The sequence below is a fragment of the Pseudomonas putida genome (genome assembly GCF_025905425.1).
GTDB lineage: Bacteria > Pseudomonadota > Gammaproteobacteria > Pseudomonadales > Pseudomonadaceae > Aquipseudomonas > Aquipseudomonas putida_AF.
In genome coordinates this window covers 5,292,592-5,350,262 of the sequence record NZ_CP109603.1, presented here as the reverse complement: position 1 = coordinate 5,350,262, position 57,671 = coordinate 5,292,592, and the positions used below count along the sequence as shown (strand labels likewise).

Genomic DNA, 57,671 nt, shown 5'->3' with positions numbered 1-57,671 from the left:
AAAGCTGCAAAATATCGACAGGTAAAATAATGGCTCAAAGCCATTAATGCGATTAAAATCGCCAGGCTTTCTGCGCCTGGCGACATCGCTACCGCTCCATCCCCTCGGACGACGGTGAAATCTTGCGCAGAAGGCATTACCTCCTCAGTGCGTGTTCTCGCGGCTGTTCTCCAACGTCTCCAGCAAGGCAATCTGCATGCGTGTATGCACGCGGATGAACCATCGCCACAGCACAGCCACCACCACCGCCGCCACCACTGCAATCACCAATAGCAACTCACTGGTGGGCAGGATGCTCGCCGACAGCGCCGACAGCAGCAGGAAGATCACCAGCAGCGACAGCAGTGGGATCACCTCGGCAATCACTCGGCGCACACGCTGGGTGTGACGCCCCGCCATTTCAGGCTTCACGCCCATTTCCGCCAGCAGCATCGACAGCGCCTTGAGCTTGCGATACGCCGCAATCAGGAACGGCAGTGACAGCAGCAGTGCCGCCCCCCAGATCACAGCCTTCTGCTGGCTGACATCGGTGACCCACTCACTGAGCCAGTTGCCAATGCGCCCAGCGAAGTAACCACCGCTGAAGAAGATGGCGATCACCAGCGCCAGATTCACGCCAACCTGCAACAGGATGCGCCGGATCATTGCCGCCAGCATGGCCCCCTCACCCTGCGGCTGGATGTTGCGCAGCCACTCGCCATACAGCGACAGCACACGCGCCAGACGGCTTGGCACCACATTGCCCAGCTTCAACGACAGGGGGGCGGCCGCGCGGATCAGATAAGGCGTCAGCAGTGTGGTGATTGCCGAAACAGCCACAGCCACCGGATAGAGGAAATCACTGGTGACCTGCAGGGTCATGCCCAGCGCGGCGATGATGAACGAGAACTCGCCGATCTGGGAAAGCCCCATGCCGACACGCAGCGAAGTGCGGCCATCATTGCCCGCGATAAACGCCCCCATGCCACAGGACAGCATCTTGCCCAGCACCACGGCCAAGGTGATGACCACGATCGGCCAGGCGTAGTCGATCAGTACCTGAGGGTCGATCATCAGGCCGATGGCGACAAAGAAAATGGCGCTGAACAGGTCGCGTACGGGCTCGATCAGTTGCTCGATCTTCAGCAACTGGCGCGACTCGGCCATGATCGCGCCAATCAGGAAGGCGCCCAGGACCATGCTGTATTCCAGCTTCACCACCAGCAGGCAGAACCCGAAACACAGGCCCAGCACGGTGATCAGCAACATCTCGTTGCTCTCGAATTTGGCCACATAGGCCAACAGCCGCGGCACCAGCAAGATGCCAATGACCAGCGCGACGATCATGAACAGCGACAGCTTGCCGACCGTGGAAAACACTTCGCCAGAGCTGACCGTGCCGCTGACAGCGATGCCGGACAGCAAGGCAATGATGCCGATACCGAGAATATCCTCGACGATCAGTACGCCGAAAATCAGCTGGGCAAAGCGCTCGTTCTTCATCTTCAGGTCGTTGAGCGCCTTGACGATGATGGTGGTCGAGGAGATCGCCAGGATGGCGCCGAGGAACAGCGAATCCATGGTGTTCCAACCGAACCAGCGACCGATCTCGAAACCGATCCAGATCATCAGCACGATTTCCAGGAACGCCGCGATGAACGCTGTGGCGCCGACCTTGAACAGCTTGCGCAAGCTGAACTCAAGCCCCAGGCAGAACATCAGGAATATCACCCCCAGCTCAGCCAGGGTCTTGATGGTGTCTTCATCGTGGATCAGGCCAAACGGCGGGGTGTGCGGGCCAATGATGAAGCCGGCGACGATGTAGCCCAACACGACGGGCTGCTTGAGGCGGTGGAAGAGAATCGTGACCACCCCGGCAACCAGCATGATCACTGCCAGGTCCTGGATGAAGCTGATGGCATGCATGGCGCGATACTCCTTTTCTCGATGCCCGGGCAGACCGCTCCTCTGCCAAGGCAAACCGAGCGAGCAGCAAGTACATACTGTATTGAATGCAGGAAAGCCCATGTTGCATGGGCGTACTCAGGTTAACATCGCACCCCGCCGCGTAACGTCGGTGCAATATGTAGAAACAGATCGGCAGGTTAACCGCTGCCGATGGCGTGATCAGCGTGACGATGGAGCGTCAGCCAACGTCCCGTACCAGGAAGGCAAACTCAAAAAGGGGAAACAGAAGTGTCTGCAGATACCCGCCCCGATTCAGCGCAACCTCACCGTGAGCACACTATGGAACCTGGAAACGCCCAGCTGAGCATGACCGTCCTGATGACCCCGGACATGGCCAACTTCTCCGGCAACGTGCATGGCGGCACCCTGCTCAAATACCTGGATGAAGTCGCCTATGCGTGCGCAAGCCGTTACGCCGGCAGTTACGTGGTGACCCTGTCGGTCGACCAGGTAATCTTCCGCGAACCCGTGCACGTCGGCGAACTGGTGACATTCCTCGCATCGGTCAACTACACCGGCAACACCTCGATGGAGGTGGGCATCAAGGTGGTGACGGAGAACATCCGGGAGCGTTCCGTGCGTCACTCCAACAGCTGTTTCTTCACCATGGTGGCGGTCGATGACAACCGCCGCCCGGTGGCGGTGCCGCCGCGCCAGCCGCACAGCAGCGAGGAGAAGCGCCGGTTCCTGCAGGGCCAGCAACGCAGGCAAATTCGCCAAGAGCTGGAAAAGCGCTACCAGGACCTGAAAACCGACGCCATTTAAAACGCCAGGCGCTGCGCCTCGAAGCGCACGCGCGGGTGGGCAATGCGATCCTGGGCCCGTACCAGCTGCAATTCGTAGCTGGCGCTGGCCTGTGTTTCGAGCAGCACTTCATGCACCGCCGCGGCGGTAAACTCGAACGCCTGCAGCCAGTTGTCCCCAAGCAGTACGCGGGCCAGGAACAGGCCCGACGTCAGGTCGCCCACCCCCACCGGTTGACGCGGAAACGCCAGCAGTGGGCGGCGCAGGTGCCAGCTTTGTTCAGCGCTCACCAGCAGCATCTCGAACTGGTCATCGGCACGCCCGGGGTAGGCCAGGTGCTTGACCAACACTACCTGCGGCCCGCGTTCGAGCAAGCTACGCGCCATCTGCACGCAATCTTCCAGCGACTGCGCGCGGCGGCCGCAGAAGCTGTCCAGCTCCAACTGATTAGGGCAGAGGATGTCAGCCCTGGCAGCCGCTTCGTCGAGCAGAAACTCGCTGACCTCCTGCGGCACGATGCAGCCTTTCTCCGGATGGCCCATGACCGGATCGCACAGGTACAACGCCTTGGGGTTTACCGCCTTGATGCGTTCGACCCCAGCCAGAATCGCCCGCCCTTGTTCAGCACTGCCCAGGTAGCCAGACAGCACCGCATCGCAGTGGCCCAACTCGCCGATGTTGGAAATGCCTTCCACCAACGCAGGAATTTGCGCTGGAGCAAGCACTTCGCCTGCCCACTGGCCATACTGAGTGTGATTGGAGAACTGCACGGTATTGAGCGGCCAGACATTGACCCCAATACGCTGCATGGGAAACACCGCGGCGCTGTTTCCGGCGTGGCCGAACACCACATGTGACTGGATGGCGAGCAGGTGCGGGGTACGTTTCATGCGGGAGATTTCCAAAGCTGTTTCAAGGATTGTGCGCAGCGCAGTATGAACTCGATTGCCACCTGTACGACAGGCCAGGGACGCAGTTAAGCTGGTTCGACCTGTTTGGAGCATACGCAAATGTTGACCCTGGAGAATCTCTTCGTCCTGATGCTGGTAGCCACGGCAGGCGCTTGGTTGTGGCACAACCATGGGTTGCGCGAGAAAGCCCTGGAGCGGGTCAAGCAGCATTGCGCCAAGCTCGACCTCGAACTGCTGGACGATGCCGTCGCCCTCAAGCGCATCGCCTTTGTGCGTGACGCCAATGGCAAAAAGCGCCTGGCGCGCATCTATGCCTTCGAGTTCACCGTAACGGGTGAGCAGCGCCACCCAGGCACCGTCACCCAGTTCGGTGCCCACAGCGTGCAGATCGAACTGGCGCCCTACCCGTTCGAGATCAAGACGCCCCCACGCACCGACAATGTGATCGAGATGCAGCAGTGGCGTCAGGAGCACAACCGCTGGCGCAACTGATCAGCGAATAAGGCATTCCTTCAAACCGGCCTCCAGGGCCGGTCGCGGTTGAGCTTGATCAAAAATCAACTCGATGCGCGTATCCCTGCGCCAGTCGCTCGGCTGCCAGTCCGGTAACACCCCGTCCAGCCCATTGAAAGACTGCCAGCCTTGGCCTGTGTGGATAACTCCCTTCGCACGGCGCCACGGCCAGGCGTGCAAAAACGCTAATAAGCGTTGTGGATAAAATTGCTGACTGGGATGCCAGCGCCAGCCAATACTCCAACCACCCTCCCCTTGCTGCGCACTGCAGATTGGCTCATCAGGCTTATTCCATAGGGTTGCAGGCGCAATTCCAAGATTGTCGACAATCCTGTTATCCACATCTGGGGACGAAATACCCCCTGTGGATGAAATTGGAAGCTGCGAAAGGGGCAACACTCCCTGGCTTGTCCAGAGGATAACTTTTTTTTGAAATTTCTTAGTTATCAACAACCTATGATATTCATCCACACGCTCTGATTTGTTGAAAACTACCGTCTCAGACGCATCAAAAGCCTGCAATTGAGCCTCTGGGAGTGCCTCGCCCCGTACCATTTTCTGAGCGTCCACAACCATCAGAAGTGGCTGGATTGTCAGCACTCCAGCCCAAGGGGCCTGCTTGAGTTGAGTGAGCAACTGCAACGGATGACCAAGGCCGGATGGCTCGATGAACAGCCGATCAGGCCGTGCCTTGCGCAGCAGCCGCCCCAGGCCAACCTGAAACGGCATGCCGTTGACACAGCACAGGCACCCCCCTGCAACCTCGCCGATAGCGATACCGTCCTCGTCGCGGCTTAGCAACGCGGCGTCGAGCCCTACCAGGCCGAACTCATTGATCAACACGGCCCACCGTTCGTCTGCGGGGCGCTGCGCCAGCAAATGACGGATCAGCGTGGTCTTGCCGGCCCCCAGTGGGCCGGCGATCACGTGGGTAGGAATGTTCTGCAACATGGCATGACTTCAGGCTGGATGTGAGCCTCACTATGCGCCGTCACGCCAACCAGTCAAGGCTCAGCAACAAGCGCCCTTGCCGCCCGGATGGCGAGCGATGCACCAGCCCGGTACCCTCGTTGCCCTGCCACTTTTCGCCTTTGAGCACGGCCACTTCCCCCGCCTGCAGGCACCGGATGTTATCCACAGGGGGGATGGCCTGGTGCAATTCGCGCCGATCTAGCGCGCCTTCTTCCAGCCATTCGCTGCCGGGGCCCGCATAGCTGGTGAGCAGGCGCAGCGGCACGTGGTCCACATGGAACCTTGGGCACATCGGCCCTTGCAGCACACGCAGGCGCAAGCCCACCCGGCGTGCGCCGAGCAGGCAGGTATAGGCGGCTACCAGCCAGGCCACATCGGCGACGAAGCTTTCATAGCCCTGCAGGTCGGCAGCTTCGCGCAGCAGGTCGGTAAACACCGGCATCTGCTGCTCGTCCACATCGATCACGCGCTGGTCAGCCAAAGGCTGGCCGAGGCTGATGACCAACTGTGCAAAATCTTCCAACTGCGCTGGCAAGCGCCGACGCCACACCGCCAGGTTCACACCGTCCTGCAGAACGTCGGTCAGCACCTGCGGCGAATCACCAAACACCTGAAAGATATCCACAGGCCTGGGGGCGAGGTTCATGCTGCCGCCTCCTCGTGCCAGGGGCCGAATGGATCGTCCAGGCGTAGCCAGCCCATCGGCCCAAGGTCCATTTCTTCATCCGTCAACAGGCACGCTTCAAGCTCTGTGGATAACTTTTCGAAGTCGATATTCTGCCCGATGAACACCAGTTCCTGGCGGCAGTCACCCGTCTCGACGGTCCAGTGCTTCAATATCGCCTCGGAGTTATCCACATCCTGCGGCCAATGTTCACGTGGCACGAATCGCCACCAGCGACCGGCCATGCCATGCCGCATCATGCCCCCTGCCTGCGACCAGCTACCGGCTTCTTGATACTTGCTGGCCAACCAGAAAAACCCCTTCGAACGCAGCAGCCGGCCGTTAGTCCAGGGCTTGTGGATAAAGTCAAAAAAGCGCTGTGGATGAAGCGGACGCCGGGCCTGCCAAGTGCTGGCGGCGATGCCGTACTCTTCGGTTTCCGGTACATGCTCGCCGCGTAATTCCTGCAGCCAACCGGGTGCCTGCGCGGCTTGGTCGAAGTCGAACAGGCCGGTGTCGAGGATACGCGCCAGCGGCACCTCGCCCATGACCATGGGCACGATCTGAGCCCTGGCGTTGAGGCTGCGCAGAATGGCGGTCAGCTCTTCCCGTTCGTGCTGGCTGATCAGGTCGATCTTGCTCAACAACAGCACATCGGCGAACTCGACCTGCTCGATCAGCAGGTCGCTGATCGAACGCTCATCGTCCTCACCCAGTGTCTCGCCACGGCTCGCCAGGCTGTCTGCCGCCTGGTAATCGCGAAGAAAGTTCAGGCCATCGACCACGGTGACCATGGTATCGAGGCGTGCCATGTCGCTGAGGCTGCGACCTTGCTCATCGCGAAAGGTAAACGTCTCGGCCACCGGCAGCGGCTCCGAGATCCCGGTGGACTCGATCAACAGGTAATCGAAGCGCCCCTCCTCAGCCAGCCGCGCAACTTCTTCAAGCAGGTCTTCGCGCAGGGTGCAGCAGATGCAACCGTTGCTCATCTCCACCAGCTTTTCTTCAGCGCGGTTGAGGCTCACGTTGCGCTGGACCTCGCTGGCATCAATGTTGATTTCACTCATGTCGTTGACGATCACTGCGACGCGCAGGTTGTCGCGGTTACGCAGCACGTGATTGAGCAGGGTGCTCTTGCCGGCGCCAAGGAAGCCAGACAGCACGGTAACGGGGAGACGGGTGGGCATGGCGAAACCTCTTCAGGCAGACGCATTCGAAACGATGCATTGCATAATGTTATAAAGTAACAATACAATTTCGCCAAGCTGTTCTCGTCGCAGAGTGATCACCGGAAATGAAAATGAAGCCGCAGCGCGCGGTGATGTTGCTGTTGATGGCCGTGCCCTCAACCCTGTTAGCCATGCCACAAAACAACGCGTTGGCACTGTGCACGCGCAGTGCAACCCTGTTGGCCTGCCAGGATGGCAAGGGCAGTTACTACAGTGTGCGCACCGAAGGCAGCACGTTCTATCTGCGTGGGTATGAGCACACGAGCCGGCGTTTATGGGCGCAAACCAACAGCCGCTATGGTTCGTTGACGTTCTACACAGGCTTGGCCAGCGATGGCGAAGCTTGGGTGGGCTATAGCCGTCGCATCGGCTGGACCACCTTGAACCGTGTTTCAAGTTCCAGCGGGCAGCGCGTCAACCTGCACTGCAGCTTGATTGGCGGTTGCCGCTGAACCACCTTCTGTTTGGAATTACACATGACCCAGCTCAAGCTTCCCGATATCGCCGCCCAAGCCCAGCAGCACGCCTTACCCTTGAACTGGGTAGGCATGTGCGGGATTGCCTTGCCCGTGCTATTCGAGGGGCGTACAGCGGCGGCGCGTGTGGACGCAGGTGTCAGCCTGGTGGACGGCAGCTCACGCGGCATCCACATGTCACGCCTTTACCTGGCACTGGAATCACTCGAAGGTCAACCACTCACACCGCTCGCGATGCGTCAGCTACTGGCTGACTTTCTGAGTAGCCACGAGGGGCTCTCTACGGCTGCTTATCTGCGCCTCTCCTTCGATCATTTGCTGAAACGACCGGCCCTGATCAGCCCATTGGCGGGCTGGAAAAGTTATCCAATTACGATCGACGCGCGGATCGAAAGTGAAATGTTCCACGTGGAACTATTTGTTTCTGTGCCTTACTCGTCCACATGCCCCTGCTCGGCCGCCCTTGCAAGGCAGCTGATTCAGCAGCAATTCGAAGCGGATTTTGCAGAGCTGCCATTAGATAAAGCCACGGTGCTTGAGTGGCTGGGCAGCAGCCAGGGGATCGTAGCGACGCCTCATAGCCAGCGCAGCAGCGCGCAGATTCACGTGCGTTTGAAGCGCAACTTATTGGAGCTTCCGATCACTGAGTTGATCAACCGTGTGGAGGCCAGCCTGGGAACGGCCGTGCAAACTGCCGTTAAGCGTGCGGACGAACAGGCTTTCGCTTTAGCCAATGGGCAGAACCTGATGTTCTGCGAAGACGCCGCACGACGGCTGCACCAATCGTTACGACAGATGGAATGGGCGACTGCATTCAAGCTACGCGTGGAACATGCAGAAAGCCTGCATGCCCACGACGCAGTCGCCACCAGCCAATGGCAGTGGGATTTCAGCTACGCGGTTTGACCGCCCCACAGTCATTGCCCAACCAGACCGCACGGGTGTTCATGCTGCCTTGCTGCTGCACACCGGATGCGTTGAACGTGCCGTTGACCTGGGTGGTGAACTCTCTGTCACTCAGGAAGGTAGCCTGCCCTGTACCCTGAGCCTTAGGGCAGCTGAACTGGAACTTCCAGACATTGCCGCTGCGGTCGGTGATCTTCTGGGTGCACCCTGATTTCGGGTCCTGCAGCGGGATATCGTTGGTTGCCACCTGCTCTGGCGTCAGGCACGACCGCACGCCCTTGCCACCCACTGTTACGCCTTGCTTAGCCAACACGCCTTCCATCATGGCGCGCTGTTCCGGTGGTAGATTTTTCAACTGGCCGAGCATGAACTCCATGTCGGGTAACGGCTTGCCATCGACCTGCATGTTGCTGGTGGTCAGCTCCCACAAGCCGGGCTGCAACATCTGTGCATGCACCAGCGGGCTGCTCAGGCCAAAGGCCAGCGCCAACAGTGGCAGACGAATCTTCATGGACGAACGCTCCTGGAATAAACCGGCCAACGGGCCGGGCTGAGCCTTAGACGCCAAATCCACCTGCAGGTTGCAAGCTGGACCGGGAACGTGTTCTGTTACCCACAGTGTACTCGGCAAGCAGGATGCATATGGATTACCACAGCCCCTACTTTTTCGGTTATGTGCTCGGCCTGATTCACCTGTTGGGCATCATCGCCGCACTGCATGCAGTGTTCACCGTGCGCACTGCCCAAGGTGCGATCGCCTGGGCCATGCCACTGGTCTTCATCCCCTACCTGACTTTGATCCCTTACCTGATCTTCGGCGCCCGCTCCTTCTATGCCTACATCAAGGCAAGGCGCCAGGCCAACCAGGAGATGCACGTGGCCATGGCCAACCTGAACTGGCGCCCCTGGGTTGAAGAGGCACTCACCGCCCGCGAGTCGGAGAGCTACGCGGCCCTGCGCGCCATGCCAAAACTGGGTCGAATGCCGTGCCTGGCGAACAATCAGGTGAAGCTGTTGATCGACGGTAAAGCGACCTTCGACGCCATTTTCGCCGCGATCGATCAAGCCCGCGAAGTGGTCCTGGTGCAGTTCTTCATCATTCACGATGACACCCTGGGCAGGGCACTGCAGCAGTTGCTGTTGCGCAAAGCGGCCGAAGGGGTGAAGGTCTTCGTCCTCTACGACCGTGTTGGCAGCCATGCCTTGCCTGCGAGCTATAGCCAGGTGCTGCGAGAGGGCGGTGTGGAGATTCATGCCTTCGCCACGCGCCGCGGCTGGTTCAACCGCTTCCAGGTGAACTTCCGCAATCACCGCAAGATCGTGGTGGTGGATGGCCTGCTCGGATTTATTGGCGGGCACAATGTGGGTGATGAGTACTTGGGGGGTCACCCCCAGCTGTCGCCCTGGCGTGATACCCATGTGCAGATCGGTGGGCCCGTGCTGGCCTGCTTGCAGGAGTCGTTCGCTGAAGACTGGTACTGGGCAACGCGCCAGCTGCCGCCGTTGATCCTGCCCGACACCTACCCTGAGAACGGCGTACTGTGCCAGGCGCTTGCCAGCGGGCCGGCGGACCCGCAGGAAACCTGCTCGCTGTTCTTCCTCGAAGCGATCCATTCCGCGACACGCCGGGTGTGGATCACCAGCCCCTATTTCATCCCGGATGAGGCGGTGTTCGCCGCATTACGTTTGGCCGTACTGCGGGGGGTGGATGTACGCGTGCTGATTCCGTCACGGCCCGACCACCGTATTGTTTACGCCGCCTCCAGCCTGTTCGCCTTCGAGGCAGTGCGTGCCGGTGTGCGCATGTTCCGTTACGTGCCGGGCTTTCTGCATCAGAAGGTGGTGCTGGTGGATGACGAGGTTAGCGCGATCGGCAGCGCGAACCTGGATAACCGTTCGTTCCGCCTGAACTTCGAGATTACCTTGCTGACGGTCGATCGCGCCTTTGCCGACCAGGTCGAGCAGATGTTGCTGCATGACTTTGAGCAAGCGCGGGAAATCACACCCGAGGACAGTCTCGATACCCATCGGCTGCAACAGCTTGGGATGCGAATTGCTAGGTTGATCTCGCCGATTCTTTGAGTCGATAGCTGATCACCGCCGTTGTAGGAGCGGCCTTGCCTGTCCGGCGCACCGGCAAGGCCGCTCCTACAAGGGACCGTACGCGAAGGCTAGCGGTAGAGGTCCTCACGGGTCCAGGGCAGGTCATGGTGACCGTCGGCATAAGGTTTCACGGCCAATATCTGGTGCAGGTTGATCCAGCCCTTCTCGAAGGCATAGGCACAACCGGCCAGGTACAGCCGCCAGATGCGCAGGGTCTTTTCCGGCACCATCGCCGCGGCACGGTGCAGCTGGTTCTCCAGGTTCTCGCTCCAGTGATGCAAGGTCTTGGCGTAATGCAGGCGAAGGCTTTCTACATCGACGACTTCAAGGCCCGTTTCACAGATGCTCGCGCTGATCATCGACAGGTGGGGTAGCTCGCCGTGGGGGAACACATAACGGTCGATAAATTCGCCCGCCCCCCGCCCTACCGGCCGGCCATCCACATGCTTGGCGGTGATGCCGTGGTTCATCACCAGGCCGCCTTCGCGCACGGCACCGAACAGCTTCTGGCAATACAACGGCAGGTTGGCATGGCCCACATGTTCGAACATGCCGACGCTGACCACCTTGTCGAAACGGCCATCCTGGGGCAGGTCACGGTAGTCGAGGATATGCAGGTCGACCTGCCCGGCCAGCCCCTCCTCCTTCACCCGCTGACGGCCCAGCTTGAGCTGCTCCTTGCTCAGGGTAATGCCAAATACCTTGGCGCCATATTCGCGCGCAGCAAAGCGTGACAGCCCGCCCCAGCCACAGCCTACATCCAGCAGGTAGTCGCCCGCCTGCAGGCGCAGCTTGCGGCACAGGTGATCGAACTTGTCCTGCTGGGCCTGGGCCAGTGTGTTGTCTGGCTCCCGGAAGTAACCACAGGAGTAGGCCATGTCCGGGTCCAGCCACAACTGGTAGAACGCGTTGGACAGGTCATAGTGATAGGAAATGGCTTCAGCGTCGGTGTCCTTGTCATGGGCGATACGCTGCGGGGTAGTGTCCCCGTCGTCACTCATCAGGGCTTCGCTGAGTTCGTCGCAAACACGGATGACCTCCCCGATATCACCTTCAAGCTCAAGCTTGCCTTCAACGAAGGCCTCACCGAGTTCGTGCAGGCTCGGGTGGGTCAGCTGGCTAATGAGCTGAGGCTCCTTGATCAGGATCGTGACTTGCGGGCTCGGCCCAAGATCGAAGTGGTTGCCGTCCCACAACTTCAGACGCAAAGGTAAGTGCAGGCTCTGCAACGCAGGTGGAAGTTGCGCAAGCATCAATGACCCTCCCTTCAGGTAGCGGGGCGTCACGCCTCATAAGTTCGGACGCCACCGGATCAGGGTAGTTCATTGGTGCGGTTTTTGGGCTTTACACGACGATGGTCTAGAACCAACCGACATGAAAAACACGCAGATTGTATACAACTTTAAACGCACAGACTAACCTTGTGCCCCTCTCGCGCTTCTTCATCCTGGAGTTGAACCCATGAAATCCTACGACGTGGTGATCATCGGCGGTGGCCCTGGCGGCTATAACGCGGCAATCCGTGCCGGCCAGTTGGGCCTGAGCGTTGCCTGTGTGGAAGGCCGCTCGACCCTGGGCGGCACCTGCCTCAATGTTGGCTGCATGCCATCCAAGGCGCTGCTGCATGCATCCGAGCTGTACGAGGCCGCCAGCGGCGAAGCGTTCGCCCACCTCGGTATCGAAGTGAAGCCGACCTTGAATCTCGCCCAGATGATGAAACAAAAGGACGAGAGCGTGACCGGCCTGACCAAGGGCATCGAGTACCTGTTCCGTAAGAACAAGGTTGACTGGGTCAAGGGCTGGGGCCGTCTGGATGGCGTGGGCAAGGTGGTGGTCAAGGCCGAGGATGGCAGCGAAACCACCCTTGAGGCCAAGGACATCGTGATTGCCACCGGCTCCGAGCCCACTCCCCTGCCAGGCGTGACCATCGACAATCAACGCATCATCGACTCGACCGGTGCACTGTCGCTGCCGCAGGTACCCAAGCACCTGATCGTCATCGGTGCCGGCGTCATCGGCCTGGAGCTGGGCTCGGTATGGCGGCGCCTGGGCAGCCAGGTTACCGTCATCGAATACCTCGACCGCATTTGCCCGGGCACCGATGAAGAAACCGCCAAAACCCTGCAGAAGGCCCTGGCCAAGCAAGGTATGAGCTTCAAGCTCGGCAGCAAAGTGACACAAGCCACGCCTTCAGCCGACGGCGTCAGCCTGACCCTGGAGCCTGCCGCCGGTGGCGACGCACAAACCTTGCAGGCCGACTACGTGCTGGTAGCCATCGGTCGTCGCCCTTACACCCAGGGCTTGAACCTGGAAAGCGTGGGCCTGGCGACCGACAAGCGCGGCATGCTGGGCAACGATCACCACCGCAGTTCGGTGCCCGGCATCTGGGTAATCGGCGACGTCACCTCTGGCCCGATGCTCGCGCACAAGGCCGAGGATGAAGCGGTATCGTGCATCGAGCGCATTGCCGGCAAGGCCCATGAGGTCAACTACAACCTTATCCCCGGCGTCATCTATACCCGCCCGGAACTGGCCACCGTCGGCAAGACCGAAGAACAGCTCAAAGCCGAAGGCCGCGCCTACAAGGTCGGCAAGTTCCCCTTCACTGCCAACAGCCGCGCCAAGATCAACCATGAGACCGAAGGTTTCGCCAAGGTCCTTGCCGATGCCAACACCGACGAAGTACTGGGCGTACACCTGGTGGGCCCGAGTGTCAGCGAGATGATCGGTGAGTTCTGTGTAGCCATGGAGTTCTCGGCTTCGGCAGAAGACATCGCCCTCACCTGCCACCCGCACCCGACCCGCTCCGAGGCGTTGCGTCAGGCGGCGATGAATGTGGATGGGATGGCGATGCAGATTTGATGGAAACGTTGGGCTGCCACGCAGCCCAATCCCCACCAACATCACTACAGGAACGAGTTTCTCAAATGGAATGAAATTCCGATTTCCCTATGGTAGGTTTGTACCGCAGCCGCCTTTTGTCTGCCTCAATCGCACCCAAGGAGAACTCGATGTCTCAATTGTTGATACCTAGTCCTACAGGCAATACCCGAATCTATGCGGTTGTAGGTGACCCGGTAAAGCAAGTGAAGGCTCCACAGCTACTCAACCAGGTGTTTACTGAGCACGCTGTGGACGCGGTGATGATTGCAGTGCATGCCCGACCTGAACAGCTCGCGACGGTAATACGCGGCCTGCAAGCGATGGAAAACTTCTCGGGAATGCTGATCACCATTCCGTACAAATTTGCTGCTCGTGAATTCGCGGATAAGGTGAGCCTGGCTGTCCAGGTCTCCGGCAGCACCAACGCATTGCGGCGCAACGAACAAGGCGTGTGGGAAGCTGACAACTTCGATGGGGTAGGGTTTACCCTGGGCCTGCAGCGCAAGGGGTACGAGCTGGCGGGGAAACGTGTCGTACTGGCCGGAGGCGGTGGTGCGGGCAGTTCGATTGCTGTCGCATTACTGCAAGCAGGCATTGGCCAGCTGTATCTGCAAGAGCCGGATGCCGTCAAAGCTCAAGCGCTGCTCGCCAGGCTGGAGCAACATTGGCCGGGGCGATGCGAGGCTGCCCAGCCGCAACACCTCGGGTTAGCCGATGTTGTGATCAACGCAACGCCGTTGGGTCTCTCAGACGAAGATCCACTTCCTGTTGACCTTGCCGCCCTGTCCCCCGGAACACTGGTGGCAGACATCATCATGCAACCCGTGGAGACTCGCCTACTACGCGTGGCGCAAGCTGCGGGGCATCCTGTGCACCCAGGCAGCCACATGCTCAGTGAGCAATTAGGCTGCTACAGGCAGTTTTTCAAGATCTGAGACCTTAACACTAGAGCGGGAGGGCCGCTTCATTTGTAGCCTGCCAGTGAGTGGAATACTATTCCATCGCATTTTTCTGCGGGAGCTCATCCCTCGCAAATCAAGGAACAACCATGAGCAATGCATTGGAACGCGGCCTGCACGCTATTGAGCTACTGGCCGGAAAAAGCACGGGGCTACCGCTTGCGCAAGTCGCTGAAGCGTTGGACATTCCGCCGAGCGCCACTCATCGCATGCTTAATTGCTTGGTTGAACAGGGTTTTGTACGCCAAGACCCTCAGCACGGTAATTATGTTCTCGCCCTGAAGGTGGTATCGCTTGCGCTAAAGCACCTGTCCCAGAGCGACATCGTCGACCTCGCCAAACCGGTACTTGAACGCCTCGCCCGTGTGTCTGGCGAACTGGTGCGTTTGAGCATTGTCGATGGCGACAATCTGGTCTGGATATCCAAGGCGCAAGGCACGCGCTCCGGGCTTCGCTACGATCCAGATGCCGGTGCCGAAGCCAAACTCTGTTGCACAGCGTCGGGGCTTGCCTGGCTGAGCTGCCTGAGCAACGAACGCGCACTAGAGCTGGTCTATCGCCAAGGCCTGGCCAAATCGGGTGAATATGGGCCCAACGCGGCGACCACGATCGATCAGCTTCTTAAACATCTGCAGCTTGCACGTGATCAAAGCTATGCGTCCGTTGACGAAAGTTTTGAAATTGGCGCGGCGGCAATGGCGACAGCTATCCGCGATTCACAGCAACAAGTCATCGGCGTGATCAGCATCGCCGGCCCAAGCGTTCGGTTGACCCCAGAGCGTATGCAGACCCTCAAAGCGGCACTGTTCGAGGCCGCCGAAGAAATCACCGCAATCAGTCTGGACAGTCTTCCCAAGCTGTCGATGATGACCTCCCGAGTCACCGAACATACCGACTGATCGGACCTGAACAACGCGGCCTGTCGTCCCGAGCTGGCCGCCTCCCCTCCTGAAGCTCTGCCTAGTGCTTAACGACTAGGGTCAGATTCGCGTTTTTCAAAAATCATATGGAATGCATTTTACTTTTGGAATGGCTTTCCATTTGTGATAGTGTCATTACCGCCCCTCTGAACATGCCCTGGTGTTTTCCAAGAAACGCCACGGCTAGAAAAAGCGTTCTCATAAAAACAAAAAGCAGGAGTCATCTATGTCGAATTCTCCCAACCTCGATGTCAGCACCTTTATGGACGCTCGAAAGATGAGCGGCAGGCAATGGCTGGTGCTGTTCCTGGGCTTCATGGTGCTTGTGTTTGATGGGTTCGATACGACGGCGATTGGCTTCATTGCACCCGCGCTGGTCGACGACTGGGGTTTGCAGCGACAAGACCTTGGCCCCGTGATGATGAGCGGCCTGCTTGGGCTGGCCTTCGGTTCATTGACTGCGGGCCCGTTGGCTGATCGGTTTGGCCGCAGGCCGGTAATCATCGGTTCTGTGCTGCTGTTCGGTCTCTGGAGCCTCGCTTCAGCCTGGGCCACCGGGGTCGTCAGCCTGACCGTGCTGCGGTTTCTGACCGGGGTCGGTCTAGGTGCATCAATGCCTAATACCGCAACACTGATTTCCGAGTTTGCACCCAAGCGTTACCGCTCTCATATGGTCTCTTTCGTCTACTGCGGTTTCGCCTTTGGCGCGGCGCTGGGCGGCTTGGGGAGCGAGTGGCTGATCGAACATTTTGGCTGGCGATCGGTATTGGTGGTCGGCGGTGTGCTGCCCATTGCCTTTGCGCTTCTGCTGCTTTTCAGCCTTCCAGAGTCGATCCGCTTCTTGGCCCAGAACAGTGCTTTGAAGGAACGTCTGATCAAGGAGATCAACAGAGTTGCCCCTGGCTTGGCCGACGCCCGTACCCGGTTTCTTAGCAGCGAAGCGTCGGTCGAAAAGGCTGGCAAGGTCAGCGCGTTGTTCGCGTCCGGTTATAGCCTCGGTACCTGCATGATCTGGATCACGCTGTTCATGGGCCTGCTGACCATGTACCTGCTATCGAGCTGGCTGCCGCTGCTTAGCCGCGATGCGGGTCTTAGCATGGGCGAGGCGGCACTGTTGGGCTCGTTGCTACAACTCGGCGGGATGCTGGGCAACTTCACCGTCGGCATGAAAATGGATCGCTGGGACCACCATAAAGTGGTCGGCATGACGGTGTTCTGCGGTGGCGCCTGCGCAGTACTCATCGCGCTGCAGCAGCCGACGATGCAAGTCCTCTGCCCGCTGATCCTGTTGCTGGGCTACTTCCTCAACGGCGTCAACGTCGGCGGCTATGCGTTGGCGGCATCTTTCTACCCAACCCAGATCCGTGCCACTGGGGTGTGTTGGGCGACCGGCATCGGTCGCCTGGGCGCTATCAGCGGCGCCGGGATCGGCGCGCTCATGTTGGCCGCCCAATGGGACTTCAGTCAGGTCTTCCTATTCCTCGCCATCCCTTCCTTGATCGGGGTCACGGCGCTATGGATCAAAGGCCGTAAGCGCAGAACGTCGGCGATTCCTAGCCCAGTCAATTGAATTCCAGCGCGCTTTTACCCCTAACGGAGATCTGCCATGCAAGCCAGCTATTCCATCGCCCAACTGACCGCTCTCGATTTCAGCCCGCCGCAAATCATCGAATTGGCTGCCCGCACCGGCTATGACCAAGCTGGCATGCGCTTGTTACCCGTCGCGCCAGGGGCCATCGCCTATTCGTTGATGGATGACGCCCCCATGCTGCGTGAAACGCTCGCGCGGATGAACGACACCGGCGTGAAGGTCTTCGATCTGGAACTGATTCGTCTTGATGGGCAATTCGACCTGCAACGTTACCTGCCTTTTTTTGAGGTCGGTGCCCAGCTGGGGGCCAAAGCTGTACTGGTAGCCGGCGACGATCCGGAGCAAGGCCGACTTATAGAGCACTACGCTCGGCTATGCGACGCCATGCAACCCTTCGGCCTCTCAGCAGACCTCGAATTCATGCCTTGGACGGCCGTCAGTGACCTGGCCAGCGCGCTGCATATTGTGGAGCAGGCCGATCGCGCCAACGGGGGCGTCCTGGTGGACGCCCTGCATTTTGATCGTTCAGACAGCCGCTTCGAGGATTTACAACGAATCCCAGCGCAGTGGCTGCACTACGCACAAATTTGCGACGGCCCTGCGATGCGACCCGACACCCACGAGGGGCTGATCCAGGCGGCGCGCTGTGAGCGTTTGTTGCCTGGGGAAGGTGACATTGATCTGGCCAGAATCTGGCGCAGCCTGACCGCCGCGGTTCCGGTCAGTGTCGAGATCCCGAATAACCGAAGGGTAGCGCAGGTGGGGGTGGAGGCTTGGGCCCGAGAGGCGTTGGCGGCAGCCAAGGCAATCATTGAGCCGCTGTAAATCATTGACGCTTGACCACGCCCACCACACCAGGAGACCTCTTGATGCTTGCCGACACTTCCCTGCACACCACAGTTGACTGCGATGTCCTGATCATCGGCTCTGGCGCAGCCGGGCTCAGCGCAGCCGTGACTGCCGCATGGCATGGCCAGCGGGTGATCGTGATCGAGAAAGATGAAGTGTTCGGCGGTGCCACGGCGTGGTCGGGTGGCTGGATGTGGGTCCCCGGCAATCCGTTGGCTCAGCGCGCCGGGATCGTTGAGGACCGCTCGCTGCCGCGCACCTACCTTGAACATGTATTGGGTAAGCACTTCGACCCGACCATGATCGATGCCTTTCTGGAAGCCGCGCCCAATATGGTCTCCTTTTTTGAGCGCCATACCGCTTTGCAATTCACCGACGGTAACGCAATTGCTGACATTCACGGAGACACGCCAGGCGCCGGAACCGGCGGTCGATCGGTGATCGCTGCACCCTACGACGCCTACGAGGTAGGCGTACTGCTGAAGCGGCTGCGCAAGACAATGCGCGAAACCTCGTTCATGGGCATGCCGATCATGGCCGGCCATGACCTGACGGCTTTCCTTACCCTGACGCGTTCCTGGCGTTCGCTGCTGCACGTGACCAAGCGCTTCGGCAAGCACGTGATCGACTTGGCGCTCAAGGGGCGCGCCATGCACTTGGTCAACGGCGTCGCCTTGATCGCCCGTCTGGCCAAGTCAGCCGAAGACCTTGGCGTACAGCTCTGGGAGTCGGCGCCAGCCACCGAGCTGATACATGAACACGACCGGGTAGCCGGTGCCGTGGTTGAAACTGCAAAGGGCCGCATTGCCATTCGGGCACGCAAAGGTGTGGTGTTAGCTGCGGGTGGCTTTGCCAATGACATTGAACGACGCAAGGCACTGTTCCCGCGCACGCCAACCGGCCATGAGCATCTGGCGCTGCCGCCTCTGGGCGTCAATGGCGATGGTTTGCGCCTGGGCGAAAGCGTCGGCGGCCAAGTCGCCGATGACCTGGCCAGTGCTGCCGCTTGGGCACCCGTGTCTCGCGTGCCTTACAAGGACGGCAGCTACGGGCACTTCCCGCACATCATCGAACGCGGCAAGCCAGGCATCATCGGCGTCCTCGCCAACGGCCAACGGTTCGTCAACGAAGCCAATGGCTACTATGACTATGTTGCAGCCATGGTTGCGGTCGCGCCCGGCACCGAGGTTGCCTCCTGGCTGATCTGCACGCACGCGTTTCAGCGGCGTTATGGGCTGGGAGCATCCCGGCCTTTCCCTCTACCGGTTGAGCCGTTCATTCGCTCCGGCTACCTGAAGACCGGCCATTCCATCGAGGCCTTGGCGTTGGCGTGCGGGATTGACCCCGTAGGGCTGAGCCAGACTGTGACCGAATACAACCGCCACGCCCGCAAGGGTGAAGACCCACAGTTCGGTCGCGGCACTACGCCCTACAACCGCAAGCAGGGTGATGCGCAGCACACGCCAAACCCTTGCGTCGCGCCAATCGAGCAGGGCCCATTTTATGCGGTGAAAGTCGAGGCAGGCTGCTTCGGCACCTTCGCGGGCCTCAAGACCAACGCCCATGCGCAAGTCCTCAACACTGAAGGGCAGCCGATCGCAGGCCTGTATTCGGCGGGGTCCGATATGGCCAGCATCATGGGCGGGCATTACCCGGCCGGCGGAATCAACCTGGGGCCGGCCGCCACGTTTGGCTATATCGCCGGGCGCCACCTGGCTGGCGCCACAGCCTACGAATAGCGCCCGGACTACAGGCCTTAATCCTCAGGATCCTCCATGTCGTTAGCTTCCAAGACCTCCTCCCTTACCACTCAGGAGAACCTATGATGAGCTCCATCCCCCCCCTCCCCCCACGCTGGGACCAGGAAGTCGACCTGTTGGTGTTCGGCGCAGGCACCGCAGGTATGACAACCGCGTTGATGGCCAGCCACCACGGGTTGGACGTGCTGCTGTGTGAAAAAACTGCAGTCGTGGGCGGCATCAGTGCGACTTCGGGCGGCACGACCTGGGTGCCCGGCACCACCCAGAGCCAGCGCGCCGGGGTAGCGGACAACGTGGCAGACGCTGCAACCTTTCTTAAGGCGGTGGTTGGTGAGCGCGGTGGTGAAACCTTACGCGAAGCCTTTCTAGCCAGCGGGCCGCAGGCAATCGACGAGTTGGAGCGCATCAGCGAAGTCAAATTCGTGGCTGCCGCCGCCCACCCCGATTACGTCAGCGGGCCAGGGGCTGCATTCGGTGGTCGAGCCCTGGCACCGCTCGCGTTCGACGGCAGGCTACTGGGCAAAGACTTCGTCCGCGTGCGGCCACCACGCCCGGAGTTCATGGGGCTGGGCGGCATGATGGTGCCCCGCGCCGACCTGGACGCGCTGCTGTCGCCATTTGCCTCGTTGAAAAACCTGAGCCGTACCCTGAGTGTGGTCGGCCGCTATTGCATCGACCGCCTGAGCCACCCCCGTGGCACGAACCTGGTGATGGGCAACGCCTTGGTTGCCCGCTTGTTCTACAGCCTGCGCCAGCGCAACGTCAGCATTCGTTTTGAAACACCTTTGCACGACTTGATCCAGGAAAACGGCCAGGTGGTGGGCGCGGTGGTCATGCACAACGGTCAGCTCCAGCGTATCCGAGCCCGCCGGGGCGTGGTAATGGCCACCGGCGGCGTAACCCGCCACCCGACCTTACGTAAGCAGTTGTTTCCGGCTGCGGCCCAGCCCCTTTCACTGGCGCCCTTGACCCATACCGGCGACGGCATCGATCGCGCGCTGAAGGCCAACGCCCAGCTCGACAACGGCCACGACAGCCCCGGTCTATGGATGCCCTGCTCGATACACACAACCAAGGCTGGATATCAGGCCGTCTGGCCACACATCCTGCTAGACCGCGCCAAGCCAGGGCTGATCGCTGTCAACCGCCGGGGCTTGCGCTTCGTCAATGAGTCGGACTCGTACCACGACTTTGTCATGGGCATGCTCGCCGATGGCAGCCCTACCGCTCACCTGATCTGCGACGAGGCCTTCTTGCGCCGCTATGGCCTGGGCCTGGTGATGCCACTGCGCACCGCCGCCAACATCGCCCGCTTCGTGAAGGCCGGCTACCTGGTCAAAGGCAGCACGCTGGCCGAGCTTGCCAGCAAGCTCAAGATCGATGCCGCGGGCCTCGCGAACACGGTAAGCACCTACAACGCCGCGGCCGCACACGGTGAAGACCCCGCGTTCAACCGTGGCAGCAGCCCCATGAACCGTCACAACGGCGACCCACAGCAAACACCCAATCCCTGCGTGCGCCCGCTGGGCGACGGGCCCTACTATGCAGTCACAGTGCAACCAGCCGACCTCGCCTGCAGCGCAGGCTTGAGCGGCAACTCCGACGGCCAGGTGCTGGATACTCAAGGCCAGGTGATTGAGGGGCTATACGCCTGCGGTAATGACCTGACCTCGATCTTTCGCGGCACCTACCCAGGCCCAGGTACCACCCTGGGGCCTGCCATTGTATTTGGTTGGCGAGTGGCCCGGCATGCGGCCGGGTTGGATGATGCCAAGCAAGGCAAGGCAGGCGCTATCAAGGTGGCGGCACGCTCATAGGGGCCAAGATGAAGGCGTTGTGGGAGCTGGCTTGGGGTTGAATGGACCCTCACCGCAGGGCAGCAAAAGCCGTACTCAAAGGGCGCCTACGCGAGCTCCCCTCACCACAGGATCAACCGTCTGGCGCCCGCCCAGGCAGATTTTTACAACCCGGATATGCTGGACGATGGAGCAGTAAACCCCCGAGTTTTCGGGACCAGTGGCAACAAGGAGGTTCACCATGTCATCCACCCCGCGTGTCCGTCGTTCGCTCAGCGATATCCAGGCCGACTACGACCAAGGCAATAAAGCAGAACTTGAAAACCTGATCCGTGCCTGGAAGGGCATCAAGGATCTCCCCGCTAACGACCCCAACTCATTCTTCACCCTCGGTGGCCTGCACGGCGAGCCCTTCCGTGACCAAGGCAAGACCGACCCCAACTGGTGGGGTGGCTACTGCCAGCACGGGACGGTGCTGTTCCCAAGCTGGCACCGCGCCTACCTCTGGCGCCTGGAAGAAGCGTTGCGCAGTATCCCCGGCTGTAACGACGTGACCTTGCCATTCTGGGATGAATGCAGTGAGCAATCACGGGAAAAAGGCATCCCTTCGGCCCTGACCCAGGAGTACTTCGTGCTCGACGGCCACAAGATCGAAAACCCCCTGCGCTCATTCGTGTTCCCCCAAGCCATTACCGACGAGGTCAAGGACACCCCGATCATCTACAGCAAGCCGGAAGGCTATGAGACGGTGCGTTACCCGCTGTCCGGCTTGGTCGGTACTGATGAGGACCGCGCCAAGACCGACGCACACAATGCGCAATTCCCTGACGCTGAGCAGAACATCGGGTACCTCAATGACAACATCAGTACCTGGCTGAACGGCAAGATCAAGATCGGTGGCAAGTGGCGTGGTGAGGTGTTCACCCGCTTCGAAAACTGCCTGGATGCCCCGACCTACACCCTGTTCTCCAATACCACCTCGGCCGCCGCGAAAAACAAATCCGACCCCGCAGGCCCTCACCATGTATCCCTGGAAGAGCCGCATAACTTCATGCACCTGGCAGTCGGTGGCTTCGATTACCCAGGCCAGGGCAACAGTTCGGCGATCCCGGGTGCCAACGGCGACATGGGCGAGAATGAGACCGCGGGCCTGGACCCGATCTTCTTCTTCCACCACTGCTTCATCGACTATGTGTTCTGGACCTGGCAACGCCGGCAAGGCGCGACCGATGAATTCAGCATCGATGCCAGCGACCCTGGCGCCAGCTATTACAAACCCGCTGACGTGCAACCGCCAGCAGGGGCCGCAGGCCTGGACCCGAACGCTATTCTTAGCCTGGACACCACGCTCGACCCGTTCGTGAAAGCCGACGGTAGCCCCTTCACCACACGGGACTGCTTCAACATCGAGACCCAGCTGGGCTATGGCTACGGCAAAGGTTCCCTGGACGCCTACGTCCAACCCACCCAGCAGCTGCTGTTCAAAGCCGAGGCCGTGCAGCCCGCCGGCAAGACCTTGCGGGTGAGCCGTATCAACCGGGGCAAGATCCGCGGATCGTTCCTGATCAGCGCCTACGCCAAGGTCGATGGCAAGCGTGAGTACCTGGGTACCCGGCCGATTCTCAGCCGTTGGCACGTGGAAGGCTGCATGAACTGCCAGACCCATCTGGAAGCCACCGCCACCTTCAAGCTGCCACTCAACGCTGATAACTCGGCGATTGATGAAAGCACTATCGAGGTGCAAGTGCAGACCCGTGACACCGTCCTGAAGCAGCCACAGGGGACAAGGCTCAACAGCAGCAACGCCGCTGCCACAGACGGGCCGTTCAAACTGGAGACCTACTGAACCACCGCCGGCGCAGCGCCCGAAGCCTGGTTTCGGGCGCTGCTCTCAGGCGCTTGAGCACGTTCGGTCTATCTGACCCGGGTGGGCGGCCCTGCGCTCATGGGCAATGATGATTGCCCCGGCGATCATCACGGGCAGATGAACCGCCGGCAGGCAAAACGCAATCAGCATCAACGGCCAGCAGGTGGCGCAGCACCACACCCCATGCATCGCCCCCATTGCCAGTGGGTTGGCGACTTTTTCGCGCCGATGGCAGCGCGCAAGGCAACGTGCCCTGATCGTGCACAACTGCCACCCCCCTGCCCCGATCAGCGCCAGCAACCCTGCCACGAGTTGCGAGCCCGTGAAGGAAACCAGTAACAACGCAACGATGAGCAGCAGTGCACTGCCCGCCAGCCACACGCAAAAATACCCCAGCAGGAATGCCGTGACAGCAGGCCCACCTTGGTAGGGGCTTGATTGACGCCACAGATGCGCCAATGGCCCCTGCAGCGCGGGGAGCATCATTGCGACCAGCATCAGCCCCACCGCACCGGTGAAGACGGCGATGTCCATGCTGGAGTAATAGAGGCGCACGTTCAGCCATCCCTCGGTGAGCATCGAAGGCGAGCCGGAAATACAAAACGATTCAAGATCGTGGTGGCTGTCGTCACTGAGCGCCATCAACACAAATGCCACGAGGCTGGCAGCCCATAACGCACACTTGAGCGGGTCATTGCAGGTGTCGCGCACCCATGCTGGCAGGGGTGCATTAGCCTGGCGCGCCATGAGACGACCTCCCTGTCATCGGCTACACGGCCTGGCTCATTGCCTGTGCCGCGCTAGTGAATATAGAGCAGGTTACAAAGGCTCGCCGATATGCCGACTGATGGTGGCAGGGGTCGGCGTGTCGCGGACCTCAGCCTGGGTGGAAGGTGCCAGTGGCCAGGTAACTGTTGAAAGCCTCATTTACTCCTCTATCCCACCTATCGCGTCGGCTTCGATAGCTGAGCCACAGTGACCTTGTTCGGCCACTTCGGACAGCCACTTGCCGCTGTGAGCGATACGTTTATTTCCATTTAATTTGATTTGTGAAATTAAACGTGTCATTTTTTTCCTGCCGAGCCGCACCCCTCCCGGGCACCGGCCGGTACCGCCCTATCCACCGGAGTCAAGAATATGAACAAGACCGGACTTCTAGGCGCACTGACACTCTGTGCCTGCAGCGCATTGGCCCAGGCTGACGAAGGCAGCCTGCGCATTGGCATCGAAGCGGCTTACCCGCCCTTCTCCTATCGCACCCCGGAAGGCGAAATTGCCGGCTTTGACTACGACATCGGCAACGCACTGTGCGCGCAGATGCAGGTCAAGTGTCAGTGGGTAGTCCAGGAATTCGACGGGATGATCCCGTCGTTAAAAGTGCGCAAGATCGACGCGGTGCTGTCTTCAATGTCGATTACTGAAGATCGTCTCAAATCGGTCGACTTCACCGACAAGTACTACCACACCCCCGGTAAGTTCGCGATGAAGGCCGGCAGCCAGGTCAACGACCCGGCACAGGACCTCAAAGGCAAGAAACTCGGCGTGCAGCGTGCATCCACCTACGACAGCTTCGCTACCGAGCAACTCGAAGGTGCCGGGGTCGAGGTGGTGCGCTACGCCGCACAGAGCGAAGCCTTCCTCGACCTTGTAGCGGGGCGGTTGGACGCCACCCTCGCCGACATCGTCAATACCGAAGAAAGCTTCATCAAGACGCCCGCAGGCCAAGGCTTTGCGTTGGTCGGGCCGGACATCAACGACCCTCGATACTTCGGCCGCGGCGCAGGCATTGCCGTGCGCAAGGGGGACACCGCCAACCTAGCGCGCCTGAACGCCGCCATTGCCGCAATCCGCGCCAACGGCACCTACCAGCAGGTGCAGGCCAAGTACTTCCCATTCGATATCTACGGCCAATAAACCCCGGCTGACGAGGACCTTCATCATGCTTCACGGCTACGGATCGAGCATTCTCGATGGCGCGTGGTTAAGCATCAGCCTGGCCTTGATGGCGATGGCTCTGGCCATCAGCCTCGGCCTGATCGGCGCGGCCTGCCGGCTGTCACCGCTGCGCTGGCTGGCCGCCCTGGGCGAGATCTACACCACGGTAGTGCGCGGTATCCCAGACCTGGTGCTGATCCTGCTGGTGTTCTACGGCGGCCAGGATCTGGTCAACCGCCTGGCACTGGCGCTGGGCTACGAGCAGTACATCGACATCAACCCGTTCATTGCCGGGGTCGGCACCATGGGTTTCATCTTCGGCGCCTATCTCTCGGAGACCTTTCGCGGGGCTTTCCTCGCCATTCCCAAAGGCCAGGTCGAAGCAGGTGCCGCGTACGGCATGGGCAGCCTGCAGGTGTTCTGGCGCATCAGCGTGCCGCAACTGGTGCGCCTGGCGCTGCCGGGCTTCACCAACAACTGGCTGGTACTGACCAAGTCCACCGCACTGATTTCCGTGATCGGCCTGCAGGACATGATGTTCAAAGCCAAGAACGCGGCCGATGCCACCCATGAACCGTTCACGTTCTTCCTCACCGTGGCAGGCCTCTACCTGCTGCTGACCAGCCTGTCGCTGTTGCTGCTGCGCCGTGTGGAAAATCGTTATTCGTTCGGCATCAAAGCCGCCGAACTGTGAGGGGAGGTTTGCATGATGCTTGACTACCAACTGATCTGGCAGAGCCTGCCGCTGTACCTCAATGGCATTGCGCTAACCCTGAAAGTGCTGCTGATTTCCCTGGCCTGCGGCCTGGCCCTGGCGATTCCGCTGGCATTGATGCGCGTGTCACGCAATTGCCTGCTGCGCTACCCGACCTGGCTCTACACCTATGTAATCCGCGGTACACCGATGCTGGTGCAGTTGTTTCTGGTGTATTACGGCCTAGCTCAGTTCGAGCTGGTGCGCCAGAGCCCGCTCTGGCCGTATCTGTCCAGCGCGACGTTCTGCACGTGCCTGGCGTTCGCCATCAACACCAGCGCCTACAGCGCCGAGTTGCTGGCCGGCAGCCTGCGTGCCACACCACGGGGCGAAGTCGAAGCGGCACGCGCCATGGGTATGTCGCGTCTGGCCCTGTACCGGCGCATCCTGCTGCCGTCTGCCCTGCGCCGGTCGCTGCCGCAATACAGCAACGAAGTGCTGATGATGCTGCAGACCACCAGCCTGGCGTCGATCGTTACCCTGGTCGATATCACGGGCGCGGCCAAAACCTTCAACGCCCGTTACTACCTGCCATTTGAAGCATTCATTACCGCAGGGCTGATCTACCTGGCCCTGACCTTCCTGCTGGTACGCCTATTCAAAGTGGCCGAGCGCCGCTGGCTGGCCTACCTCGCCCCACGCAAGCACTGAGGAGCTTCCATGCAGAAAATCGACCATACCCTGCCCTGGAGCGCCTGCGGTACGCAACGCACCCTGAGCGTGTTTCGCTTCGGTAACGGCCCGCGCAAAGCCTATATCCAGGCCTCGCTGCACGCTGACGAATTGCCAGGCATGCGCGTGGCAGTGGCATTGAAGGCCCGCCTGGCCGAACTGGAGGCGCAAGGGCGGCTGACTGGCGTAATAGAACTGGTGCCGCTGGCCAACCCGATTGGCATCGGCCAGATGTTCCAGGCCACCCACCAGGGCCGTTTCGAGTTCAACAGCGGCAAGAACTTCAACCGCGACTTTCCGGCACTGACCGAAGCGCTGGTCAAGCGCCTGGAAGGTCAGCTGGGCGAGAACGGCGAAGATAACGTCGCCACCATTCGCCGTGCCATGCACGACATTCTCGGCGAACTGCCTGCGGCGCAGTCAGAGCTTGACGCCCTTCGTCGGCTGCTTCTGCAGCATGCGTGTGATGCCGACGTGGTGATCGACCTGCACTGTGATTTTGAATCAGTGATGCTGCTTTATGCACTGCCACAAAACTGGCCCCGCTTGCGCTCGCTGGCGGCACGCCTGGGCGCTGAAGCGGCGCTGCTTGCCGAGGACGCCGGTGGCAACGCGTTCGACGAAGCCTGTGCTTTGCCGTGGGTAAAGCTGCCCGAACATTTTACCCAGGCGAACATCCCGCTGGCCTGTATTGCCACCACCCTCGAGCTGCGCGGCATGGCCGATACCGAACGCGAACGGTGCCAGGCCGATGCTGAACACATTCTTGCCTACCTGGCTGATCAGGGCTTGGTCAGCGGCCCGTGGCCGCCGGCACCAACCCACTGCTGTCAGGCCACACCGTTTGCCGGCGCCCAGTATGCCTATGCCGAACACCCGGGCGTGGTCAGCTACCTGCAACCCCTGGGGGCGCAGGTCAGAACCGGCGACCCGCTGTTTGAAGTCATCGACCCGCTTAGTGACCGACACAGCGTTGTCAGGGCCAGCACCGACGGTGTTCTGTATGCCCGCGAACGCCTGCGCTTCGCCCAACCAGGCCTATGGCTTGCGAAAGTAGCCGGCAGCCTGCCTATTCGCCACGGTCGCTTGTTCAGCGACTGACACCAACGAGTATCCTTTGATGAACAAACTGGAAATTCACGAGCTGCACAAAAGCTACGGCAACCATCAGGTACTCAAGGGCGTTTCGCTGCAGGCCAAGGCTGGTGATGTGATCAGCATCATCGGCTCCAGCGGCTCAGGCAAAAGCACTTTCCTGCGTTGCATCAACCTGCTTGAGCAACCCAATGCAGGGCAGATCAAGGTCAATGGCGAAGACTTGAAGTTGCGCTCCTGCCCTCGCGGCGGGCTGCGCGCCGCAGACCCGGGCCAGCTGCAACGCCTGCGCTCACAGCTGAGCATGGTTTTCCAGCATTTCAACCTTTGGTCGCACATGAGCGCCCTGGACAACGTGATGGAAGCCCCGGTACATGTGCTGGGCATGGCCCGCAAGGAAGCCCGTGAACGAGCCGAGCACTACCTGCACAAGGTCGGTGTCAGCCACCGCCGTAGCGCCTATCCGGCGCACATGTCCGGCGGCGAGCAGCAACGCGTGGCGATTGCCCGGGCGCTGGCCATGGAGCCGGAAGTGATGCTGTTCGACGAGCCGACCTCGGCGCTCGACCCCGAGCTGGTTGGCGAGGTATTGAAGGTGATGCAGGCGCTGGCACAGGAGGGCCGCACCATGGTGGTGGTGACCCACGAGATGGGCTTTGCCCGGGAGGTCTCCAACCAGGTCATGTTCCTGCACCAGGGGCTGGCCCTGGAGCGCGGCAATCCGCGGGAGGTGCTGGCCCGGCCACAGTCCGAGCGCTTGCAGCAGTTTCTTGCTGGTAGCCTGAAGTAAAGGACCAAGAGCCCCCCGGCTGCGGCCTAGGGGGCCCTTGAGATACACTGCGCCAATCTTCCAGGGAGCCTAGTGCAGGATGCCCAGCCATTCAAAGCAAACCACTGTCTATGCCTCACCGGTCATGCGCAAGCTGTCGGAGAGCCTGCACGACCTGCCGCCTTCGTTGCGCAAGGTCGCTGATTACATCCTGCGTCATCCACTGAAGGCCGCTACCCTCACCATCGAAGAGCTGGCCCAGGCTACTGTGACTTCACCAGCAGCGGTCAACCGACTGGCCAAGGCCGTGGATCTGGGCGGCTATACGGGCATGAAGGCTGAACTTGTAGCGACCTTGCAACAGATAGTCTCGCCCGTGGACAAGCTACGCAACGAGCTGGCCCAGCGCCCCAGCGGCGAGTTCGGCCTACATGAGCAAATCCAGAGCGCCAGCAGTAACTTGGCTGCAGCGGGCAGCAACAATCAGGCCGACACGTTAGAAGCCTTCATTAACAGCTTAACCTCGGCCCGCAAAATTTATGTGCTAGGTTTTGGCAACAGTGTCTACCTCGCCGGTCTTGCGGCCTCGACATTGGTGCCGTTTTGCAAAGATACCTGTGCTATCAGCATGGAAGGCGGAAACGAGAATGCCGCCTATCGCCTGGCTGCAATTACCAAGCAGGACGTGCTGCTGGCGATTGCTATGCCGCGTTACTCCCAAGATACTCTCCAGTTGTCGCGTTTTGCCCGCGAGCGCAATGCCACAGTGCTGGCGATTACCGACTCGCCCGCTTCCCCCCTGACAGCCATTGCACACCATGTATTGTTCGCGCCTGGCGATCACCCGGTGCTGACCAGTTCCAACATTGCTGTGCTAGCCCTGATCGAAGGCCTGGTAGCTGGTGTCATGGCACGAAATAAGGAAGCCGTGAAGTTAGCGACAGAGCTAACCGAAAGCGTGATGTCCTATCTGCACCTACCCGGCAACAAGATATCCAAGAAATAGGACTACAGCGAGCACCGTAGTTCTTCCAACGTGCGGGCTGCGGGCTGTCGCCTTGTCGCAGGGATTCCCAGACTGCTCTCGCTGACAAGCGAAGCGGCTATTGCGGAGCAACGGCATAGCCCAGAAACGGAAAACCCCCGTAGAAACGGGGGTTTACGCGTTGTGTCAAACTTTATTCTTTTGTGTCACTTCAAGTGTTGCCCGTTGGTTATTCCACCGTCACCGATTTCGCCAGGTTGCGCGGCTGGTCAACGTCGGTGCCCTTGAGCACGGCCACGTAGTACGACAGCAGCTGCAGCGGAATGGTGTACAGGATCGGTGCCAGGGCGTCAGAAATGTGCGGCACCTTGATCACGTGGGTCCCTTCACCGTTGGTCATGCCAGCCTGTTCGTCGGCGAACACCACCAGCTCACCACCACGGGCACGCACTTCCTGCAGGTTGGACTTGAGCTTCTCCAGCAGTTCGTTGTTCGGCGCCACGGTAACCACCGGCATGTCGTTATCCACAAGCGCCAGCGGGCCGTGCTTCAGCTCGCCTGCCGGGTAGGCTTCGGCGTGGATGTAGGAGATCTCCTTGAGCTTGAGCGCACCTTCCATCGCCACCGGGTACTGGGCGCCACGACCCAGGAACAGGGTGTGGTGCTTGTCAGCGAACAGCTCGGCGATCTTCTCGACGGTCGCGTCCATGGCCAGTGCCTCGCCCAGACGGGCCGGCAGGCGACGCAACTCTTCAACCAGCTCGGCTTCCACACCGGCTTCGAGGGTGCCGCGCACTTGGCCCAAGGCCAGGGTCAGCAGCATCAGCGAAACCAGCTGGGTGGTGAACGCTTTGGTCGAGGCAACGCCGATCTCTGGGCCGGCCAGGGTCAGCAGGGTCAGGTCGGATTCACGCACCAGCGAGCTGATGCCGACGTTGCAGATCGCCAGGCTGCCGAGGAAGCCCAGCTCCTTGGCGTTGCGCAGGGCAGCCAGGGTATCGGCGGTTTCACCGGATTGCGAGATCGAGACGAACAGGGTGTCGGGCTGCACCACTACCTTGCGGTAACGGAACTCGCTGGCCACTTCGACCTGGCATGGGATGCCGGCCAGGCCTTCGAGCCAGTAACGGGCAACCATGCCGGCGTGGTAGCTGGTACCGCATGCGACGATCTGCACGTTGCGAACCTTGGCGAACAGTTCGGCGGCGTTCGGGCCGAAGGCCTGGACCAGCACGTTGTCCTTGCCCAGGCGGCCTTCCAACGTACGCTGGACCACGCTTGGCTGCTCGTGGATTTCCTTGAGCATGAAGTGGCGGTAGGTACCCTTGTCCGCCGCTTCAGCGCCTTCGTGGTACTGCACGGTTTCACGCTGGACCTTGTTGCCGGCCTGGTCCCAGATGCTGACCTGGTCACGGCGGATTTCAGCGATGTCGCCTTCTTCCAGGTACATGAAGCGGTCGGTGACCTGGCGCAGAGCCAATTGGTCCGAGGCCAGGAAGTTTTCGCCAAGGCCCAGGCCGATCACCAGTGGGCTGCCGCTGCGAGCAGCTACCAGGCGGTCAGGCTGTTTAGCGCTGATCACCGACAGGCCATAGGCGCCATGCAGGCGCTTGACTGCGGACTTGAGCGCGTCGGTCAGGTCTGGAACAGTCTTGAGCGTGTGGTGGATCAGGTGGACGATGACTTCGGTATCGGTCTGCGACGTGAACACGTAGCCCAGGTCTTTGAGCTCTTCACGCAGCTCTTCGTGGTTCTCGATGATGCCGTTGTGCACAACCGCCACATCACTGCCCGAGAAGTGTGGGTGAGCGTTGCCTTCGGTCGGCGCGCCATGAGTAGCCCAACGGGTGTGGGCGATACCCAGCTGGCCGACGAGCGGCTCAGCAGCAACGGCGGCTTCCAGCTCGCTGACCTTACCGATACGGCGGCGACGCTCCAGTTCACCCTGCTGGCTGTAAACGGCCAGGCCGGCACTGTCGTACCCGCGGTATTCGAGGCGCTTGAGGCCTTCGATCAGAATGGCTGTGATATTACGCTCGGCTACGGCACCAACGATTCCACACATGTTTATTGCTCCTGGCTGATCGCGGCGCAAATCAGGTTGATGCCGCGGGCTTGAATGTGTTCGCGTGCCGCTGCGGGCAGGCGTTCATCTGTAATTAGGGTATTCACACTGCCCCAGGGCAGCTCGAGGTTAGGGATCTTGCGCCCCACCTTGTCGGACTCGACCATCACGATCACTTCTCGGGCCACCTCGGCCATGACCCGGCTGAGCCCAAGCAGTTCATTGAAGGTGGTGGTACCCCGGTTGAGGTCGATGCCATCGGCACCGATGAACAGCTGATCGAAATCGTATGAACGCAGCACCTGCTCGGCCACTTGGCCCTGGAACGACTCGGAGTGTGGGTCCCAGGTACCACCGGTCATCAGCAACACCGGCTCATGCTCCAGCTCGCTGATGGCACGGGCCACGTTCAATGAGTTGGTCATCACCACCAAGCCAGGCTGCCGGCCCAGCTCAGGAATCATGGCCGCTGTCGTGCTGCCGCTGTCGATGATGATCCGCGCATGTTCGCGGATACGCCCTACCGCAGCGCGCGCAATGGCCTTCTTGTAGGCGGACACAGGCTGGGTAGGTTCGCCAAGCAACTCTTGTGGCACCGGCACCGCACCGCCGTAGCGACGCAGCAGCAGGCCATTGGTTTCCAGGGCGGCGAGGTCTTTGCGAATAGTGACTTCCGAGGTTTCGAAGCGCTTGGCCAACGCGTCCACACTGACCTCACCCTGCTCGCTGAGCAGGGCCAGGATATTGTGGCGGCGTTGAGGCGTGTTACGTTTCGACATGAGTGCTTAAGTTTCGATTCGAAAGATAATAGGTGCAATCAAAACCTAAGACAGTGATTTCGTCAAGCCTGACGTGGTGTGGATAACTCCCTAGGGCCCGCTACGCGCGGTCATATTACAGCCAAAAAAAAAGCCGACCCGTTCACACAGGTCGGCTTTCGATCGAAACAACTGTGTATAACTCAGCTCTTCGTGATCTTCTCCGGCCGCTTCCAGCCTTCGATATTGCGCTGGCGCGCACGGCCTACAGCAAGCTGGCTCGCTTCTACTGTCTGGGTGATCGTCGAACCGGCAGCAGTGGTGGCGCCGGACTGGATATCCACAGGGGCCACCAACGAGTTGTTGGAACCGATGAACACGTCCTCACCCATCACGGTCTTGAACTTGTTGGCGCCATCGTAGTTGCAGGTGATGGTGCCAGCGCCGATGTTGGTGCGTGCGCCGATTTCGGCATCACCCAAGTAGCTCAGGTGACCCGCTTTGGCGCCTTCACCCAGGTGGGCGTTTTTCAGCTCGACGAAGTTACCCACATGGGCCTTGGCGTCCAGCACGCTGCCTGGGCGCAGGCGGGCGAACGGGCCGGCATCGCTGCCCTCGCCCATCACGGCGCCTTCGAGGTGGCTGTTAGCCTTGACCACCGCGCCTTTGCGCAGGGTGGTGTTCTTGATGACGCAGTTAGGGCCGATCTGAACATCGTCCTCGATGACCACCTTGCCTTCGAGGATCACGTTGATGTCGATCAGCACGTCACGACCAACGGTCACTTCACCGCGCACATCGAACCGCGCCGGGTCGCGCAGGGTGACACCCTGGGCCATCAGGCGGCGGCCAGCACGCAGCTGATAGTGGCGCTCAAGCTCGGACAGCTGGCGACGATCGTTGGCGCCCTGCACTTCCATCGGGTCATGAGGTTGCTCGGTGGCAACCACCAGGCCGTCGGATACCGCCATGGCGATGACATCGGTCAGGTAGTACTCGCCCTGGGCGTTGTTGTTCGACAAACGGCTCATCCAGTCCGCCAGACGCGCGGCTGGCAGGGCCAGAATGCCGGTGTTGCCTTCCTTGATCGCTTTCTGTGCATCGTTGGCATCCTTGTGCTCAACGATGGCCGTTACCTTGCCCTGCTCGTCACGCACGATACGGCCGTAGCCGGTCGGGTCTTCGAGGGTGACAGTGAGCAGGCCCAACTGCTGGTCGTTGGCCTTGGCCAACAAACGCTGCAGGGTTTCGACTTCGATCAACGGCACATCGCCGTACAGTACCAGCACGGTGTCGGCGCTCAATGCCGGCAGCGCCTGGGCAACGGCGTGGCCTGTGCCCAGCTGCTTGTCCTGCATGACGAAGTTCAGGTCGTCAGCTGCCAGGCGCTCACGCACCTGCTCGGCACCATGGCCAATGACCACGTGGATACCTTGCGGCTGGAGCTGGCGAGCGCTGTGGATAACATGGCCGAGCATGGAATTGCCGGCAACCGGGTGCAGCACCTTGGGCAGCGCCGAGCGCATGCGGGTGCCTTGGCCGGCGGCGAGAATAACGATATCGAGTGACATTACTGGCTACCAATCCTGGGCGGTCAGTGAAATGACCGGAGAAAATCGAAAAAAGAAAAAGGGTAGCCGAGGCTACCCTTTTACTCAATCGCAACAGAAGTCATCAGCCGGGGCCGATTACTTGCCTTTGCGCATTTGCTGGACGGTACGCAGCTGAGCTGCGGCCTCGGCCAGACGTGCGGCGGCGGCGCCGTAGTCGAAGTCCGCGCCTTTCAGATTCAGGGCGTTCTCGGCAGCCTTGAGGGCTTCCTGAGCCTGAGCTTCATCCAGGTCTGCAGCACGTTGCACGGTATCGGCAAGCACCTTGACCATGTTCGGCTGAACCTCGAGGAAACCACCAGAGATGTAGAACACCTCTTGGGCGCCACCCTGCTTGGTCAGCGTAATCGGACCTGGCTTCAGATTGGTGATCAGCGGCGCGTGGCCTGGAGCGATACCAAGATCACCCAGGTTACCGTGCGCAACCACCATCTCGACCAGACCGGAGAAAATCTCTCCTTCCGCGCTGACGATATCGCAATGGACTGTCATAGCCATCTGCTTGCCTCAACCTGATAGCGCCCCTTGCGGGGCGCAGGAATTACAGTTTCTTGGCTTTCTCGATCGCTTCGTCGATGCTGCCGACCATGTAGAACGCTTGTTCTGGCAGGTGGTCGTAGTCACCTTTGAGGATGCCGCTGAAGCCAGCGATGGTGTCTTTCAGAGAAACGTACTTGCCTGGCGAACCGGTGAAGACTTCGGCCACGAAGAACGGCTGCGACAGGAAGCGCTGGATCTTACGAGCGCGGGCTACCAGTTGCTTGTCGGTCTCGGACAGTTCGTCCATACCCAGGATCGCAATGATGTCCTTCAGCTCTTTGTAGCGCTGCAGAACATACTGAACGCCACGAGCGGTGTCGTAGTGCTCATTGCCGATCACGTTCGGGTCCAGCTGGCGCGAAGTCGAGTCCAGTGGGTCGACCGCTGGGTAGATACCCAGGGAGGCGATGTCACGGGACAGAACGACGGTGGCGTCCAAGTGGGCGAAGGTGGTCGCTGGCGACGGGTCGGTCAAGTCGTCCGCAGGTACGTATACGGCCTGAACGGAGGTGATCGAACCTTCCTTGGTGGAGGTGATGCGCTCTTGCAGAACGCCCATCTCTTCAGCCAGGGTCGGCTGGTAACCTACTGCCGAAGGCATACGGCCCAGCAGTGCGGATACTTCGGTACCGGCCAGGGTGTAACGATAGATGTTGTCGACGAACAGCAGAACGTCGTTACCTTCGTCACGGAACTTCTCAGCCATGGTCAGGCCGGTCAGCGCTACGCGCAGACGGTTTCCTGGTGGCTCGTTCATCTGACCGTAGACCAAGGCTACTTTGTCGAGAACGTTGGAGTCCTTCATCTCGTGGTAGAAGTCGTTACCCTCACGAGTACGCTCACCCACACCAGCGAACACGGAGTAACCGCTGTGTTCCATGGCGATGTTACGGATCAGTTCCATCATGTTTACGGTCTTGCCGACACCGGCACCACCGAACAGACCAACCTTACCACCCTTGGCAAACGGGCAAACCAGGTCGATAACCTTGATGCCGGTTTCCAGCAGGTCGTTGCCGCCTGCCTGGTCAGCGAACGAAGGCGCTGGCTGGTGGATACCGCGACGCTCTTCTTCACCGATCGGGCCGGCTTCGTCGATTGGGTTGCCCAGTACGTCCATGATACGGCCCAGAGTGGCCTTACCAACTGGAACGGAAATGGCAGCACCGGTGTCGACGACATCCAGACCGCGCTTCAAGCCTTCGGTGGAGCCCATCGCAATGGTACGAACCACGCCGTCGCCCAGCTGCTGCTGGACTTCGAGGGTGGTTTCCGCGCCTTGTACTTTCAGCGCGTTGTATACACTCGGCACGACGTCACGTGGGAATTCCACGTCGATGACGGCGCCGATGATTTGAACGATACGTCCGCTACTCATAGCTGGATCCTCTGAATATGTGAACCGTTAAACCGCGGCAGCGCCGCCGACGATTTCCGAGATCTCCTGGGTGATCGCAGCCTGACGCGCCTTGTTGTAGATCAACTGAAGCTCTTTGATCAAATCACCGGCGTTGTCTGTGGCGTTCTTCATCGCGATCATCCGGGCCGCTTGTTCAGCAGCGTTGTTCTCGACCACCGCCTGGTAAACCTGCGACTCCACGTAACGCACCATCAAGCCGTCCAGCAGCTCTTTTGCGTCGGGTTCGTACAGGTAATCCCAGTGATGCTTGAGATCCTGATCCGGGGTTGCCACCAACGGTACCAATTGCTCGACCGTTGGCTTCTGGGTCATGGTGTTGATGAACTTGTTCGAAACCACGGAGAGGCGATCGATACGGCCGTCCAGGTAGGCGTCCAGCATCACTTTGACGGAGCCGATCAGATCGTTGATCGATGGCTCTTCGCCCAAGTGGCTGATCGCGGCTACGACGTTGCCGCCAAAGATGCGGAAGAAAGTCGCACCCTTGCTGCCAATCACGCACAGGTCGATTTCCACGCCCTGTTCGCGGTTTGCGCTCATGTCCTTGACCAGGGCCTTGAACAGGTTGGTGTTCAAGCCACCGCACAGACCACGGTCACTGCTCACCACGATATAACCGGCGCGCTTTACAGGGCGCTCGATCATAAACGGGTGGCGGTATTCCGGGTTGGCGTTGGCCAGATGACCGATCACCTGGCGGATACGCTCCGCGTAAGGACGGCTAGCAGCCATGCGCATTTGTGCTCTGCGCATTTTGCTTACCGCCACTTTCTCCATGGCGCTGGTAATTTTTTGCGTGCTTTTGATGCTCGCAATCTTACTGCGAATCTCTTTTGCGCCTGCCATGTATCACCTATCAGGTTAGCAAGCGGGGGCCTGAGCCCCCGCTGCGGCTTACCAGGTCTGGGTGGCCTTGAACTTCTCGATACCGGCTTTCAGGCCTGCATCGATTTCGTCGTTGAAGTCACCCTTCACGTTGATCTTCGCCATCAGTTCAGCGTGATCACGGTTGAAGAAGGCGATCAGTGCTTGCTCGAAGCTGCCGATCTTGGAGACTTCTACGTCAGTCAGGAAGCCACGCTCAGCGGCGTACAGCGACAGGGCCATGTCCGCGATGGACATCGGCGCGTACTGCTTTTGCTTCATCAGCTCGGTAACGCGCTGACCATGCTCCAGCTGCTTGCGGGTCGCTTCGTCCAGATCGGACGCGAACTGGGCGAATGCAGCCAGTTCACGGTACTGAGCCAGCGCGGTACGAATACCACCGGACAGCTTCTTGATGATCTTGGTCTGAGCGGCACCACCTACGCGGGATACCGAAACACCGGCGTTCACTGCAGGGCGGATGCCCGAGTTGAACATGGCCGATTCCAGGAAGATCTGACCGTCGGTGATCGAAATCACGTTGGTCGGAACGAACGCGGAAACGTCGCCAGCCTGGGTTTCGATGATCGGCAGCGCGGTCAGGGAACCGGTTTTGCCAGTGACAGCACCGTTGGTGAACTTCTCGACGTACTCTTCCGAAACGCGCGATGCACGCTCCAGCAGACGGGAGTGGAGATAGAACACGTCGCCTGGGTACGCTTCACGTCCTGGTGGACGGCGCAGCAGCAGGGAGATCTGACGGTAGGCAACGGCCTGCTTGGACAGGTCATCGTAAACGATCAGTGCGTCTTCACCGCGGTCACGGAAGAACTCGCCCATGGTGCAACCGGCGTATGGCGCCAGGAATTGCAGTGCGGCGGATTCCGAAGCACTGGCAACCACCACGATGGTGTTGGCCAGGGCGCCGTTTTCTTCCAGCTTGCGAACGATGTTGGCAACGGTGGAACGCTTCTGGCCGACAGCAACATAAACACAGAAAATACCGGAGTCTTTCTGGTTGATGATGGCGTCGATGGCCATGGCGGTCTTGCCGATCTGACGGTCACCGATGATCAGCTCACGCTGGCCACGGCCGACAGGGATCATGGCGTCGACGGATTTGTAGCCAGTCTGTACAGGCTGGTCTACCGACTTACGCCAGATCACGCCTGGAGCTACTTTCTCGACCGCGTCGGTCTGGGTGTTGCCCAGAGGACCTTTGCCGTCGATCGGGTTGCCCAGCGCGTCGACGACGCGACCCAGCAGTTCCTTACCAACTGGAACTTCCAGGATGCGGCCGGTGCACTTGGCGCTCATGCCTTCGGCGAGGGTGTCATAGGCACCCAGGATCACTGCACCTACGGAGTCTTGCTCCAGGTTCAGGGCCATGCCGTAGACGCCGCCAGGGAACTCGATCATTTCGCCGTACATGACGTCGGCCAGACCGTGGATCCGCACGATACCGTCGGAAACCGAAACAACGGTACCTTCGTTACGGGCTTGGGAGCTCACATCGAGGTTGTCGATGCGGCCCTTGATGATTTCACTAATTTCGGAAGGATTGAGTTGCTGCATTGCTCTGCTGCCCCTTCAAACTCAAGATTTCAATGCTTCGGCCAGTTTCGCGATTTTGCCGCGAACAGAGCCATCGATTACCAGGTCACCAGCGCGGATGACGACGCCGCCAATCAGGCTGGCATCCTCCGACGCGTGCAGGCGCACTTCCTGGCCTAACCGTGCACTGAGAACCTTGGCGAGTTTGTCTTGCTGTTCTTGGTTCAACGCGAAGGCACTGGTGACTTCCACGTCCACGGATTTCTCTTGCTCGGCCTTGTACAGGTCGAACAGAGCGGCAATCTCCGGCAGAAGCAGGAGACGGTCGTTTTCCGCGGCAACATGAAGGAAATTCTGTGCCTGTGCATTGAACTTGTCACCGCACACGTCAATGAACGTGGCGGCCTTTTCTGCGCTCGTCAGTCGCGGGGCCTTGAGCAGGCGCTGCATGGTGTCGTCTTGCGACACCGCAGCAGCCAGGCCGAGCATGGCTGACCAATTGGCCAGTTGCTGATGGGCCTGGGCATGCTCAAAGGCAGCCTTAGCGTAAGGTCGGGCCAACGTGGTCAGTTCTGCCATGATCGCCCTCGCTTAAATTTCAGCGGCCAGTTTGTTAACCAGCTCCGCATGCGCGTTTTGATCGATTGTGGCGCCAAGGATCTTTTCAGCACCGCCAACGGCCAGAGCACCCACTTGGGCACGCAGAGCGTCTTTAGCGCTGTTCAGTTCCTGTTCGATCTCGGCCAGAGCCTGAGCCTTCACACGGTCAGCTTCGACGCGGGCCTGGTCACGGGCTTCCTCGACAAGCTGAGCAGCGCGTTTCTTGCTTTGCTCAATGATTTCGGCTGCCTGCGCTTTAGCTTCACGCAGTTGCTGACCCGCTTTCTCTTGGGCCAGCTCCAGGTCGCGAGCTGCGCGGTTGGCAGCGTCCAAGCCATCGGCAATCTTCTTTTGGCGCTCTTGCAGAGCAGTGATGACCGGAGGCCATACGTACTTCATGCAGAAGAGTACAAAAATCAGGAAAGCAACGGATTGGCCAATCAGGGTTGCATTAATGTTCACGCCAACACCTCGCTCGGTCTTAATTCATACAGCAAATCAACTCGTAGTGACGAGTGATTAGCCGGCGATCTGACCAACGAACGGATTCGCGAAGGTGAAGAACAGAGCGATACCAACACCGATCATGGTTACGGCGTCGAGCAGACCGGCAACGATGAACATTTTAACCTGCAGCATCGGAACCATTTCTGGTTGACGCGCAGCGCCTTCCAGGAATTTGCCGCCCAGCAGGCCGAAACCAATGGCGGTACCCAGAGCACCCAGGCCGATCAGCAGAGCAACAGCGATAGCGGTCAGACCAACTACAGTTTCCATCTTTCCTCCCGACTTTTACGTCGTATTGGTTAGGTTTTTAGTTTGAAGCGGTAAAACAAATCGTGAGTACAGCTGCCCTTGCGGACTTTTTAAGCCCTCCCCCCGAACAGGCGGGGAAGGCTATCAGACACGCCAGGCGGTCTTAATGGTTATCTTCGTGCGCCATCGACAGGTAGACGATGGTCAGCATCATGAAGATGAAAGCTTGCAGGGTGATGATCAGGATGTGGAACACAGCCCACGCCCATTGCAGCACCACACCCAGGCCGCTCAGCCACAGCAGGCCGGAGCCGAACATGACGGCGATCAGGATGAACACCAGCTCGCCGGCATACATGTTGCCGAACAGACGCAGGGCCAGCGAGATCGGCTTAGCGATCAGGGTGACGAATTCCAGCAGGAAGTTCACCGGGATCAGCAGGGCCTGAACAAAGATGTTCTTGCTGCCGAACGGGTGCAGGGTCAGCTCGCCGATGAAGCCGCCCAGGCCCTTGACCTTGATGCTGTAGAAGATGATCAGGGCGAAGACGCTGAAGGCCATGGCCAGGGTCGCGTTCGGGTCGGTGGTCGACACGGCGCGGAACGGAATGTGCGGATCACCGGAGATCAGGATGGCCAGCTGAGGAATCCAGTCGACCGGTACCAGGTCGACGGCGTTCATCAGGAATACCCAGACGAAGATGGTCAGCGCCAGCGGGGCGATCACCGGGCTACGGCCGTGGAAGGAGTCCTTCACGCTGCCGTTGACGAAGTCGACCATCACTTCGACGAAGTTCTGCAGACCGCCGGGTTGGCCGGAGGTCGCCTTCTTCGCCGCCATGCGGAAGATGAACAGGAAGATCAGACCCAGCGCAACGGACCAGCCCAGGGTGTCCAGGTGGAACGCCCAGAAGCCCATTGCCTTGGCTTCTGCAGCCGAATGGGCGAAGCCCCAGCTGCCGTCTGGTAGTTGACCGTAGGTCAGGTTCTGCAAGTGGTGCTGGATATAGCCCGAAGCGGTTTCTGCTGCCATGGTTGCCTCAAACGCCCTAAGGTCTCGAAAGTCTTTTATTCATTAGCAGTGGCGCGAACCAGCTGACCATTAGGGTCAGCAGGAAGACGCCGAATACTGCTAACGGCGCCAATGGCTTCACTCCTGCGAAGGTCAGTGCAAACAACACTGCCGTCAAAATCATTTTGCCTGCCTCGCCAGCGTAGAACGACTTGACGATGGCCTGCGCTGCCCGGGCTCCGCTGAAGCGAAATGCCTTCCAGGCGAAGTACACATTGGGTAGCCAGGCAATCAAACCTCCGCAGAGACCTGAGTATCCACTGACCGTCCCTTTCCACTGCCACAACACCAAGGTTGCCAGCAGAAGTACTACACATTGAGTGAGCAGTACCGGAAAAACCGCCCAGCGATGGAAAGGCAAGCGGTTTGGCGTGCGGATTTCCATCACAACTGCTCCTCGGAAGTCGACCAACCAGTCAGCTATGACTTGGCATAATTTGTGCCGACAAAATGCGCGCAGAGTATAGGGGTGGATTAACCCCTATTCAACTCTTCGGTAGTGATTTCCGACTGCGCGCTACAACAGGAATTGTTTCAGCGGATGTGAGCAAGGACGCCTTGCAACTCGTCAAGCGAGTTATAGCGAATAACCAACTGCCCTTTGCCCTTGTTGCCATGACGGATCTGCACGGCCGAGCCCAGGCGCTCTGCGAGCCGCTGTTCAAGGCGTGCGATATCCGGATCAGGTGTGCTCGGTTCGACCGGATCAGGCTTGTCGCTGAGCCACTGACGCACCAGTGCTTCGGTTTGGCGCACGGTGAGGCCACGTGCGACAACATGACGCGCCCCCTCCTCCTGACGATTCTCTTCAAGGCCGAGCAAAGCGCGGGCATGACCCATTTCCAGGTCGCCATGGGCGAGCATGGTCTTGATCGCTTCGGGCAGCGTGATCAGGCGCAACAAGTTGGCCACGGTAACCCGCGACTTGCCCACGGCATCCGCCACCTGCTGCTGGGTCAGTTCGAACTCCTGCTGCAGGCGCTGCAGGGCGAGGGCCTCTTCCAGGGGGTTGAGGTCTTCGCGCTGGATGTTCTCGATCAGCGCCATGGCGATGGCCGTTTCGTCAGGCACTTCGCGGACCATGGCCGGGACGGTGTCCAGGCCAGCCTGCTGGGTGGCGCGCCAACGGCGCTCACCGGCGATGATCTCGTAGCGGTTGTCGCCCACTGGGCGCACCACGATGGGCTGCATCACGCCATGGGTGCGAATCGAGTGCGCGAGCTCTTCCAGCGCCACCGGGTCCATGTCGCGACGCGGCTGGTACTTGCCACGCTGAATCAGCTCGACCGGCAGGTGTTGCAGTTCCTTCTGGTCGATCTTGACAGCCTGCTCTTCGAGCGCGCTGACGGAAGGACCACTGAGCAGTGCATCCAACCCACGTCCGAGACCCCGTTTCTTAACGGCCATACGGATTCCTTAAGTTGTTTGTGCAGTGCGGGATGGACGGCGCTGACGGCGCACCAGTTCCCCAGCCAGGGCCAGATAAGCCAGCGCGCCACGCGATTGCTTGTCGTAGGCCAGGGCCGGCATGCCGAAGCTCGGGGCCTCGGCCAGGCGAATGTTGCGCGGGATGACCGTGTCGTACAGCTGCTCGCCGAAGTGTTCCTTGAGCTGGGCCGAAACATCGTTGTTCAGGCTCAGGCGCGGGTCGAACATGGTCCGCAACAGGCCTTCGATTTTCAGCTCCGGATTCAACCGGGCGGCGATGCGCTTGATGTTATCCACAAGGTCGCTGAGACCTTCCAGTGCGTAGTACTCGCACTGCATCGGGATAATCACCCCATCGGAGGCGACCAACGCGTTGAGCGTCAGCATCGACAACGATGGCGGACAGTCGATGAGAATGAAATCGTAGTTCTCGCGGATCGGCGCCAAGGCGTTGCGAAGGCGGCTTTCCTTGACCTGCATTTCCAGCAGCACCACTTCGGCGGCGGTCAGGTCACGGTTGGCCGGCAACAGCTGGAAACCACCGTGCTCGGAGTAATGCATGGCCTGGGCCAGGTCGCATTCCCCGATCAGCAAGTCGTATACCGAGTGCTCGAGCTCGTGCTTGTCGACACCGCTGCCCATGGTGGCGTTGCCTTGCGGATCGAGGTCGATCAGCAGCACACGACGTTTGGTCGCGGCCAGCGAAGCGGCGAGATTGATACAGGTGGTGGTCTTGCCCACACCACCTTTCTGGTTCGCGATTGCGAATACCTTAGCCATTGATGCGCGTGTTCCCAGTCATGCCTTGCGGCGCAGTATCAGCAGATGGCGCTGGCCCTGGCAACCTGGAACGGTCAGGGCCTGCTCGCTTTCCACTGTGAAGTCTGCGGGCAATGCTACCAGTTCATCGGCAGGATGCAGCCCCTTCATTGCAAGCCATTGCGTCCCGGTGTCGCCCAGATGGCGGGTCCAGTTGGTGAAGTTCTCCATGCTGCTGAAGGCACGCGAGATGATTCCGCTGAACGGTTGCGCCGGTTTGAATTCCTCGACCCGGCTGTGGATAACCTGCAGGTTGTCCAGCTTGAGCTCCAGTTTCACCTGGGTCAGGAAGCGGGTCTTCTTGCCATTGCTGTCCAGAACCGTCACTTGCTTGTGTGGGTGCAGGATAGCCAAGGGAATACCCGGCATGCCACCCCCACTGCCGACATCCAGCCAGTTATCGCGCTCGCTGTGGATAAACGACATGACACTGAGGCTGTCGAGCAGATGCCGGGAAACCATCTCGTCCGGATCGCGCACGGCAGTGAGGTTGTAGGCCTTGTTCCATTTGATCAACAGGGCCAGGTAGCCCAGCAGCATTTCGTGCTGCTGCGCGCTCAGCTCGATGCCGAGCTGGCGCGCGCCTGTGGATAATTCTTCGGCGTGTTGCGGGGTGACCTGGGAACTCAAGCGCTTTGCTCCAATTCGCGGCCTGCGCCGCGTTTTTTCAGATGAATCAGCAGCAGCGAAATGGCCGCCGGTGTCACACCAGGAATACGCGAAGCCTGGCCCAGCGTCTCGGGACGGGTCTGGCCGAGCTTGCCCTGGATTTCCTTGGACAGGCCAGAAATCGTGGTGTAGTCGATATCCACAGGCAGGCGGGTGTCTTCGCTGGCGCGCAGGCGAGCAATCTCATCCTGTTGACGGTCGATGTATCCGGCGTACTTGGTCTTGATTTCGACCTGCTCGGCTACCTGTGGATCGATTTCCTCACCGCCTGTCGCTTCGATCAACCCGGCGTAGTCGATTTCTGGACGCGCCAGCAGGTTGAGCAGGCTGTATTCATGGCTCAGGGGGGTACCGAACTTATCCACAACGGCCTGGCCTTGGGGCGTGTTCGGGCGCACCCAGGTCGATTTCAGCCGCTGCTCCTCACGTTCGATACCGTCGCGCTTGGCGCAGAACGCGGCCCAGCGGTCGTCATCGATCAAGCCCAGCTCACGGCCTTTCTCGGTCAGACGCAGATCGGCGTTGTCCTCACGCAGGATCAGCCGGTATTCGGCGCGCGAAGTGAACATGCGGTACGGCTCCTGGGTACCCAGGGTGATCAGGTCGTCGACCAGTACCCCGATGTACGCCTCGTCGCGGCGCGGGCACCAGCTTTCGCGGCCTTGCGCACGCAGTGCGGCGTTGGTACCGGCCAACAGGCCTTGTGCACCGGCCTCTTCGTAACCGGTGGTGCCGTTGATCTGGCCAGCGAAGAACAGGCCGCCGATGACTTTGGTCTCGAGGCTGTACTTCAGGTCACGCGGGTCGAAGTAGTCATATTCGATGGCATAGCCTGGGCGCACGATGTGTGCGTTTTCCATGCCGCGGATCGAACGCACGAGCTCCAGCTGCACGTCGAACGGCAGCGAAGTCGAAATACCGTTGGGGTATAGCTCATGGGTGGTCAGGCCTTCTGGCTCGATGAACACCTGATGGCTTTCCTTGTCGGCGAAGCGGTGGATCTTGTCTTCGATCGACGGGCAGTAGCGCGGGCCTACGCCTTCGATCACACCCGAGTACATCGGCGAACGGTCGAGGTTCGACGCGATGATTTCATGGGTGCGGGCGTTGGTGTGGGTAATCCAGCAGCTCACCTGGCGCGGATGCATCTGGGCATTGCCCATGAACGACATGACCGGGATCGGAGTGTCGCCCGGTTGTTCGGTCATGACCGAGAAGTCCACCGACCGGCCATCGATACGCGGCGGGGTCCCGGTTTTCAAACGGCCCACGCGCAGCGGCAGTTCACGCATGCGGTGCGCCAGGGCAATCGAAGGTGGATCGCCGGCGCGACCGCCGGAATGGTTCTGCAGGCCAATGTGGATAAGGCCACCGAGGAAGGTACCAGTAGTCAGCACCACGGATTCGGCGAAGAACCGCAGGCCCATCTGGGTCACCACACCTTTGACCTGGTCCTGCTCGACGATCAGGTCGTCACAGGACTGCTGGAATATCCACAGGTTGGGCTGGTTTTCCAGGATTTCGCGAACCACTGCCTTGTAGATGGCGCGGTCAGCTTGCGCTCGGGTGGCGCGTACGGCCGGGCCTTTGCGGTTGTTCAAAACGCGGAACTGGATGCCGCTCTTGTCGGTGGCCAATGCCATGGCACCGCCGAGCGCATCGATCTCTTTGACCAGATGGCTTTTGCCAATACCGCCAATCGCGGGGTTGCAGCTCATGTGACCGAGGGTTTCCACGTTATGGGTCAACAGCAGGGTTTTGACACCCATGCGTGCAGACGCAAGCGCAGCCTCGGTACCGGCATGGCCGCCGCCGATGACGATCACTTCAAAACGGGAAGGGAAATCCACCACGCACCTCGTGCCTGTTTTTGCGAATAGAGAAGGTAAGCGGACAAGTATAGGGACTTACCCCCTTGCAAAGGAACCGCTTGCGCAAAATTTGATCAGGCTGTGGATGAGTGGCAGACAACAAAATCAAAGAAGAGAAATTTAATAAAGCTTTGTTTTTATGTTTATTCTTATGCACACACCTTTCTGTGGATAAGGTTCTGTAGCCCTTATTGTGCGCTGTGTACAGCGAAATTAAACCCTGTTATTCAAGTGCCATAAGGGCTCTGGATAACGCCCTTTAGCCTGTGGATTAAATGCCTATTTATACACAGGCGGTTTTTTCCTCAAGAAAAAGAGGGGGTTATCAAGAGAGCTGATGGATGGTTTTCCACAGGGTACAGGGTGGGCTTTTTCCACCTGTGGATGAAAAAAAGCATGTCTGCAACGACCCTTTTGGCATTCACAGGCCCTCCTCGCTAATCGCCGGACAAAAAAAAGCCGCTCCCTGAGGAGCGGCCTGGTATAGCGAGTGGCCTTTTGAGGGCCTGTGGATTACTTACCGATGCAGAAACTGGAGAAGATCCGCCCCAGCAGGTCATCCGAGCTGAACGCCCCTGTGATCTCTCCCAAGGCGTGCTGAGCCTGGCGCAGGTCCTCTGCCAGCAGTTCTCCGGCGCCCGCCAGGGTCAGCTGCGCCCGACCATGCTCCAAGTGATCGCTAGCTTGGCGCAGGGCATCCAGATGGCGCCTGCGGGCGCTGAAACCGCTCTCGGCGGTCTGTTCATAACCCATGCAGGCCTTGAGGTGGTCACGCAGCAACTGCAGCCCACTGGCGTCATCCTTGGCACTGAGGGTGATGGTCACATGGCCGTCATCACACTGTTCCAAGCCCACGACCTCACCACTGAGGTCAGCCTTGTTACGGATCAGGGTGACTTTGCCCGGGTCCGGCCGCTGATCGAGGAATTCCGGCCAGAGGGCAAACGGGTCAATGGCCTCAGGTGCCGTGGAGTCGACCACCAGCAACACCCGATCGGCCTCGCCAATGGCCTTGAGCGCCCGCTCGACGCCTATTTTTTCCACATGGTCATCGGTATCGCGCAGGCCCGCAGTGTCGACCACGTGCAACGGCATGCCGTCGATGTGGATATGTTCCCGCAGAATGTCCCGGGTGGTGCCGGCGATGTCAGTGACGATGGCGGCTTCGCGGCCGGCAAGGCGATTCAGCAGGCTGGATTTACCCGCATTCGGACGACCGGCGATGACCACTGTCATGCCGTCGCGCAGCAATGCACCCTGCCCGGCTTCGCGTTGCACTGTGGACAACTCGCCGCGCACCGCATCGAGCATCGACAGCACGTGGCCATCGGCCAGGAAGTCGATCTCCTCCTCCGGGAAGTCGATCGCTGCCTCGACGTAGATGCGCAAAGCAATCAGCGCCTCGGTGAGGCTGTGCACACGCTTGGAAAACTCGCCCTGCAGCGAGCGTAGGGCATTACGCGCAGCCTGGCTGGAGCTGGCCTCGATGAGGTCGGCGATTGCCTCGGCTTGCGCCAGGTCGAGCTTGTCGTTGAGGAATGCTCGCTCGCTGAACTCACCCGGACGAGCCAGGCGGCAACCCAGTTGCACACAGCGTTGCAGCAGCATGTCCAGGACCACCGGCCCGCCATGCCCCTGTAGCTCAAGCACATCCTCGCCCGTGAACGAGTTAGGCCCAGGGAAGTACAACGCAATGCCTTCGTCCAGGACCAGGCCCTGCTCATCACGGAAGGGGCCGTAGTGCGCGTGGCGCGGCGTCAGGGTGCGGCCGGTGATGAGCTGGCCAGCCTTGGCCGCTAACGGGCCGGACAACCTGACAATACCCACGCCTCCGCGGCCCTGGGCGGTAGCGATGGCAGCGATGGTCTCACGCACAGTGTTCATGCTCGAAAGCCTCTACGACAAAAACGACAGATAGCAAAAACGCCCCACTAGGGGGCGTTTTTATTCACAGACTAGCAGCCCGTCAAGCAGCAGCTTTTTTAGCCGCTGCTTCGATACGGCGGGTGATGTACCACTGCTGCGAAATCGACAGGCAGTTGTTCACAACCCAGTACAGCACCAGACCAGCCGGGAACCACAGGAAGAAGAAGGTGAAGATGATTGGCATCATTTTCATGACCTTGGCCTGCATCGGATCCGGCGGCGTCGGGTTCAGACGCTGCTGAATGAACATGGTGGCGCCCATGATGATCGGCAGGATGAAGAACGGATCCTTGATCGACAGGTCAGTGATCCACAGCATCCATGGGGCCTGGCGCATCTCGACGCTTTCCAGCAGTACCCAGTACAGGGCCAGGAATACCGGCATCTGAACCAGGATCGGCAGGCAGCCACCCAGCGGGTTGATCTTCTCTTTCTTGTACAGCTCCATCATCGCCTGGGACATCTTCTGGCGATCGTCACCGAAGCGTTCCTTCAGCGCGGCGAGCTTCGGCGCCACGGCACGCATGCGCGCCATCGAGCGGTAGCTGGCAGCCGACAGCGGGAAGAACAGGCCTTTGATCAGCATGGTCAGCACGATGATCGACCAGCCCCAGTTACCCAGCAGGCTGTGGATATGTTGCAGGAGCCAGAAGATCGGCTGAGCAATGAACCACAGGAAGCCGTAGTCGACGGTCAGTTCCAGGCCTGGGGACAACTCTTTGAGCTTGGACTGGATCTTCGGACCGGCGTACAGCATGGCGCTGGTTTCGACCTTGCCGCCAGCAGGTACGCTGAGGGTAGGGCCGGTGTAACCGATGATGTAGTTGCCTTGGCTGTCCTTGCGGGTTTGAACAACGTTGTTGTCCGACTTGGCAGGGATCCAGGCAGTGACGAAGTAGTGCTGCAGCCAGGCGACCCAGCCGCCGGACACATTTTCTTTCAAACTACCTTTGTCGATGTCCTTCATCGACACTTTCTTGTACGGCTCGGCAGCTGTCCACAGGGCGGCGCCCAGGTAAGTAGCGGTGCCGGTGGCAGTGCTCGAAGACGGATCGCCACTGGCGTCACGCTTGAGCTGGGCAAACATGTTGCCGCTCCAGGCCTGCGCGCTCTGGTTGTCGATCAGGTAGCTGACGGTCAGGTCGTACTCACCACGCTTCAAGCTGAAGCGCTTGATGTAGTTCACACCGTTGTCGCTGAACTTCAGGTCGACCACCAGTTGTTCCTGGCCATCGGCCAGCTGGTAGTTGCGCTGCTCGGCTGCGTACAGCGGACGACCCGTGGAACGTGCGTCCGGGCCGTTGGCGCCGGTCAGGCCGCTCTGGGCCAGGTACACACGCTCGCCACCGTTGTCGAACAGCTGGAACGGAATGTTCGGGTGGTCCTGACGGCGTGGGTACTTCGGCAGGTTCAGCTGGACGATGTCACCACCAACCGGGTCGATAGCCAGTTCCAGAACATCGGTCTTGACCCGGACCAGATCCTTGCTGAGTGCGACCGGTGCCAGTTCGGCAGGGCTCGATTCGGCGTTGGCGCTCGGTACATCGGCGCTGGCACCGTTGTTACCGGCCGGCACGCCATCGGGCAAGCCCGGAGCAACAGTGCTGGCAGCAGTATTCTGAGTCGGCAGGGCAGCTTGGCCGTAGTCATCGTTCCACTTCAGGACCATGACGTAGGACACGACTGCCAGCGCGGCGATCAGGATCGTGCGTTTAATATCCATGATTACTCGGCTATCGAAGAAGTTCGGGAGGAAGGAGCGGGTGGAACGGGGTCGAAACCGCCGTCGTTCCACGGATGACAACGCCCCAGGCGACGAACGGCCAGCCACCCACCACGCCATAAGCCATGGTTTTCGATGGCTTCGTAAGCGTAACAGGAGCAGCTGGGGAAGAAACGACAGTGATTGGCCATCAGAGGACTGATGGCATAACGGTAAAACTGGATCGGAACGAGTGCCAGTTTACGCATCTTGGCTGTCTACCCCTGCGGAATCGGCGCTAACCGCTGGAGAAGGCCGGCTGCGCGCCAGGCGTTTCCAGAGCTTGCCAAAGTGTTGATGCAATTCCGGGTTTTCTACCTCACCCAATCCCTTGCGCGCGACGATCACGATGTCCAGGCCAGCGAGCATCTGCTGGTTCAGACGAAAGGAATCGCGCATCAAGCGCTTGAGGCGATTGCGTTGAACGGCGAGCTTGACGCTCTTCTTGCCGATCACCAGGCCAAGGCGTGGATGATCGAGGCCGTTCTCGCGAGCAAGGATCAGCAGGTTTTTCCCTGGAACCTTGCCGGTTGGGGAGTCGAAGACCGCTTTGAAGTGTCGGGGTGTAAGCAGTCGCTTTTCCCGACTGAAGTCCTGACTCACCACCTGTGCCGAAAAATCAAATGGCCAGACGCTTACGGCCTTTGGCACGACGACGCGACAGAACAGCGCGGCCGTTCTTGGTAGCCATACGGGCACGGAAACCGTGAGTGCGCGCGCGCTTGATGGTGCTTGGTTGGAAAGTACGTTTCATGGCGTGTTACCTGGGTTTGTCGACGACGGCCGGGATGGCCCCCTTTTTAAGAGACCGGCGATTCTAGAGAAAGCAAGGCAATAGGTCAATTTCCAACCAATCATTCCTTATAGAAGGCGTGCTGGATTTGCCCGCGCTGAGGTTGCCCAGACGCGACCTGTTCGGGAAACGCGATCGTGGATAACATGAAAAAAAAGAAGAGACATTTAAAAAGCTTTTTTAAAGAACTTATAAATCTTAAGTGGATAACTTTCTGTGGATAAACCTCTGCAGACCAGGAAATTCATGCTTTACAGAGTTTTGAAACCCTGTCGGTATCCGGTGCTGCGCTTGTGCTCCGCCTGCGCAGAATCTGTGGATTAAAACGCTCATTATCCACAGGTGAGTTATCAACAGATCTCAACCCAGGGTTGTGCATAGCCCTCAGGTGCGGTTATCCACAGGGCTTATGCACAGCGTGATGAAGACGTTTTGGTCGATAAATGGCTGTTTTGTCACGGATCCGAACGTATCCACATGTGGATAACTGACCGCTCGACCGGTACAATGGCGGTTTGCTTTTGCCTCATCCGGCTTTCAAACTCAGGGGATATCCGTGTCAGTGGAACTTTGGCAGCAGTGCGTGGAGCTTCTGCGCGATGAACTGCCTGCCCAGCAATTCAACACTTGGATCCGTCCGCTACAGGTCGAAGCCGAAGGCGACGAGTTGCGCGTCTATGCGCCTAACCGTTTCGTTCTCGATTGGGTCAATGAAAAGTACCTGGGTCGTCTGCTCGAGCTGTTGGGTGAAAATGGCAGCGGCATCGCACCTGCCCTTTCCTTATTAATAGGCAGCCGTCGCAGTTCGGCTCCGCGCGCCGCTCCCAATGCGCCTGTCAGTGCCGCCGTGGCAGCTTCGCTGGCGCACACCCAGGTACAGAAAGCCGCCCCCGCTGCTGTGTCAGCGGAACCAGCTGCTGCGCCTGTAGAGACGGTGCTGATCAACGAGGTGGCCGAGCCGTCTTCGCGCGACAGCTTTGATGCCATGGCCGAGCCCGCGCCGGTGCCGGCTACCAGTACCCGCACCGAGCAACGCACCGTTCAGGTCGAAGGTGCGCTCAAGCACACCAGTTACTTGAACCGCACGTTCACCTTCGACACCTTCGTCGAAGGTAAGTCGAACCAGCTGGCGCGTGCTGCTGCCTGGCAGGTCGCCGATAACCCCAAGCATGGCTATAACCCGCTCTTCCTTTATGGCGGTGTTGGCCTGGGTAAAACCCACTTGATGCATGCTGTGGGTAACCATCTGCTGAAGAAAAACCCGAATGCCAAGGTGGTCTACCTGCATTCGGAGCGTTTCGTCGCCGACATGGTCAAGGCGCTGCAGCTCAATGCCATCAACGAGTTCAAGCGCTTCTATCGCTCGGTCGATGCGCTGCTGATCGACGACATCCAGTTCTTCGCCCGTAAGGAGCGTTCGCAGGAGGAGTTTTTCCACACCTTCAACGCCCTGCTCGAGGGCGGCCAGCAGGTGATCCTTACCTCTGACCGTTACCCGAAAGAAATCGAAGGCCTGGAAGAACGTCTGAAATCCCGCTTCGGCTGGGGCCTGACCGTTGCCGTAGAACCGCCAGAGCTGGAAACCCGTGTAGCGATTCTGATGAAGAAGGCCGACCAGGCCAAAGTTGAGCTGCCGCATGACGCAGCCTTCTTCATTGCCCAGCGCATCCGTTCCAACGTCCGCGAACTGGAAGGTGCATTGAAGCGGGTAATCGCCCACTCGCACTTCATGGGCCGCGACATCACCATCGAACTGATTCGTGAGTCGCTCAAGGATTTGCTGGCGCTGCAGGACAAGCTGGTCAGTGTGGATAACATCCAGCGCACCGTGGCCGAGTACTACAAGATCAAGATCTCCGATCTGTTGTCCAAGCGTCGCTCGCGCTCTGTCGCGCGCCCGCGCCAGGTGGCCATGGCCCTGTCGAAGGAGCTGACCAACCACAGTCTGCCGGAAATCGGCGACATGTTTGGTGGTCGCGACCACACGACCGTGCTGCACGCCTGCCGCAAAATCAACGAACTGAAGGAATCCGACGCGGACATCCGCGAGGACTACAAGAACCTGCTGCGGACGCTGACGACCTGATGGCCGTCTGCGCAGCTAATTGAAGGCAAGGGACTAGACCATGCATTTCACCATTCAACGCGAAGCCCTGTTGAAACCCCTGCAACTGGTCGCCGGTGTCGTCGAGCGCCGTCAGACCTTGCCGGTCCTGTCCAACGTATTGCTGGTTGTGCAAGGCCAGCAGCTGTCGTTGACCGGTACCGACCTGGAAGTCGAACTGGTAGGCCGCGTGCAACTGGAAGAGCCAGCTGAGCCTGGCGAAATCACTGTCCCGGCTCGCAAGCTGATGGACATCTGCAAAAGCCTGCCGAACGACGTCCTGATCGATATCAAGGTCGACGAGCAAAAACTGTTGGTCAAGGCCGGCCGCAGCCGCTTCACCCTGTCGACCCTGCCCGCCAATGACTTCCCGACTGTGGAAGAAGGCCCGGGTTCGCTGACCTGCAACCTGGAACAGAGCAAGCTGCGCCGTTTGATCGAACGCACCAGCTTCGCCATGGCCCAGCAAGATGTTCGCTACTACCTCAACGGCATGCTGCTGGAGGTGTCGCGTAACACCCTGCGTGCAGTGTCTACCGATGGTCACCGCTTGGCGCTGTGCTCCATGAGCGCGCCAATCGAGCAGGATGATCGCCATCAAGTGATCGTGCCGCGCAAAGGTATCCTGGAGCTGGCGCGCCTGCTGACCGACCCAGAGGGCATGGTCAGCATCGTCCTCGGGCAGCACCATATCCGCGCGACCACTGGCGAATTTACCTTCACCTCGAAACTGGTGGATGGCAAGTTCCCGGATTACGAGCGTGTGTTGCCCAAAGGTGGCGACAAACTGGTGGTGGGTGATCGTCAGGCACTGCGTGAGGCATTCAGCCGTACCGCGATTCTGTCCAACGAAAAGTACCGCGGTATTCGCCTGCAACTGGCCGCCGGCCAATTGAAGATCCAGGCCAATAACCCGGAACAGGAAGAAGCTGAGGAAGAAATCAGCGTCGACTACAACGGCAGTGCGCTGGAAATCGGCTTCAACGTCAGCTATCTGCTGGATGTGCTGGGCGTCATGACGACCGAGCAGGTGCGTCTGATTCTGTCCGACTCCAACAGCAGTGCGCTGCTGCAGGAGGCTGGCAATGATGACTCTTCCTACGTTGTCATGCCTATGCGTCTGTAACCTGTAGCAGGCCGAATGTCCCTTCGACGTATCATGGTCACCGCGGTGCGCAACCTGCACCCGGTGACCCTCTCACCTTCTCCCCGCATCAACATCCTCTACGGTGATAACGGCAGCGGCAAAACCAGCGTGCTCGAAGCTGTGCATTTGCTTGGTTTGGCGCGTTCGTTCCGCAGTACACGACTGAACCCGGTTATTCAGTACGAGCAGCCGGCTTGCACGGTGTTCGGCGAGGTTGAGTTGACGTCGGGAGGCACCAGCAACCTTGGGGTATCCCGTGAACGGCATGGTGATTTCACCATCCGTATTGACGGGCAGAATGCCAAAAGTGCTGCGCAGTTGGCCGAACTGTTACCGCTGCAACTGATCAACCCGGACAGTTTCCGGCTGCTGGAAGGCGCTCCGAAAATTCGCCGCCAGTTCCTGGATTGGGGAGTGTTCCACGTGGAACCTCGATTCCTGCCTGCTTGGCAACGTCTGCAGAAGGCGCTCCGGCAGCGGAACTCGTGGTTGCGGCATGGTACACTTGACCCAGCTTCGCAAGCCGCCTGGGACCGGGAATTGTGCCTGGCCAGCGCGGAAATAGATGAATACCGTCGCAACTACATCAAGGCCTTGAAGCCCGTCTTCGAGCGAACCCTGAGCGAACTGGTCGAGCTTGACGGGTTGACCCTGAGCTATTACCGAGGCTGGGACAAGGACCGGGAACTCAACGAAGTACTCGCCTCCTCTCTTCTTCGCGATCAGCAGATGGGACATACCCAGGCCGGTCCGCAGCGTGCTGATCTGCGTCTTCGATTGGCTGCCAATAATGCAGCCGACATTCTGTCGCGAGGGCAGCAGAAACTTGTGGTGTGCGCGCTACGCATTGCCCAAGGGCACCTCGTCAGTCAGGCTCGCCGCGGTCACTGTATTTATCTCGTGGATGACTTGCCGTCAGAACTGGACGAGCAACACCGCCGCGCATTGTGCCGCTTGCTAGAAGAATTACGCTGCCAGGTGTTCATCACCTGTGTAGATCACGAATTACTGAGGGAAGGCTGGCAGACGGAAACGCCAGTTGCTTTGTTCCACGTGGAACAGGGCCGTATCACCCAGACCCACGACCATCGGGAGTGAAGGCATGAGCGAAAATCAAACGTACGACTCCTCCAGCATCAAAGTGCTGAAAGGTTTGGATGCCGTACGCAAGCGTCCCGGCATGTACATTGGCGACACCGATGATGGTAGCGGCCTGCACCACATGGTCTTCGAAGTGGTCGACAACTCGATCGACGAAGCCCTCGCCGGTCATTGCGATGACATCACCGTCATCATCCACACGGATGAATCCATCAGCGTGCGCGACAACGGTCGCGGCATTCCGGTTGACGTGCACAAAGAAGAAGGCGTATCCGCAGCCGAGGTCATCATGACCGTGCTGCACGCCGGCGGTAAGTTCGACGACAACTCGTACAAAGTATCCGGCGGCCTGCACGGTGTTGGTGTTTCCGTGGTGAACGCCCTGTCCGAAAAGCTGGTGCTGACAGTACGTCGTAGCGGCAAGATCTGGGAGCAGACCTACGTTCATGGTGTCCCTCAAGCGCCGATGGCGATTGTAGGTGACAGCGAAACGACGGGTACCCACATCCACTTCAAGCCTTCGGCTGAAACGTTCAAGAACATCCACTTCAGCTGGGACATCCTGGCCAAGCGGATCCGTGAGCTGTCGTTCCTTAACTCGGGCGTCGGCATTCTGCTCAAGGATGAACGCAGCGGTAAGGAAGAGTTCTTCAAGTACGAAGGCGGCCTGCGGGCTTTCGTCGAGTACCTGAACACCAACAAGACCCCCGTGAACAACCAGGTGTTCCACTTCAACGTCCAGCGTGACGATGGTGTGGGCGTTGAAGTCGCTCTGCAGTGGAACGACAGCTTCAACGAGAACCTGCTGTGCTTCACCAACAACATTCCGCAGCGCGATGGCGGCACTCACCTGGTAGGCTTCCGTTCTTCGCTGACCCGTAGCCTGAACAGCTACATCGAGCAGGAAGGCCTGGCCAAGAAGAACAAGGTCGCGACCACGGGCGACGACGCCCGTGAAGGCCTGACCGCGATCATCTCGGTCAAAGTCCCCGATCCCAAGTTCAGCTCCCAGACCAAGGACAAGCTGGTTTCCTCGGAAGTGAAAACCGCCGTGGAACAGGAGATGAACAAGTACTTCTCGGACTTCCTGCTGGAGAACCCGAACGAAGCCAAAGCCGTTGTCGGCAAGATGATCGACGCTGCCCGTGCGCGTGAAGCCGCGCGTAAAGCGCGTGAGATGACTCGCCGTAAAGGTGCACTGGACATCGCTGGCTTGCCAGGCAAGTTGGCCGACTGTCAGGAGAAGGACCCTGCCCTTTCCGAACTGTACCTGGTGGAGGGTGACTCCGCAGGTGGCTCGGCCAAGCAAGGTCGTAACCGTCGCACCCAGGCGATCCTGCCGCTGAAGGGCAAGATCCTCAACGTCGAGAAGGCTCGCTTCGACAAGATGATTTCGTCCCAGGAGGTCGGCACGCTGATCACCGCGCTGGGCTGCGGTATCGGTCGCGAAGAGTACAACATCGACAAGCTGCGTTATCACAACATCATCATCATGACCGATGCTGACGTTGACGGTTCGCACATCCGTACCCTGCTGCTGACCTTCTTCTTCCGTCAGCTGCCAGAGCTGGTCGAGCGTGGCTACATCTACATTGCTCAGCCACCGCTGTACAAGGTGAAGAAAGGCAAGCAGGAGCAGTACATCAAGGACGACGAGGCCATGGAAGAATACATGACCCAATCGGCCCTGGAAGATGCCAGCCTGCACCTGGACGAGTCGGCGCCAGCGGTTTCCGGTGTACAGCTGGAAAACCTGGTGAACGAGTTCCGTGGCGTGATGAAGACCCTCAAGCGTTTGTCGCGCCTGTACCCACAGGAGCTGACCGAGCACTTCATCTACCTGCCGGAAGTCACCCTGGAACAACTGGGCGACCACGCTGTAATGCAGGCGTGGCTGGCCAAGTTCCAGGAACGTCTGAGCAACAGCCAGAAGTCGGGCCTGGCTTATCAAGCCAGCCTTCGCGAAGACAAAGAGCGCAATGTCTGGCTGCCGGAAGTGGAAATCACCTCGCATGGCCTGGCCAGCTACGTGACGTTCAACCGCGATTTCTTCGGCAGCAACGACTACCGCACCGTGGTCAACATCGGTTCCAAGCTGTCCAGCCTGCTGGGCGAAGGTGCCTATGTGCAGCGTGGCGAGCGTCGCAAGGCGATCGTCGAGTTCAAGGAAGGCTTGGACTGGCTGATGAACGAAAGCACCAAGCGCCATACCATCCAGCGATACAAAGGGCTGGGTGAGATGAACCCGGACCAGCTGTGGGAAACCACCATGGACCCGACCGTGCGCCGCATGCTCAAGGTCACCATCGAAGACGCGATCGCTGCCGATCAGATCTTCAACACCCTGATGGGTGACGCGGTGGAACCTCGCCGCGAGTTCATCGAAAGCAACGCGCTGTCGGTATCGAACCTGGACTTCTGATCCGGTGTAGATTGACCGCCATGGAAAAGCCCGCGAAAGCGGGCTTTTTTGTGTGTGCGAATCGGCGTCCTCAGTAGCCGTTGAAAATTGAGCCAGCGGTTTTGCCAACCCGAGATAAGGTGAGGCTCATTCAGAACCCAAGCCCAGTGCCTTCAAGCGTCGATAGAGGGTGCGCTCACTCATGCCCAGGTGGCGCGCCAGTTCACTGCGTGGCCCCTGAAACTGCTCCAGCGCCTGCGCCAGCTCACCCAGGGCGCTATGGCTTCGGCCCCTGGCCAAGCCGGGTGAGGTCGGCGGGCCGATGTCTTCTGGTAGGTGTTCGGGACGGATCAGCCCGTCATCGGCAAACAGCCGAGCCCTTTCCAGGATGTTACGCAACTCGCGGATATTGCCTGGGAACGGATGCAAGCCAAGCTGTTGCAGTGCCTCATCGGTCAAGCGTGGCGGTGGCTTGCCCCCCATGCGCTGAAGGAGGCTTTCGACGAGCAACGGCAGATCGTCCACACGCTCACGCAGTGCGGGCAGCCGGATAGGAAAACCGCTGATGCGGTAATACAGATCCTCTCGGAACGTCCCCTCGGCAACCATTTTCTTGAGCGGCTTGTGTGTGGCCGAAACCAAACGGAAATCCGAGTGCACGGTGCGCAGGCTGCCCACTGGCCGGAAGCTGCCAGACTCGATCAGGCGCAGCAGTTTGACCTGCATCGCCATCGGCACTTCACCGATTTCGTCGAGGAACAGCGTGCCGCCATGCGCCGCTTCGGCCAGGCCGATCTTGCGCTGGTTGGCGCCGGTGAACGCGCCCTTTTCGTAGCCGAACAACTCGCTCTCGAACAGCGACTCGGTCAGGCCGGTGCAGTCGACCACCACCAGCGGCCCGTTGGCGCGCGGGCTGCCCATGTGGATGGCGCGGGCGAACAGCTCTTTGCCGGTACCCGATTCGCCTTGAAGTAAAACCGGGATCTGCGCGGGCGCTGCGCGCTGCAGGCTGGCCAGTGCCGTCTTGAATGCTGGCGCCCGCCCTACCAACCCTTGCTCCTGAGGCTGCGCCGAGGCGAGTGTGATCGTGGTGAGGCGCTCGACGAAGGCC

General features: G+C 59.8%; 53 protein-coding genes (1 of these 53 running past the window's edge). 23 read left to right on the top strand and 30 right to left on the bottom strand.

The genetic code is table 11. The annotated features are described in order from the left end of the window. Nucleotides 1–144 precede the first annotated feature (144 nt). Nucleotides 145–1,905 (bottom strand): cation:proton antiporter, encoded by a 1,761-nt coding sequence (locus OGV19_RS24095; protein WP_264310960.1) that lies wholly within the window; start codon nt 1,903–1,905, stop codon nt 145–147. 321 nt (nt 1,906–2,226) lie between these two features. Here OGV19_RS24095 and OGV19_RS24090 point away from each other — a divergent pair, with 321 nt between their 5' ends. Further along, nucleotides 2,227–2,712, top strand: coding sequence for an acyl-CoA thioesterase (locus OGV19_RS24090; RefSeq protein WP_264310959.1), 486 nt, complete (start codon nt 2,227–2,229; stop codon nt 2,710–2,712). Here OGV19_RS24090 and pdxY read toward each other — a convergent pair. After that, entirely contained in the window at nt 2,709–3,581 is an 873-nt protein-coding gene (gene pdxY, locus OGV19_RS24085; RefSeq protein ID WP_264310958.1) for a pyridoxal kinase PdxY, read from the bottom strand. The two genes, OGV19_RS24090 and pdxY, sit on opposite strands and share 4 nt — an antisense overlap. A gap of 120 nt (nt 3,582–3,701) precedes the next feature. On the opposite strand from pdxY, the gene OGV19_RS24080 reads away from it, so the two are divergent. Next, nucleotides 3,702–4,094 (top strand): DUF3301 domain-containing protein, encoded by a 393-nt coding sequence (locus OGV19_RS24080; protein WP_264310957.1) that lies wholly within the window; start codon nt 3,702–3,704, stop codon nt 4,092–4,094. Here the strand turns inward: OGV19_RS24080 and OGV19_RS24075 are convergent, their stop codons facing one another. From OGV19_RS24075 to zigA, 3 genes are read right to left on the bottom strand one after another with little or no spacing between them, the layout of a single operon-like run. Further along, nucleotides 4,095–5,066 (bottom strand): CobW family GTP-binding protein, encoded by a 972-nt coding sequence (locus tag OGV19_RS24075; protein ID WP_264310956.1) that lies wholly within the window; start codon nt 5,064–5,066, stop codon nt 4,095–4,097. It abuts the gene before it with no gap. Nucleotides 5,067–5,106: 40 nt separating this feature from the next. Further along, entirely contained in the window at nt 5,107–5,733 is a 627-nt protein-coding gene (locus OGV19_RS24070; RefSeq protein WP_264310955.1) for a DUF1826 domain-containing protein, read from the bottom strand. Further along, nucleotides 5,730–6,938: a zinc metallochaperone GTPase ZigA gene (gene zigA / locus OGV19_RS24065; RefSeq protein ID WP_264310954.1), complete on the bottom strand. Its 1,209-nt coding sequence runs from the start codon at nt 6,936–6,938 to the stop codon at nt 5,730–5,732. The genes OGV19_RS24070 and zigA overlap by 4 nt, the downstream gene beginning before the upstream one ends. A 113-nt stretch (nt 6,939–7,051) precedes the next feature. Between zigA and OGV19_RS24060 the strand changes: the two genes are divergently transcribed. Then, nucleotides 7,052–7,432, top strand: a complete 381-nt coding sequence (locus tag OGV19_RS24060; protein WP_264310953.1) for a glutamine synthetase — start codon at nt 7,052–7,054, stop codon at nt 7,430–7,432. A gap of 24 nt (nt 7,433–7,456) precedes the next feature. Next, nucleotides 7,457–8,362 (top strand): GTP cyclohydrolase FolE2, encoded by a 906-nt coding sequence (folE2, locus tag OGV19_RS24055; RefSeq protein WP_264310952.1) that lies wholly within the window; start codon nt 7,457–7,459, stop codon nt 8,360–8,362. On the opposite strand, the gene OGV19_RS24050 is transcribed toward folE2, so the two are convergent. Then, a complete protein-coding gene (locus tag OGV19_RS24050; protein ID WP_264310951.1) occupies nt 8,346–8,873 on the bottom strand; it encodes a DUF3617 domain-containing protein in 528 nt (175 codons plus the stop codon). The two genes, folE2 and OGV19_RS24050, sit on opposite strands and share 17 nt — an antisense overlap. Nucleotides 8,874–9,004: 131 nt before the next feature. Between OGV19_RS24050 and cls the strand changes: the two genes are divergently transcribed. Continuing rightward, entirely contained in the window at nt 9,005–10,444 is a 1,440-nt protein-coding gene (gene cls, locus OGV19_RS24045; protein ID WP_264310950.1) for a cardiolipin synthase, read from the top strand. An 89-nt stretch (nt 10,445–10,533) separates the two neighbouring features. Here the strand turns inward: cls and cfaB are convergent, their stop codons facing one another. Beyond that, the gene (cfaB, locus tag OGV19_RS24040; protein WP_264310949.1) at nt 10,534–11,718 is read right to left on the bottom strand and encodes a C17 cyclopropane fatty acid synthase CfaB; all 1,185 of its coding nucleotides are present in this window, start codon (nt 11,716–11,718) and stop codon (nt 10,534–10,536) included. 208 nt (nt 11,719–11,926) lie between these two features. Between cfaB and lpdA the strand changes: the two genes are divergently transcribed. The 8 genes from lpdA (at nt 11,927) to OGV19_RS24000 (ending at nt 23,069) form a co-directional block, all read left to right on the top strand. Then, nucleotides 11,927–13,327 carry a dihydrolipoyl dehydrogenase gene (gene lpdA, locus OGV19_RS24035; protein WP_264310948.1) on the top strand — a complete coding sequence of 467 codons (1,401 nt, stop codon included), beginning with the start codon at nt 11,927–11,929 and terminating at the stop codon, nt 13,325–13,327. Between the two features lie 149 nt (nt 13,328–13,476). Further along, a complete protein-coding gene (locus OGV19_RS24030; RefSeq protein WP_264310947.1) occupies nt 13,477–14,283 on the top strand; it encodes a shikimate dehydrogenase family protein in 807 nt (268 codons plus the stop codon). 113 nt (nt 14,284–14,396) lie between these two features. Further along, a complete protein-coding gene (locus tag OGV19_RS24025) occupies nt 14,397–15,206 on the top strand; it encodes an IclR family transcriptional regulator (protein ID WP_264310946.1) in 810 nt (269 codons plus the stop codon). A 247-nt stretch (nt 15,207–15,453) separates the two neighbouring features. After that, nucleotides 15,454–16,797 (top strand): MFS transporter, encoded by a 1,344-nt coding sequence (locus tag OGV19_RS24020; protein WP_264310945.1) that lies wholly within the window; start codon nt 15,454–15,456, stop codon nt 16,795–16,797. A gap of 36 nt (nt 16,798–16,833) precedes the next feature. Continuing rightward, complete coding sequence (locus tag OGV19_RS24015) at nt 16,834–17,643, top strand: sugar phosphate isomerase/epimerase family protein (RefSeq protein WP_264310944.1); 810 nt, start codon at nt 16,834–16,836, stop codon at nt 17,641–17,643. Nucleotides 17,644–17,687: 44 nt separating this feature from the next. Next, the gene (locus OGV19_RS24010) at nt 17,688–19,406 is read left to right on the top strand and encodes an FAD-dependent oxidoreductase (RefSeq protein WP_264310943.1); all 1,719 of its coding nucleotides are present in this window, start codon (nt 17,688–17,690) and stop codon (nt 19,404–19,406) included. Nucleotides 19,407–19,492: 86 nt separating this feature from the next. Then, the gene (locus OGV19_RS24005; protein WP_264310942.1) at nt 19,493–21,244 is read left to right on the top strand and encodes an FAD-dependent oxidoreductase; all 1,752 of its coding nucleotides are present in this window, start codon (nt 19,493–19,495) and stop codon (nt 21,242–21,244) included. A 220-nt stretch (nt 21,245–21,464) separates the two neighbouring features. Continuing rightward, complete coding sequence (locus OGV19_RS24000) at nt 21,465–23,069, top strand: tyrosinase family protein (RefSeq protein WP_264310941.1); 1,605 nt, start codon at nt 21,465–21,467, stop codon at nt 23,067–23,069. 45 nt (nt 23,070–23,114) lie between these two features. Here OGV19_RS24000 and OGV19_RS23995 read toward each other — a convergent pair whose 3' ends face one another. Continuing rightward, nucleotides 23,115–23,837: a copper chaperone gene (locus OGV19_RS23995; protein ID WP_264310940.1), complete on the bottom strand. Its 723-nt coding sequence runs from the start codon at nt 23,835–23,837 to the stop codon at nt 23,115–23,117. 390 nt (nt 23,838–24,227) lie between these two features. Between OGV19_RS23995 and OGV19_RS23990 the strand changes: the two genes are divergently transcribed. The 6 genes from OGV19_RS23990 (at nt 24,228) to OGV19_RS23965 (ending at nt 29,321) form a co-directional block, all read left to right on the top strand. Next, a complete protein-coding gene (locus OGV19_RS23990) occupies nt 24,228–25,004 on the top strand; it encodes an L-arginine-binding protein AotJ (protein WP_264310939.1) in 777 nt (258 codons plus the stop codon). A 25-nt stretch (nt 25,005–25,029) separates the two neighbouring features. Continuing rightward, complete coding sequence (locus OGV19_RS23985; RefSeq protein WP_264310938.1) at nt 25,030–25,719, top strand: ABC transporter permease; 690 nt, start codon at nt 25,030–25,032, stop codon at nt 25,717–25,719. A gap of 12 nt (nt 25,720–25,731) precedes the next feature. Then, nucleotides 25,732–26,430: an ABC transporter permease gene (locus OGV19_RS23980; protein WP_264310937.1), complete on the top strand. Its 699-nt coding sequence runs from the start codon at nt 25,732–25,734 to the stop codon at nt 26,428–26,430. Between the two features lie 9 nt (nt 26,431–26,439). Further along, nucleotides 26,440–27,552 carry a succinylglutamate desuccinylase/aspartoacylase family protein gene (locus OGV19_RS23975; RefSeq protein ID WP_264310936.1) on the top strand — a complete coding sequence of 371 codons (1,113 nt, stop codon included), beginning with the start codon at nt 26,440–26,442 and terminating at the stop codon, nt 27,550–27,552. Between the two features lie 19 nt (nt 27,553–27,571). Continuing rightward, complete coding sequence (locus OGV19_RS23970) at nt 27,572–28,336, top strand: ABC transporter ATP-binding protein (protein WP_264310935.1); 765 nt, start codon at nt 27,572–27,574, stop codon at nt 28,334–28,336. A gap of 79 nt (nt 28,337–28,415) precedes the next feature. Beyond that, complete coding sequence (locus OGV19_RS23965) at nt 28,416–29,321, top strand: MurR/RpiR family transcriptional regulator (RefSeq protein ID WP_264310934.1); 906 nt, start codon at nt 28,416–28,418, stop codon at nt 29,319–29,321. A 208-nt stretch (nt 29,322–29,529) separates the two neighbouring features. Here the strand turns inward: OGV19_RS23965 and glmS are convergent, their stop codons facing one another. The 21 genes from glmS to rpmH all read right to left on the bottom strand — a co-directional run bounded on the left by glmS (nt 29,530) and on the right by rpmH (nt 49,768). Continuing rightward, nucleotides 29,530–31,365: a glutamine--fructose-6-phosphate transaminase (isomerizing) gene (gene glmS, locus OGV19_RS23960; protein WP_264310933.1), complete on the bottom strand. Its 1,836-nt coding sequence runs from the start codon at nt 31,363–31,365 to the stop codon at nt 29,530–29,532. Between the two features lie 2 nt (nt 31,366–31,367). Then, the gene (locus OGV19_RS23955) at nt 31,368–32,144 is read right to left on the bottom strand and encodes a DeoR/GlpR family DNA-binding transcription regulator (protein WP_264310932.1); all 777 of its coding nucleotides are present in this window, start codon (nt 32,142–32,144) and stop codon (nt 31,368–31,370) included. Nucleotides 32,145–32,326: 182 nt separating this feature from the next. Further along, nucleotides 32,327–33,694 (bottom strand): bifunctional UDP-N-acetylglucosamine diphosphorylase/glucosamine-1-phosphate N-acetyltransferase GlmU, encoded by a 1,368-nt coding sequence (gene glmU / locus OGV19_RS23950; protein WP_264310931.1) that lies wholly within the window; start codon nt 33,692–33,694, stop codon nt 32,327–32,329. Nucleotides 33,695–33,811: 117 nt separating this feature from the next. Beyond that, a complete protein-coding gene (locus OGV19_RS23945; protein ID WP_016489909.1) occupies nt 33,812–34,231 on the bottom strand; it encodes a F0F1 ATP synthase subunit epsilon in 420 nt (139 codons plus the stop codon). Between the two features lie 43 nt (nt 34,232–34,274). Continuing rightward, nucleotides 34,275–35,651, bottom strand: a complete 1,377-nt coding sequence (gene atpD, locus OGV19_RS23940) for a F0F1 ATP synthase subunit beta (protein ID WP_016489910.1) — start codon at nt 35,649–35,651, stop codon at nt 34,275–34,277. Nucleotides 35,652–35,678: 27 nt separating this feature from the next. Continuing rightward, nucleotides 35,679–36,539, bottom strand: coding sequence for a F0F1 ATP synthase subunit gamma (gene atpG / locus OGV19_RS23935; RefSeq protein WP_016502295.1), 861 nt, complete (start codon nt 36,537–36,539; stop codon nt 35,679–35,681). 48 nt (nt 36,540–36,587) lie between these two features. Continuing rightward, nucleotides 36,588–38,132: a F0F1 ATP synthase subunit alpha gene (gene atpA, locus OGV19_RS23930; RefSeq protein WP_012274911.1), complete on the bottom strand. Its 1,545-nt coding sequence runs from the start codon at nt 38,130–38,132 to the stop codon at nt 36,588–36,590. 21 nt (nt 38,133–38,153) lie between these two features. Then, nucleotides 38,154–38,690: a F0F1 ATP synthase subunit delta gene (locus tag OGV19_RS23925; protein ID WP_264310930.1), complete on the bottom strand. Its 537-nt coding sequence runs from the start codon at nt 38,688–38,690 to the stop codon at nt 38,154–38,156. 12 nt (nt 38,691–38,702) lie between these two features. Continuing rightward, complete coding sequence (locus OGV19_RS23920; RefSeq protein ID WP_003260032.1) at nt 38,703–39,173, bottom strand: F0F1 ATP synthase subunit B; 471 nt, start codon at nt 39,171–39,173, stop codon at nt 38,703–38,705. A gap of 57 nt (nt 39,174–39,230) precedes the next feature. After that, complete coding sequence (atpE, locus tag OGV19_RS23915; protein ID WP_003097235.1) at nt 39,231–39,488, bottom strand: F0F1 ATP synthase subunit C; 258 nt, start codon at nt 39,486–39,488, stop codon at nt 39,231–39,233. Between the two features lie 142 nt (nt 39,489–39,630). Next, entirely contained in the window at nt 39,631–40,500 is an 870-nt protein-coding gene (gene atpB, locus OGV19_RS23910) for a F0F1 ATP synthase subunit A (RefSeq protein WP_033702435.1), read from the bottom strand. 16 nt (nt 40,501–40,516) lie between these two features. Continuing rightward, complete coding sequence (locus OGV19_RS23905) at nt 40,517–40,924, bottom strand: F0F1 ATP synthase subunit I (RefSeq protein ID WP_264310929.1); 408 nt, start codon at nt 40,922–40,924, stop codon at nt 40,517–40,519. Between the two features lie 149 nt (nt 40,925–41,073). Beyond that, the gene (locus OGV19_RS23900) at nt 41,074–41,946 is read right to left on the bottom strand and encodes a ParB/RepB/Spo0J family partition protein (protein ID WP_264310928.1); all 873 of its coding nucleotides are present in this window, start codon (nt 41,944–41,946) and stop codon (nt 41,074–41,076) included. A gap of 9 nt (nt 41,947–41,955) precedes the next feature. Further along, nucleotides 41,956–42,747 carry a ParA family protein gene (locus OGV19_RS23895; RefSeq protein WP_027592075.1) on the bottom strand — a complete coding sequence of 264 codons (792 nt, stop codon included), beginning with the start codon at nt 42,745–42,747 and terminating at the stop codon, nt 41,956–41,958. An 18-nt stretch (nt 42,748–42,765) separates the two neighbouring features. After that, the gene (gene rsmG, locus OGV19_RS23890; RefSeq protein ID WP_264310927.1) at nt 42,766–43,416 is read right to left on the bottom strand and encodes a 16S rRNA (guanine(527)-N(7))-methyltransferase RsmG; all 651 of its coding nucleotides are present in this window, start codon (nt 43,414–43,416) and stop codon (nt 42,766–42,768) included. Continuing rightward, nucleotides 43,413–45,305: a tRNA uridine-5-carboxymethylaminomethyl(34) synthesis enzyme MnmG gene (gene mnmG, locus OGV19_RS23885; RefSeq protein WP_264310926.1), complete on the bottom strand. Its 1,893-nt coding sequence runs from the start codon at nt 45,303–45,305 to the stop codon at nt 43,413–43,415. The genes rsmG and mnmG overlap by 4 nt, the downstream gene beginning before the upstream one ends. A 534-nt stretch (nt 45,306–45,839) precedes the next feature. Then, nucleotides 45,840–47,210, bottom strand: a complete 1,371-nt coding sequence (mnmE, locus tag OGV19_RS23880; RefSeq protein WP_264310925.1) for a tRNA uridine-5-carboxymethylaminomethyl(34) synthesis GTPase MnmE — start codon at nt 47,208–47,210, stop codon at nt 45,840–45,842. Nucleotides 47,211–47,292: 82 nt separating this feature from the next. Then, nucleotides 47,293–48,975 (bottom strand): membrane protein insertase YidC, encoded by a 1,683-nt coding sequence (gene yidC, locus OGV19_RS23875; RefSeq protein ID WP_264310924.1) that lies wholly within the window; start codon nt 48,973–48,975, stop codon nt 47,293–47,295. Nucleotides 48,976–48,977: 2 nt separating this feature from the next. Then, on the bottom strand, nt 48,978–49,223 hold the full coding sequence (gene yidD, locus OGV19_RS23870) for a membrane protein insertion efficiency factor YidD (RefSeq protein WP_015268406.1): 246 nt from the start codon (nt 49,221–49,223) through the stop codon (nt 48,978–48,980). After that, nucleotides 49,216–49,620, bottom strand: coding sequence for a ribonuclease P protein component (gene rnpA, locus OGV19_RS23865; protein WP_264313996.1), 405 nt, complete (start codon nt 49,618–49,620; stop codon nt 49,216–49,218). The genes yidD and rnpA overlap by 8 nt, the downstream gene beginning before the upstream one ends. A 13-nt stretch (nt 49,621–49,633) precedes the next feature. After that, nucleotides 49,634–49,768 carry a 50S ribosomal protein L34 gene (rpmH, locus tag OGV19_RS23860; RefSeq protein WP_003253163.1) on the bottom strand — a complete coding sequence of 45 codons (135 nt, stop codon included), beginning with the start codon at nt 49,766–49,768 and terminating at the stop codon, nt 49,634–49,636. Between the two features lie 595 nt (nt 49,769–50,363). On the opposite strand from rpmH, the gene dnaA reads away from it, so the two are divergent. The 4 genes from dnaA to gyrB are packed head-to-tail and all read left to right on the top strand — an operon-like array spanning nt 50,364 to nt 56,581. Next, nucleotides 50,364–51,893 (top strand): chromosomal replication initiator protein DnaA, encoded by a 1,530-nt coding sequence (gene dnaA / locus OGV19_RS23855; RefSeq protein ID WP_264310923.1) that lies wholly within the window; start codon nt 50,364–50,366, stop codon nt 51,891–51,893. Nucleotides 51,894–51,933: 40 nt separating this feature from the next. Then, a complete protein-coding gene (dnaN, locus tag OGV19_RS23850) occupies nt 51,934–53,037 on the top strand; it encodes a DNA polymerase III subunit beta (protein WP_027592068.1) in 1,104 nt (367 codons plus the stop codon). A 15-nt stretch (nt 53,038–53,052) separates the two neighbouring features. After that, entirely contained in the window at nt 53,053–54,156 is a 1,104-nt protein-coding gene (recF, locus tag OGV19_RS23845; RefSeq protein ID WP_264310922.1) for a DNA replication/repair protein RecF, read from the top strand. A 4-nt stretch (nt 54,157–54,160) separates the two neighbouring features. Continuing rightward, entirely contained in the window at nt 54,161–56,581 is a 2,421-nt protein-coding gene (gene gyrB / locus OGV19_RS23840) for a DNA topoisomerase (ATP-hydrolyzing) subunit B (protein WP_264310921.1), read from the top strand. Nucleotides 56,582–56,707: 126 nt separating this feature from the next. Here gyrB and OGV19_RS23835 read toward each other — a convergent pair whose 3' ends face one another. Beyond that, nucleotides 56,708–57,671, bottom strand: the 3' portion of a protein-coding gene (locus OGV19_RS23835) for a sigma-54 interaction domain-containing protein (RefSeq protein ID WP_264310920.1). Its footprint extends 341 nt past the window's final position; only the last 964 of its 1,305 coding nucleotides appear in the window; the start codon falls outside the window, past its right edge; it ends in the stop codon at nt 56,708–56,710.

Bases quoted from the DNA above. Each gene is read 5' to 3' on its own strand.
- OGV19_RS23905 (WP_264310929.1), bottom strand. From the start codon at position 40,924: ATGGAAATCCGCACGCCAAACCGCTTGCCTTTCCATCGCTGGGCGGTT.
- OGV19_RS24060 (WP_264310953.1), top strand. From the start codon at position 7,052: ATGAAGCCGCAGCGCGCGGTGATGTTGCTGTTGATGGCCGTGCCCTCA.
- atpA (WP_012274911.1), bottom strand. From the start codon at position 38,132: ATGCAGCAACTCAATCCTTCCGAAATTAGTGAAATCATCAAGGGCCGC.
- OGV19_RS24095 (WP_264310960.1), bottom strand. From the start codon at position 1,905: ATGCATGCCATCAGCTTCATCCAGGACCTGGCAGTGATCATGCTGGTT.
- OGV19_RS24000 (WP_264310941.1), top strand. From the start codon at position 21,465: ATGTCATCCACCCCGCGTGTCCGTCGTTCGCTCAGCGATATCCAGGCC.
- rpmH (WP_003253163.1), bottom strand. From the start codon at position 49,768: ATGAAACGTACTTTCCAACCAAGCACCATCAAGCGCGCGCGCACTCAC.
- glmS (WP_264310933.1), bottom strand. From the start codon at position 31,365: ATGTGTGGAATCGTTGGTGCCGTAGCCGAGCGTAATATCACAGCCATT.
- OGV19_RS23955 (WP_264310932.1), bottom strand. From the start codon at position 32,144: ATGTCGAAACGTAACACGCCTCAACGCCGCCACAATATCCTGGCCCTG.
- zigA (WP_264310954.1), bottom strand. From the start codon at position 6,938: ATGCCCACCCGTCTCCCCGTTACCGTGCTGTCTGGCTTCCTTGGCGCC.
- yidC (WP_264310924.1), bottom strand. From the start codon at position 48,975: ATGGATATTAAACGCACGATCCTGATCGCCGCGCTGGCAGTCGTGTCC.
- OGV19_RS24010 (WP_264310943.1), top strand. From the start codon at position 17,688: ATGCTTGCCGACACTTCCCTGCACACCACAGTTGACTGCGATGTCCTG.
- atpE (WP_003097235.1), bottom strand. From the start codon at position 39,488: ATGGAAACTGTAGTTGGTCTGACCGCTATCGCTGTTGCTCTGCTGATC.
- folE2 (WP_264310952.1), top strand. From the start codon at position 7,457: ATGACCCAGCTCAAGCTTCCCGATATCGCCGCCCAAGCCCAGCAGCAC.
- OGV19_RS23980 (WP_264310937.1), top strand. From the start codon at position 25,732: ATGATGCTTGACTACCAACTGATCTGGCAGAGCCTGCCGCTGTACCTC.
- OGV19_RS23990 (WP_264310939.1), top strand. From the start codon at position 24,228: ATGAACAAGACCGGACTTCTAGGCGCACTGACACTCTGTGCCTGCAGC.
- OGV19_RS24090 (WP_264310959.1), top strand. From the start codon at position 2,227: ATGGAACCTGGAAACGCCCAGCTGAGCATGACCGTCCTGATGACCCCG.
- glmU (WP_264310931.1), bottom strand. From the start codon at position 33,694: ATGTCACTCGATATCGTTATTCTCGCCGCCGGCCAAGGCACCCGCATG.
- OGV19_RS23945 (WP_016489909.1), bottom strand. From the start codon at position 34,231: ATGGCTATGACAGTCCATTGCGATATCGTCAGCGCGGAAGGAGAGATT.
- cls (WP_264310950.1), top strand. From the start codon at position 9,005: ATGGATTACCACAGCCCCTACTTTTTCGGTTATGTGCTCGGCCTGATT.
- OGV19_RS23970 (WP_264310935.1), top strand. From the start codon at position 27,572: ATGAACAAACTGGAAATTCACGAGCTGCACAAAAGCTACGGCAACCAT.
- OGV19_RS23925 (WP_264310930.1), bottom strand. From the start codon at position 38,690: ATGGCAGAACTGACCACGTTGGCCCGACCTTACGCTAAGGCTGCCTTT.
- OGV19_RS24050 (WP_264310951.1), bottom strand. From the start codon at position 8,873: ATGAAGATTCGTCTGCCACTGTTGGCGCTGGCCTTTGGCCTGAGCAGC.
- OGV19_RS24070 (WP_264310955.1), bottom strand. From the start codon at position 5,733: ATGAACCTCGCCCCCAGGCCTGTGGATATCTTTCAGGTGTTTGGTGAT.
- recF (WP_264310922.1), top strand. From the start codon at position 53,053: ATGTCCCTTCGACGTATCATGGTCACCGCGGTGCGCAACCTGCACCCG.
- OGV19_RS23895 (WP_027592075.1), bottom strand. From the start codon at position 42,747: ATGGCTAAGGTATTCGCAATCGCGAACCAGAAAGGTGGTGTGGGCAAG.
- pdxY (WP_264310958.1), bottom strand. From the start codon at position 3,581: ATGAAACGTACCCCGCACCTGCTCGCCATCCAGTCACATGTGGTGTTC.
- atpD (WP_016489910.1), bottom strand. From the start codon at position 35,651: ATGAGTAGCGGACGTATCGTTCAAATCATCGGCGCCGTCATCGACGTG.
- OGV19_RS24030 (WP_264310947.1), top strand. From the start codon at position 13,477: ATGTCTCAATTGTTGATACCTAGTCCTACAGGCAATACCCGAATCTAT.
- OGV19_RS23900 (WP_264310928.1), bottom strand. From the start codon at position 41,946: ATGGCCGTTAAGAAACGGGGTCTCGGACGTGGGTTGGATGCACTGCTC.
- yidD (WP_015268406.1), bottom strand. From the start codon at position 49,223: ATGCGTAAACTGGCACTCGTTCCGATCCAGTTTTACCGTTATGCCATC.
- OGV19_RS24075 (WP_264310956.1), bottom strand. From the start codon at position 5,066: ATGTTGCAGAACATTCCTACCCACGTGATCGCCGGCCCACTGGGGGCC.
- cfaB (WP_264310949.1), bottom strand. From the start codon at position 11,718: ATGCTTGCGCAACTTCCACCTGCGTTGCAGAGCCTGCACTTACCTTTG.
- OGV19_RS24080 (WP_264310957.1), top strand. From the start codon at position 3,702: ATGTTGACCCTGGAGAATCTCTTCGTCCTGATGCTGGTAGCCACGGCA.
- gyrB (WP_264310921.1), top strand. From the start codon at position 54,161: ATGAGCGAAAATCAAACGTACGACTCCTCCAGCATCAAAGTGCTGAAA.
- dnaN (WP_027592068.1), top strand. From the start codon at position 51,934: ATGCATTTCACCATTCAACGCGAAGCCCTGTTGAAACCCCTGCAACTG.
- OGV19_RS23965 (WP_264310934.1), top strand. From the start codon at position 28,416: ATGCCCAGCCATTCAAAGCAAACCACTGTCTATGCCTCACCGGTCATG.
- OGV19_RS23995 (WP_264310940.1), bottom strand. From the start codon at position 23,837: ATGGCGCGCCAGGCTAATGCACCCCTGCCAGCATGGGTGCGCGACACC.
- OGV19_RS23975 (WP_264310936.1), top strand. From the start codon at position 26,440: ATGCAGAAAATCGACCATACCCTGCCCTGGAGCGCCTGCGGTACGCAA.
- OGV19_RS24005 (WP_264310942.1), top strand. From the start codon at position 19,493: ATGAGCTCCATCCCCCCCCTCCCCCCACGCTGGGACCAGGAAGTCGAC.
- OGV19_RS23985 (WP_264310938.1), top strand. From the start codon at position 25,030: ATGCTTCACGGCTACGGATCGAGCATTCTCGATGGCGCGTGGTTAAGC.
- atpB (WP_033702435.1), bottom strand. From the start codon at position 40,500: ATGGCAGCAGAAACCGCTTCGGGCTATATCCAGCACCACTTGCAGAAC.
- OGV19_RS24020 (WP_264310945.1), top strand. From the start codon at position 15,454: ATGTCGAATTCTCCCAACCTCGATGTCAGCACCTTTATGGACGCTCGA.
- atpG (WP_016502295.1), bottom strand. From the start codon at position 36,539: ATGGCAGGCGCAAAAGAGATTCGCAGTAAGATTGCGAGCATCAAAAGC.
- mnmE (WP_264310925.1), bottom strand. From the start codon at position 47,210: ATGAACACTGTGCGTGAGACCATCGCTGCCATCGCTACCGCCCAGGGC.
- OGV19_RS24015 (WP_264310944.1), top strand. From the start codon at position 16,834: ATGCAAGCCAGCTATTCCATCGCCCAACTGACCGCTCTCGATTTCAGC.
- lpdA (WP_264310948.1), top strand. From the start codon at position 11,927: ATGAAATCCTACGACGTGGTGATCATCGGCGGTGGCCCTGGCGGCTAT.
- OGV19_RS24025 (WP_264310946.1), top strand. From the start codon at position 14,397: ATGAGCAATGCATTGGAACGCGGCCTGCACGCTATTGAGCTACTGGCC.